Source organism: Klebsiella sp. I138, assembly GCF_051131765.1.
GTDB lineage: Bacteria > Pseudomonadota > Gammaproteobacteria > Enterobacterales > Enterobacteriaceae > Klebsiella.
Genome location: NZ_CP180447.1, coordinates 687,108 through 743,824 on the forward strand (window position 1 = coordinate 687,108; position 56,717 = coordinate 743,824).

General features: G+C 54.1%; 54 protein-coding genes and 2 pseudogenes (2 of these 56 cut by a window edge). 29 read left to right on the plus strand and 27 right to left on the minus strand.

Going from position 1 to position 56,717, the window contains the following annotated elements:
* Together ruvA and ruvB are read left to right on the plus strand one after the other, a co-directional pair.
* Positions 1–550, plus strand: partial view of a Holliday junction branch migration protein RuvA gene (gene ruvA / locus ACMYSK_RS03130; RefSeq protein ID WP_434640144.1) — the 3' portion only. 62 nt of this gene lie to the left of the window's left edge; 550 of the gene's 612 nt are visible here — the last part of the coding sequence; the start codon falls outside the window, past its left edge; its stop codon occupies positions 548–550.
* Between the two features lie 8 nt (positions 551–558).
* A complete protein-coding gene (gene ruvB / locus ACMYSK_RS03135) occupies positions 559–1,569 on the plus strand; it encodes a Holliday junction branch migration DNA helicase RuvB (protein WP_434640146.1) in 1,011 nt (336 codons plus the stop codon).
* Positions 1,570–1,653: 84 nt separating this feature from the next.
* Here ruvB and znuB read toward each other — a convergent pair whose 3' ends face one another.
* Complete coding sequence (znuB, locus tag ACMYSK_RS03140) at positions 1,654–2,439, minus strand: zinc ABC transporter permease subunit ZnuB (protein ID WP_434640148.1); 786 nt, start codon at positions 2,437–2,439, stop codon at positions 1,654–1,656.
* Positions 2,439–3,191, minus strand: a complete 753-nt coding sequence (gene znuC / locus ACMYSK_RS03145) for a zinc ABC transporter ATP-binding protein ZnuC (protein WP_434640150.1) — start codon at positions 3,189–3,191, stop codon at positions 2,439–2,441. The genes znuB and znuC overlap by 1 nt, the downstream gene beginning before the upstream one ends.
* Before the next feature lie 78 nt (positions 3,192–3,269).
* Between znuC and znuA the strand changes: the two genes are divergently transcribed.
* The 3 genes from znuA to lpxM all read left to right on the plus strand — a co-directional run bounded on the left by znuA (position 3,270) and on the right by lpxM (position 6,700).
* A complete protein-coding gene (gene znuA, locus ACMYSK_RS03150; protein WP_434640152.1) occupies positions 3,270–4,214 on the plus strand; it encodes a zinc ABC transporter substrate-binding protein ZnuA in 945 nt (314 codons plus the stop codon).
* A gap of 15 nt (positions 4,215–4,229) precedes the next feature.
* Positions 4,230–5,549: a murein DD-endopeptidase MepM gene (gene mepM / locus ACMYSK_RS03155; RefSeq protein WP_434640154.1), complete on the plus strand. Its 1,320-nt coding sequence runs from the start codon at positions 4,230–4,232 to the stop codon at positions 5,547–5,549.
* Between the two features lie 176 nt (positions 5,550–5,725).
* The gene (gene lpxM, locus ACMYSK_RS03160) at positions 5,726–6,700 is read left to right on the plus strand and encodes a lauroyl-Kdo(2)-lipid IV(A) myristoyltransferase (RefSeq protein WP_434640156.1); all 975 of its coding nucleotides are present in this window, start codon (positions 5,726–5,728) and stop codon (positions 6,698–6,700) included.
* Between the two features lie 49 nt (positions 6,701–6,749).
* On the opposite strand, the gene dcuR is transcribed toward lpxM, so the two are convergent.
* From dcuR to ACMYSK_RS03175, 3 genes are all read right to left on the minus strand, one after another.
* Entirely contained in the window at positions 6,750–7,466 is a 717-nt protein-coding gene (gene dcuR, locus ACMYSK_RS03165) for a two-component system response regulator DcuR (RefSeq protein WP_434640158.1), read from the minus strand.
* Positions 7,467–7,545: 79 nt separating this feature from the next.
* Positions 7,546–9,231 (minus strand): NAD-dependent malic enzyme, encoded by a 1,686-nt coding sequence (locus ACMYSK_RS03170; RefSeq protein ID WP_434640160.1) that lies wholly within the window; start codon positions 9,229–9,231, stop codon positions 7,546–7,548.
* Between the two features lie 70 nt (positions 9,232–9,301).
* Complete coding sequence (locus ACMYSK_RS03175; protein ID WP_434640162.1) at positions 9,302–10,249, minus strand: AEC family transporter; 948 nt, start codon at positions 10,247–10,249, stop codon at positions 9,302–9,304.
* Positions 10,250–10,671: 422 nt separating this feature from the next.
* Between ACMYSK_RS03175 and ACMYSK_RS03180 the strand changes: the two genes are divergently transcribed.
* Entirely contained in the window at positions 10,672–12,006 is a 1,335-nt protein-coding gene (locus tag ACMYSK_RS03180; RefSeq protein WP_434640164.1) for a 2-hydroxycarboxylate transporter family protein, read from the plus strand.
* Positions 12,007–12,071: 65 nt separating this feature from the next.
* On the opposite strand, the gene pyk is transcribed toward ACMYSK_RS03180, so the two are convergent.
* Together pyk and ACMYSK_RS03190 are read right to left on the minus strand one after the other, a co-directional pair.
* Positions 12,072–13,514 carry a pyruvate kinase gene (gene pyk, locus ACMYSK_RS03185; protein ID WP_434640166.1) on the minus strand — a complete coding sequence of 481 codons (1,443 nt, stop codon included), beginning with the start codon at positions 13,512–13,514 and terminating at the stop codon, positions 12,072–12,074.
* Between the two features lie 126 nt (positions 13,515–13,640).
* The gene (locus ACMYSK_RS03190) at positions 13,641–14,546 is read right to left on the minus strand and encodes a MurR/RpiR family transcriptional regulator (RefSeq protein WP_434640168.1); all 906 of its coding nucleotides are present in this window, start codon (positions 14,544–14,546) and stop codon (positions 13,641–13,643) included.
* Between the two features lie 221 nt (positions 14,547–14,767).
* On the opposite strand from ACMYSK_RS03190, the pseudogene ACMYSK_RS03195 reads away from it, so the two are divergent.
* The 4 genes and pseudogenes from ACMYSK_RS03195 to ACMYSK_RS03210 all read left to right on the plus strand — a co-directional run.
* Positions 14,768–14,854 (plus strand): annotated as a pseudogene (locus tag ACMYSK_RS03195) (formate--tetrahydrofolate ligase); the annotation flags it as partial.
* Between the two features lie 10 nt (positions 14,855–14,864).
* Positions 14,865–16,340, plus strand: a complete 1,476-nt coding sequence (gene zwf, locus ACMYSK_RS03200; protein WP_434640170.1) for a glucose-6-phosphate dehydrogenase — start codon at positions 14,865–14,867, stop codon at positions 16,338–16,340.
* 221 nt (positions 16,341–16,561) lie between these two features.
* Positions 16,562–18,373, plus strand: coding sequence for a phosphogluconate dehydratase (gene edd, locus ACMYSK_RS03205; RefSeq protein ID WP_434640172.1), 1,812 nt, complete (start codon positions 16,562–16,564; stop codon positions 18,371–18,373).
* A gap of 39 nt (positions 18,374–18,412) precedes the next feature.
* Entirely contained in the window at positions 18,413–19,054 is a 642-nt protein-coding gene (locus ACMYSK_RS03210; RefSeq protein WP_434640173.1) for a bifunctional 4-hydroxy-2-oxoglutarate aldolase/2-dehydro-3-deoxy-phosphogluconate aldolase, read from the plus strand.
* A gap of 61 nt (positions 19,055–19,115) precedes the next feature.
* Here the strand turns inward: ACMYSK_RS03210 and purT are convergent, their stop codons facing one another.
* Positions 19,116–20,294 (minus strand): formate-dependent phosphoribosylglycinamide formyltransferase, encoded by a 1,179-nt coding sequence (gene purT / locus ACMYSK_RS03215; protein WP_434640175.1) that lies wholly within the window; start codon positions 20,292–20,294, stop codon positions 19,116–19,118.
* Positions 20,295–20,430: 136 nt separating this feature from the next.
* On the opposite strand from purT, the gene ACMYSK_RS03220 reads away from it, so the two are divergent.
* From ACMYSK_RS03220 to ptrB, 3 genes are all read left to right on the plus strand, one after another.
* Positions 20,431–20,796, plus strand: a complete 366-nt coding sequence (locus ACMYSK_RS03220) for a YebG family protein (RefSeq protein WP_434640176.1) — start codon at positions 20,431–20,433, stop codon at positions 20,794–20,796.
* A gap of 97 nt (positions 20,797–20,893) precedes the next feature.
* Positions 20,894–21,583, plus strand: coding sequence for a tellurite resistance TerB family protein (locus ACMYSK_RS03225; protein ID WP_434640178.1), 690 nt, complete (start codon positions 20,894–20,896; stop codon positions 21,581–21,583).
* A gap of 117 nt (positions 21,584–21,700) precedes the next feature.
* Positions 21,701–23,761 (plus strand): oligopeptidase B, encoded by a 2,061-nt coding sequence (gene ptrB, locus ACMYSK_RS03230; protein ID WP_434640180.1) that lies wholly within the window; start codon positions 21,701–21,703, stop codon positions 23,759–23,761.
* 5 nt (positions 23,762–23,766) lie between these two features.
* Here ptrB and exoX read toward each other — a convergent pair whose 3' ends face one another.
* A complete protein-coding gene (exoX, locus tag ACMYSK_RS03235) occupies positions 23,767–24,426 on the minus strand; it encodes an exodeoxyribonuclease X (RefSeq protein WP_434640182.1) in 660 nt (219 codons plus the stop codon).
* Positions 24,427–24,504: 78 nt separating this feature from the next.
* Positions 24,505–24,735, minus strand: coding sequence for a DNA polymerase III subunit theta (locus ACMYSK_RS03240; RefSeq protein WP_434640183.1), 231 nt, complete (start codon positions 24,733–24,735; stop codon positions 24,505–24,507).
* Between the two features lie 126 nt (positions 24,736–24,861).
* Between ACMYSK_RS03240 and yobA the strand changes: the two genes are divergently transcribed.
* The 3 genes from yobA to ACMYSK_RS03255 are packed head-to-tail and all read left to right on the plus strand — an operon-like array spanning position 24,862 to position 26,463.
* Complete coding sequence (yobA, locus tag ACMYSK_RS03245; protein WP_434640185.1) at positions 24,862–25,236, plus strand: CopC domain-containing protein YobA; 375 nt, start codon at positions 24,862–24,864, stop codon at positions 25,234–25,236.
* A 2-nt stretch (positions 25,237–25,238) separates the two neighbouring features.
* Positions 25,239–26,108 (plus strand): copper homeostasis membrane protein CopD, encoded by an 870-nt coding sequence (gene copD / locus ACMYSK_RS03250; protein WP_434640187.1) that lies wholly within the window; start codon positions 25,239–25,241, stop codon positions 26,106–26,108.
* Between the two features lie 16 nt (positions 26,109–26,124).
* Positions 26,125–26,463 carry a YebY family protein gene (locus ACMYSK_RS03255; protein ID WP_434640189.1) on the plus strand — a complete coding sequence of 113 codons (339 nt, stop codon included), beginning with the start codon at positions 26,125–26,127 and terminating at the stop codon, positions 26,461–26,463.
* 624 nt (positions 26,464–27,087) lie between these two features.
* Here the strand turns inward: ACMYSK_RS03255 and ACMYSK_RS03260 are convergent.
* Positions 27,088–27,231, minus strand: coding sequence for an Ecr family regulatory small membrane protein (locus tag ACMYSK_RS03260; protein WP_434640190.1), 144 nt, complete (start codon positions 27,229–27,231; stop codon positions 27,088–27,090).
* Positions 27,232–27,352: 121 nt separating this feature from the next.
* Positions 27,353–28,324 (minus strand): VirK/YbjX family protein, encoded by a 972-nt coding sequence (locus tag ACMYSK_RS03265; RefSeq protein ID WP_434643810.1) that lies wholly within the window; start codon positions 28,322–28,324, stop codon positions 27,353–27,355.
* A 143-nt stretch (positions 28,325–28,467) separates the two neighbouring features.
* Here ACMYSK_RS03265 and pphA point away from each other — a divergent pair, with 143 nt between their 5' ends.
* A complete protein-coding gene (gene pphA, locus ACMYSK_RS03270) occupies positions 28,468–29,121 on the plus strand; it encodes a protein-serine/threonine phosphatase (protein ID WP_434640192.1) in 654 nt (217 codons plus the stop codon).
* Here the strand turns inward: pphA and ACMYSK_RS03275 are convergent.
* The 5 genes from ACMYSK_RS03275 to yebS form a co-directional block, all read right to left on the minus strand.
* Positions 29,118–29,309 (minus strand): YebW family protein, encoded by a 192-nt coding sequence (locus ACMYSK_RS03275; RefSeq protein WP_434640194.1) that lies wholly within the window; start codon positions 29,307–29,309, stop codon positions 29,118–29,120. The genes pphA and ACMYSK_RS03275 overlap by 4 nt on opposite strands.
* Before the next feature lie 93 nt (positions 29,310–29,402).
* Positions 29,403–29,642 carry a YebV family protein gene (locus tag ACMYSK_RS03280; RefSeq protein WP_434640196.1) on the minus strand — a complete coding sequence of 80 codons (240 nt, stop codon included), beginning with the start codon at positions 29,640–29,642 and terminating at the stop codon, positions 29,403–29,405.
* Positions 29,643–29,757: 115 nt separating this feature from the next.
* Positions 29,758–31,191, minus strand: a complete 1,434-nt coding sequence (gene rsmF / locus ACMYSK_RS03285) for a 16S rRNA (cytosine(1407)-C(5))-methyltransferase RsmF (RefSeq protein WP_434640197.1) — start codon at positions 31,189–31,191, stop codon at positions 29,758–29,760.
* Between the two features lie 74 nt (positions 31,192–31,265).
* Positions 31,266–33,899: an MlaD family protein gene (locus tag ACMYSK_RS03290; protein WP_434640199.1), complete on the minus strand. Its 2,634-nt coding sequence runs from the start codon at positions 33,897–33,899 to the stop codon at positions 31,266–31,268.
* A complete protein-coding gene (gene yebS / locus ACMYSK_RS03295; RefSeq protein ID WP_434640201.1) occupies positions 33,868–35,151 on the minus strand; it encodes a membrane integrity lipid transport subunit YebS in 1,284 nt (427 codons plus the stop codon). Before yebS ends, ACMYSK_RS03290 begins: the two co-directional genes overlap by 32 nt.
* Before the next feature lie 132 nt (positions 35,152–35,283).
* On the opposite strand from yebS, the pseudogene ACMYSK_RS03300 reads away from it, so the two are divergent.
* From ACMYSK_RS03300 to htpX, 4 genes and pseudogenes are all read left to right on the plus strand, one after another.
* Positions 35,284–35,797, plus strand: a pseudogene (locus tag ACMYSK_RS03300) (GAF domain-containing protein).
* A gap of 81 nt (positions 35,798–35,878) precedes the next feature.
* The gene (gene proQ / locus ACMYSK_RS03305) at positions 35,879–36,553 is read left to right on the plus strand and encodes an RNA chaperone ProQ (protein ID WP_434640202.1); all 675 of its coding nucleotides are present in this window, start codon (positions 35,879–35,881) and stop codon (positions 36,551–36,553) included.
* A gap of 19 nt (positions 36,554–36,572) precedes the next feature.
* Positions 36,573–38,621 (plus strand): carboxy terminal-processing peptidase, encoded by a 2,049-nt coding sequence (gene prc / locus ACMYSK_RS03310; protein ID WP_434640204.1) that lies wholly within the window; start codon positions 36,573–36,575, stop codon positions 38,619–38,621.
* A gap of 236 nt (positions 38,622–38,857) precedes the next feature.
* Positions 38,858–39,739: a protease HtpX gene (htpX, locus tag ACMYSK_RS03315; protein ID WP_434640206.1), complete on the plus strand. Its 882-nt coding sequence runs from the start codon at positions 38,858–38,860 to the stop codon at positions 39,737–39,739.
* 81 nt (positions 39,740–39,820) lie between these two features.
* Here htpX and ACMYSK_RS03320 read toward each other — a convergent pair whose 3' ends face one another.
* The gene (locus tag ACMYSK_RS03320; protein ID WP_434640208.1) at positions 39,821–41,194 is read right to left on the minus strand and encodes an MFS transporter; all 1,374 of its coding nucleotides are present in this window, start codon (positions 41,192–41,194) and stop codon (positions 39,821–39,823) included.
* Between the two features lie 177 nt (positions 41,195–41,371).
* Between ACMYSK_RS03320 and kdgR the strand changes: the two genes are divergently transcribed.
* A complete protein-coding gene (gene kdgR, locus ACMYSK_RS03325) occupies positions 41,372–42,163 on the plus strand; it encodes a DNA-binding transcriptional regulator KdgR (RefSeq protein WP_434640209.1) in 792 nt (263 codons plus the stop codon).
* A gap of 67 nt (positions 42,164–42,230) precedes the next feature.
* Here the strand turns inward: kdgR and ACMYSK_RS03330 are convergent, their stop codons facing one another.
* On the minus strand, positions 42,231–42,470 hold the full coding sequence (locus ACMYSK_RS03330; protein WP_434640211.1) for a YobH family protein: 240 nt from the start codon (positions 42,468–42,470) through the stop codon (positions 42,231–42,233).
* 159 nt (positions 42,471–42,629) lie between these two features.
* Here ACMYSK_RS03330 and mgrB point away from each other — a divergent pair, with 159 nt between their 5' ends.
* The 6 genes from mgrB to rlmA all read left to right on the plus strand — a co-directional run bounded on the left by mgrB (position 42,630) and on the right by rlmA (position 46,930).
* Positions 42,630–42,773 carry a PhoP/PhoQ regulator MgrB gene (mgrB, locus tag ACMYSK_RS03335; RefSeq protein ID WP_041146201.1) on the plus strand — a complete coding sequence of 48 codons (144 nt, stop codon included), beginning with the start codon at positions 42,630–42,632 and terminating at the stop codon, positions 42,771–42,773.
* 74 nt (positions 42,774–42,847) lie between these two features.
* Positions 42,848–43,132, plus strand: coding sequence for a YebO family protein (locus tag ACMYSK_RS03340; protein ID WP_434640213.1), 285 nt, complete (start codon positions 42,848–42,850; stop codon positions 43,130–43,132).
* 638 nt (positions 43,133–43,770) lie between these two features.
* The gene (locus ACMYSK_RS03345) at positions 43,771–43,887 is read left to right on the plus strand and encodes a DUF2627 domain-containing protein (RefSeq protein WP_071844946.1); all 117 of its coding nucleotides are present in this window, start codon (positions 43,771–43,773) and stop codon (positions 43,885–43,887) included.
* Between the two features lie 40 nt (positions 43,888–43,927).
* A complete protein-coding gene (gene cspE / locus ACMYSK_RS03350) occupies positions 43,928–44,137 on the plus strand; it encodes a transcription antiterminator/RNA stability regulator CspE (protein WP_001062678.1) in 210 nt (69 codons plus the stop codon).
* A 245-nt stretch (positions 44,138–44,382) separates the two neighbouring features.
* The gene (gene ftsI, locus ACMYSK_RS03355) at positions 44,383–46,074 is read left to right on the plus strand and encodes a peptidoglycan glycosyltransferase FtsI (RefSeq protein ID WP_434643812.1); all 1,692 of its coding nucleotides are present in this window, start codon (positions 44,383–44,385) and stop codon (positions 46,072–46,074) included.
* Between the two features lie 61 nt (positions 46,075–46,135).
* Positions 46,136–46,930 carry a 23S rRNA (guanine(745)-N(1))-methyltransferase gene (gene rlmA / locus ACMYSK_RS03360; RefSeq protein ID WP_434640215.1) on the plus strand — a complete coding sequence of 265 codons (795 nt, stop codon included), beginning with the start codon at positions 46,136–46,138 and terminating at the stop codon, positions 46,928–46,930.
* Between the two features lie 3 nt (positions 46,931–46,933).
* Here rlmA and mntP read toward each other — a convergent pair whose 3' ends face one another.
* The 5 genes from mntP to manX all read right to left on the minus strand — a co-directional run bounded on the left by mntP (position 46,934) and on the right by manX (position 51,118).
* On the minus strand, positions 46,934–47,500 hold the full coding sequence (mntP, locus tag ACMYSK_RS03365) for a manganese efflux pump MntP (protein WP_434640217.1): 567 nt from the start codon (positions 47,498–47,500) through the stop codon (positions 46,934–46,936).
* A 416-nt stretch (positions 47,501–47,916) separates the two neighbouring features.
* Complete coding sequence (locus ACMYSK_RS03370; RefSeq protein ID WP_434640218.1) at positions 47,917–48,375, minus strand: DUF986 family protein; 459 nt, start codon at positions 48,373–48,375, stop codon at positions 47,917–47,919.
* Between the two features lie 54 nt (positions 48,376–48,429).
* Positions 48,430–49,281, minus strand: coding sequence for a PTS mannose transporter subunit IID (locus ACMYSK_RS03375; protein ID WP_123754868.1), 852 nt, complete (start codon positions 49,279–49,281; stop codon positions 48,430–48,432).
* Between the two features lie 12 nt (positions 49,282–49,293).
* Positions 49,294–50,094, minus strand: coding sequence for a PTS mannose transporter subunit IIC (gene manY / locus ACMYSK_RS03380; protein ID WP_434640220.1), 801 nt, complete (start codon positions 50,092–50,094; stop codon positions 49,294–49,296).
* Positions 50,095–50,149: 55 nt separating this feature from the next.
* Positions 50,150–51,118, minus strand: a complete 969-nt coding sequence (gene manX / locus ACMYSK_RS03385; protein WP_434640222.1) for a PTS mannose transporter subunit IIAB — start codon at positions 51,116–51,118, stop codon at positions 50,150–50,152.
* 447 nt (positions 51,119–51,565) lie between these two features.
* Between manX and yoaE the strand changes: the two genes are divergently transcribed.
* Positions 51,566–53,125: a CNNM family cation transport protein YoaE gene (gene yoaE, locus ACMYSK_RS03390; protein WP_434640224.1), complete on the plus strand. Its 1,560-nt coding sequence runs from the start codon at positions 51,566–51,568 to the stop codon at positions 53,123–53,125.
* A 67-nt stretch (positions 53,126–53,192) separates the two neighbouring features.
* Here the strand turns inward: yoaE and ACMYSK_RS03395 are convergent, their stop codons facing one another.
* The 3 genes from ACMYSK_RS03395 to ACMYSK_RS03405 all read right to left on the minus strand — a co-directional run.
* Entirely contained in the window at positions 53,193–54,758 is a 1,566-nt protein-coding gene (locus ACMYSK_RS03395) for an EAL domain-containing protein (protein ID WP_434640226.1), read from the minus strand.
* A gap of 123 nt (positions 54,759–54,881) precedes the next feature.
* Positions 54,882–56,246 (minus strand): L-serine ammonia-lyase, encoded by a 1,365-nt coding sequence (gene sdaA / locus ACMYSK_RS03400; protein ID WP_434640228.1) that lies wholly within the window; start codon positions 56,244–56,246, stop codon positions 54,882–54,884.
* A gap of 255 nt (positions 56,247–56,501) precedes the next feature.
* Positions 56,502–56,717: the final stretch of a CoA pyrophosphatase gene (locus tag ACMYSK_RS03405; protein WP_434640229.1), read on the minus strand. 363 nt of this gene lie beyond the right edge of the window; 216 of the gene's 579 nt are visible here — the last part of the coding sequence; its start codon lies beyond the right edge, outside the window; the stop codon is at positions 56,502–56,504.

Sequence of the window (56,717 nt, forward strand, 5' to 3'; positions counted from 1 at the left end):
GGGAGGCGTGGGCTATGAAGTACATATGCCGATGACCTGTTTTTATGAACTGCCGGATGTGGGCAACGAAGCGATCGTTTTTACCCATTTTGTCGTCCGCGAAGATGCGCAGCTTCTCTATGGTTTTAACAACAAGCAGGAGCGCACCCTGTTTAAAGAGCTGATTAAAACCAACGGTGTAGGGCCAAAGCTGGCGCTGGCTATCCTCTCTGGTATGTCGGCACAGCAGTTTGTTAACGCCGTGGAGCGTGAAGAGCTGGCTGCCCTGGTGAAACTGCCGGGGATCGGGAAGAAAACCGCAGAGCGTTTGATCGTTGAAATGAAAGACAGGTTCAAAGGCCTGCACGGCGACCTGTTTACACCGGCGGCGGATCTGGTGCTGACTTCACCAGCCGGCCCGTCTGACGATGATGCCGAGCAGGAAGCGGTTGCCGCGCTGGTGGCGCTGGGCTATAAACCTCAGGAGGCCAGCCGGATGGTGAGTAAAATCGCTCGCCCGGACGCCAACAGTGAAATGCTAATTCGCGAAGCGCTCCGCGCTGCGTTGTGAGGTAAGGGATGATTGAAGCAGACAGGCTGGTATCGGCAGACAGCGCCGGGTTTGAAGAGACGGCCGACCGCGCAATCCGCCCTAAATTACTGGCAGAGTATGTCGGTCAGCCGCAGGTGCGTTCGCAAATGGAGATTTTTATCCAGGCGGCGAAGCTGCGCGGGGATGCGCTCGATCACCTGCTGATCTTTGGCCCGCCGGGATTGGGGAAAACCACGCTGGCAAATATTGTCGCCAATGAAATGGGCGTCAACCTGCGTACCACCTCAGGTCCGGTACTGGAGAAGGCGGGTGACCTGGCCGCCATGCTGACCAATCTCGAACCCCATGACGTGCTGTTTATCGATGAAATACACCGTCTTTCACCGGTGGTGGAAGAGGTACTGTATCCGGCGATGGAAGACTATCAGCTGGATATTATGATCGGCGAAGGGCCAGCGGCGCGTTCGATCAAAATCGATCTACCGCCGTTTACCCTGATTGGCGCCACGACGCGGGCAGGGTCGTTAACCTCGCCGCTGCGTGACCGCTTTGGCATAGTCCAGCGGCTGGAGTTTTATCAGGTCGCTGACCTGCAGCATATTGTCAGCCGCAGCGCCCGCTATATGGGGCTGGAAATGAGCGAAGACGGGGCGTTGGAAGTGGCGCGTCGCGCGCGCGGTACGCCGCGTATCGCCAACCGCCTGCTGCGTCGTGTTCGCGATTTTGCCGAGGTGCGCCACGATGGTAGCATCTCGCTGGAAATTGCCGCTCAGGCGCTGGATATGCTGAACGTTGACGCCGAAGGGTTTGATTATATGGACCGGAAACTGCTGCTGGCGGTAATCGATAAGTTCTTCGGCGGCCCCGTGGGGCTGGATAACCTGGCAGCGGCGATTGGTGAAGAGCGGGAAACCATCGAAGACGTTCTGGAGCCGTATCTGATTCAGCAAGGCTTTCTACAGCGCACGCCGCGAGGTCGTATGGCGACGGTACGTGCGTGGAATCACTTTGGCATCACGCCGCCGGCAATGCCCTAATCCTCATCCCGTCAGGCCAGATCCGGTGTGGTCTGGCCTGGTGTCATACCCCGGCGCGCATTGCGTGACCGGGGAAAACGCCACTCAGGATGCGGGTTTTTTCATCATGCTGAAGATAAACAGCACGGCGGCGCACAGTACTACGGACGGGCCGGCGGGCGTATCGTAAAACGCCGAAAAGGTTAGCCCCCCGGTCACCGCCACGATTCCCACCCCAACGGCAACAGCGGCCATTTGCTCCGGCGTACGGGCAAAGCGGCGGGCCGTCGCGGCAGGAATGATCAGCAGCGAGGTAATAATCAACGCCCCGACGAACTTCATGGCAACGCCAATGGTCAGCGCGGTGACCAGCATCAGCAGCAGTTTCACCCGCTGCAGCTTCACGCCATCGACAAACGCGAGGTCAGGGCTGATCGTCATCGACAGCAGGTTGCGCCACTGCGAAAGCAGAATGGCCAGCACGATAACCACGCCGATGGCGATAGAGATCAAATCTTCCGGCGTCACCGCCAGCAAATCGCCAAACAAATAGGCCATCAGGTCGACGCGAATATTCGACATCAGGCTGACCACCACCAGGCCAAGCGACAGCGCGCTGTGCGCCATAATCCCCAGTAAAGTATCCAGCGCCAGATGCGGACGTTTTTCGAGCCACACCAGACCGCCAGCCAGCATTAAGGTCACGGCGATCACCGCATAAAACGGATTCACGTTAAGAAGCAGGCCGAAGGCAACGCCAAGTAAAGAAGCGTGGGCCAGGGTATCGCCGAAATAAGACATGCGGCGCCAGACGACAAATGACCCTAGCGGGCCAGCCGCGCAGGCAAGCATAATCCCGGCCAGCCAGCCGGGTAACAGAAGTTCAATCATCAGCGCTCATTTCCCCGACGCAGTACAATCCGCCCCTGCAGGTCATGGCGGTGATTATGATGGTGGCGATAAATACCCAGCTGTTCCGCACCGCGCTGGCCAAACATCGAGATAAACTGCGGATGCATGGAGACCACTTCTGGCGTGCCGGAGCAGCAGATATGCTGGTTCAGGCACAGCACCTCATCGGTTTTTGCCATCACCAGGTGCAGGTCGTGGGAGACCATCAGCACCGAGCAATCAAGCTCCTGGCGCAGCTGGTTTATCAGATCGTACAGGGCAACCTGCCCGTTCACGTCGACGCCTTGCGTAGGTTCGTCAAGCACCAGCAGCTGTGGCTGATTCAGCAGGGCGCGGGCTAACAGCACTCGCTGAGTCTCGCCGCCGGAGAGTTTTTGCATCGGTGCTTCTATCAGGTGCCCGGCCTGGACACGTTTCAGCGCCGGCAGGATATCCTGCCGGTGGGTGCCGGGGCGCAGGCGCAGGAATCGGCTGACGGTCAGCGGCATCGTGGCATCAAGATGTAATTTTTGCGGGACATAGCCAATCCGCAGATTATTCTCACGCTTGATAACACCATCAGTGGGTGCCAGCAGTCCAAGAACCACCCGCACAAGCGTCGATTTTCCCGCACCATTGGGGCCGAGTAAGGTCAAAATTTTGCCGGGCTTTAGCGTCAGCGAAATGTCAGACAGTACGCGTCGTTGGCCGAAGGCGACCGAGACGTTTTCCAGAGTTACAAGATTTGTCATGTCAAATTAGGGGTTGCACAAGCCAGTGAATGTTATAATATCACATCTTTCTCATTCATTACGATGATTAGACGCATTATGTTACATAAAAATACGCTTCTTTGCGCTGGACTTGGCGCCGTTTTTTTGTTCACTCAGACGTCTACGGCGAATGCCGCCGTGGTTACCTCAATGAAACCCTTAGGCTTTATCGCTTCCGCTATCGCTGATGGGGTGACAGACACCCAGGTTCTGCTGCCTGACGGCGCCTCGGAGCATGATTACTCATTACGTCCTTCTGATGTAAAACGCTTACAGAACGCAGACTTAGTGGTCTGGATTGGTCCAGAGATGGAAGCATTTATGGACAAGTCAACGCAAAGCATTGCGTCGAATAAAAAGGTGACCATTGCTGAGCTGGACGGCGTGAAACCGTTGCTCATGAAAGGGGCGGACGATGACGATGACGAACATGGCCACGAACACGCCGCAGGTGAAAATAGTGACGGCGATCACCATCACGGTGTTTACAATATGCATCTGTGGTTATCCCCAGAGATAGCGCGGCTTTCAGCGGTTGCAATCCACGATAAATTATTGGAACTTATGCCGCAGAGTCGAGCCAAACTTGACGCTAACCTGAAAGAATTTGAGGCAAAATTAGCCTCAACGGATAAGCAGGTGAGTAACGAGCTCGCACCGCTGAAAGGTAAAGGGTACTTCGTTTTTCATGATGCCTATGGCTACTTTGAAAAACACTACGGTCTGACCTCTTTGGGTCATTTTACCGTTAACCCTGAAATACAGCCTGGTGCGCAGCGTTTACACGAAATCAGAACACAGCTGGTTGAGCAAAAAGCGACTTGCGTTTTTGCTGAGCCACAGTTCAGGCCAGCCGTTATAGAAGCTGTTGCCAGAGGCACCTCTGTGCGCATGGGGACTCTGGACCCGCTTGGCATTGGAATTAAGCTGGGTAAAGAAAGTTACCCGCAGTTCCTTGACCAACTGGCGAAACAGTATTCGAGCTGCCTGAAAGGAGATTAACGAGGAAGTGAATACGTGCAACAGATAGCCCGCGCTGTCACTCAGGCATTCAACAATTTGCCACGACCTCACCGCGTCATGCTGGGGTCGTTGAGCGTTCTGACATTAGCGGTCGCCGTCTGGCGACCCTACATCTACCATCCGGAATCCGCCCCTATTGTCAGGACGATTGAGCTGGAAAAAAGCGAAATTCGCTCTCTGCTGCCGGAAGCCTCCGAGCCTATCGATCAGGCGCCGCAGGAAGAAGAGGCCATTCCTCAGGATGAACTGGACGATAAAGCCGACAGCGATTCAAACGGTCACGAATATGTGGTCTCTACCGGCGATACGCTGAGCAGCATTCTTAACCAGTACGGTATCGACATGGGCGACATCGCCCAGCTCTCTTCCGCTGATAAAGAGTTACGTAACCTGAAAATTGGTCAGCAGCTGTCGTGGACGTTAACGGCGGAGGGAGATTTGCAGAGCCTGACGTGGGAAATGTCGCGTCGTGAAACGCGCACCTATAACCGGGTGGCTAACGGCTTTAAAATGAGCAGTGAGCTGCAGAAAGGGGATTGGGTCAACAACGTGCTGAAAGGGACCGTTGGCGCCAGCTTCGTTGCCAGCGCCCGTGAAGCCGGGCTCACCAGTACGGAAGTGAGCGCGGTGATCAGAGCGATGCAGTGGCAGATGGACTTCCGTAAGCTCAAAAAAGGTGATGAATTCTCGGTGCTGATGTCGCGCGAAATGCTTGACGGTAAACGGGAACAGAGCCAGTTGCTGGGCGTGCGTTTGCGTTCAGAGGGCAAAGACTACTACGCGATTCGCGCCGAAGACGGTAAGTTCTACGATCGTAACGGTACCGGTCTGGCGAAGGGCTTTATGCGCTTCCCGACGGCGCGTCAGTTCCGCGTCTCGTCGAACTTTAACCCGCGTCGTCTGAATCCGGTAACCGGACGCGTCGCCCCACATCGCGGCGTTGATTTCGCGATGCCTCAAGGGACGCCGGTTCTCGCGGTCGGCGATGGTGAAGTGGTGGTGGCTAAGCGCAGCGGCGCGGCGGGCTATTATGTTGCCGTTCGCCATGGTCGTACGTACACCACCCGTTATATGCACCTGCGCAAGCTGCTGGTGAAACCGGGGCAGAAAGTGAAACGCGGTGACCGCATCGCGCTGTCTGGCAACACCGGGCGTTCTACCGGTCCGCATCTGCACTATGAAGTGTGGATTAACCAGCAGGCGGTGAACCCGCTAACGGCGAAACTGCCGCGTACTGAAGGGCTGAGCGGTTCCGATCGCACGGATTATCTGGCCCAGGTCAAAGAAGTCATACCGCAGCTGCGATTTGACTAGCAGAATGCCAATGAAAGCCGGTGCCTGTCGCGCGCCGGCTTTTTCTTTTGTAGGTTCCCCATCGTATCGCTAAACTATACCGAGACTTATTCGGGTTGCGGCTAATATGGCTGGAGCTTGCAGTTTGACGGGATTACCCCATTATCTTTTTTATGCAGTACGGCTGTGGACTGGGCATGGAAACGAAAAAAAATAATATCGAGTTTATTCCAAAATTTGAAAAATCCTTTTTACTCCCGCGCTACTGGGGCGCCTGGCTGGGGGTTTTCGCGTTTGCGGGTATTGCCCTGACGCCGCCTTCTTTTCGCGATCCGATCCTCGGTAAGCTGGGGCGGGCGGTGGGGAGGCTGGCAAAAAGCTCTCGCCGCCGTGCGCAGATAAACCTGCTGTACTGCTTCCCGGAAAAGAGCGAGCAGGAACGCGAGGCCATTATCGATGCAATGTATATGGCGGCGCCGCAGGCGATGGTCATGATGGCCGAGCTGGGTCTGCGTGACCCTGCGCATGTTCTTTCCCGGGTCGACTGGCAGGGCAAAGAGATCATCGATGAACTGCAGCGTAATAACGAAAAAGTGATTTTCCTGGTGCCGCATGCCTGGGGAGTGGATATTCCGGCCATGCTGATGGCTTCCGGCGGCCAGAAAATGGCGGCAATGTTCCATAACCAGGGGAACCCAGTCTTCGATTACGTGTGGAATACCGTCAGACGTCGCTTTGGTGGGCGGATGCACGCGCGCAACGATGGCATTAAGCCGTTTATCCAGTCGGTCCGCCAGGGCTACTGGGGCTACTATTTACCCGACCAGGATCACGGGGCTGAGCACAGCGAATTTGTCGATTTCTTCGCTACCTATAAAGCCACCTTGCCGGCAATTGGCCGGCTGATGAAAGTATGTCGCGCTCGCGTCGTGCCGTTGTTCCCGGTCTATGATGGCAAAACCCATCGTCTGACGGTGCTGGTCCGTCCGCCAATGGATGACCTGCTGGAGGCTGACGATTTCACCATCGCGCGACGGATGAACGAAGAGGTCGAAATTTTCGTCAAGCCACATACCGAGCAATATACCTGGATCCTCAAACTGCTGAAGACGCGTAAACCCGGGGAAATTGAGCCTTATAAGCGCAAAGAGCTGTATCCGAAAAAGAAATAGCACCTGTCTTCACCGGCGCCGGCAATGAATGCCAATGAACCAGCCGGGTTCATTGGCTGTATTGTCTGAGCAAAGCCACATGTTCGCTAATTAACCGGTAGCGATATTCCGGTCGACCGGTGAGCCCGTAATGATTATGGGTAAACAGAATACCCGTCTTTTCCAGCCAGATTAAATATTTACGACACGACACTCTGGAGATTTGCAACGCGCAGGCGAGCTCGTTCGTTGAGAAGGCGTGCTCCTGATGACTATCAATCCATCGGCACACCAGCCGCAGCGTTTGCGGCGTTAACCCCTTAGGCAAGCGGCGAGCGTTCTCCGGGCGTGGGGTGCCACTGCGCAGTAAATCGTCAACATCGGACTGCTCGTAGCTGGATTTGGCGTTTTGCAGATCGCGACGTTTGCGCCATGTCAGCAGCGCTTCCTCAAAGCGGGGAAACTGAAACGGTTTGAGCAAATAATCGACCACGCCATAGCGCATCGCCGTCTGGACGGTTGCTGCGTCGGCGGCGGAAGTAATCATGATCGCATCGATGCTGCGGGCGCTCGTGCGCAGGACCAGCAGCAAAGACAGACCATTATCTTGTTGCATATATACATCCAGCAGGACCAGGTCGATCGGTAACATATGGCTCAGCATTTGCTCTGCTTCCGCCACCGTCGAGGCGATACCGCAGCAGTGAAAATCGGCAACCCTGCTGATAAACAGCCGGTTCACTTCCGCCACCATCGAATCATCATCCACAATAAGCACATTGAACATGCGCGGTTCCTTTGACTATCGGGAAGCATGGGAATCGACGCCTGGATGCTTCCCGCAGGATTAACGAAGGGACGTGTCGCTAGAGCGATGAACGCTTGTATGAGGTATAGCGTGCGTGCCAGAAGGTTTTATCGATATTCGCGATCAGCTCTTCCTCGCTGAGTTTTGCGGCGACCCCTTCGGCCTGGGCCATGAGCGCGACATCGATGGCGATGGCCCGCGAGATTGCCTCAATCTCTTCCACCGGCGGTAATAATCCGCCTTTACCGGAAGTGGCGAGCGGCGAGTGGGCTGCCAGGGTTTTACTGCTGGTGATCAGCATGGCTTCGGTCACGCGCTCCGCTTTTGCCGCCAGGATACCTAATCCCAGCCCGGGGAAAATGTAGGCGTTGTTACACTGCGCAATATCATATGTCTCCCCCTGGCAGAGCACCGGCTCGAACGGGCTACCGGTGGCAATCAGGGCATTTCCCTGGGTCCATTCCAGGAGATCTTTCGGCTGCGCTTCGGCGCGTGAGGTGGGGTTAGAGAGCGGCATCACAATCGGTCGCGGGCAGTGGCGGTGCATTTCTTTGATAATCTCTTCACTGAACAGACCCGGTTGTCCGGATACGCCAATCAGTACAGTCGGGTGCACGTTGCGCACGACATCCATCAATGAAAGGTTTGCCGACGTGACGTCCCAGTGGGCGAGATTTTCCCGGGGCGTGACGAGAGCTTGCTGGAAATCGAGCAAGTCAGGCGTCTCGCTGGTCAGTAAACCATAGCGATCGACCATGAAGACGTTACTGCGGGCTTCTTGCTCCGACAGGCCATCATCAACCATCAGCGCAATGATCTTTTCGGCAATACCGCAGCCGGCAGAACCGCCGCCCAGGAACACCACCCGCTGATCGCGCATACGGGTGCCTGCTACGGCGGCGGCGGCAATGAGCGTACCCGTCGTGACGGCGGCCGTTCCCTGGATATCATCGTTAAAACAGCACAGCTGATTACGGTAGCGGTTTAGCAGGCGGCTGGCGTTCTTCTGGGCGAAATCTTCAAATTGCAGCAGAACGTGTGGCCAGCGACGTTTTACCGCATCGACAAACATATCCATAAACTCCGTATACCGATCGTCGTCAATGCGCGGATGGCGCCAGCCCATATACAGCGGGTCTTCCAGGTGCTTCGCGTTATTGGTCCCGACATCCAGCATCACAGGCAGCGTCGAGGCCGGGTGAATCCCCCCGCAGGCGGTATACAACGACAGTTTGCCAATCGGAATGCCCATTCCGCCGATGCCCTGATCGCCAAGACCAAGGATCCGCTCGCCGTCGGTAACGACAATCACCTGGATATCGTTGCGGGAGAAGCTTTGCAGCATCTCGTCAATGTGATGGCGGTTTGGCCATGAAATAAACAGACCGCGTCCACGGCGATAAATTTCGGAAAAGTGTTCGCAGGCTTCACCGACGGTGGGGGTATAAATCACCGGCAGCATCTCTTTCATATGACGGCGGAGCAGATGATAAAATAGTGTCTCGTTAGTATCCTGAATATTACGCAGATAAATATGCCGGGAAATATCACGCTTAAACTGGCTGAACTGTTTCCAGGCTCGCTCGGTCTGCTCTTCGATGGTTTCGACATTATGCGGCAATAGCCCCTGAAGATTAAAAGCGGCGCGCTCTCCTTCGGTAAAAGCGAGCCCTTTATTTAATAGCGGATTTTCCAGCAGGACTGCGCCATTGTAGGGGGTATATAATGTTTCTTTAACTAACATTTCATGACTCCTGAGTGTTGTTTAAATAAAAACAGGGTTTAACTTGCTAAATAATATTGCGCAGGGGCGCTTAAGAAATTAAATAAATCATAATGCCTTCGGTAACGACGCCAATCGCTGTGCCGAGTAAAATAGAAGATGAGGCCGGTTCAATATAAGTATCACTGCGCAGTGCAAACATGCCGGCTGCAATGGCAGAAGGCGTAGCACCAATGATAATCACCTGCTGCATCAGGGTGTGGCTGAGGCCAAAAGCGAGACCTGCCGCAGCCATCATGGCGGGCTGAATCAGATTTTTAATACTGATATTGGTACAGGTCTGAATATTGATAGTCGGGCGTTCGCCATAAAACAGCAGGCCAAGAGCAAACAGCGACAGGCCGCCGGCAATTTTGCCGACCATTTCAATCGGCATGCTGAGCATGTGCGGAAGCTGTACGCCGGCAAGGCTCAGCAGCACCCCGGAAATGGGGATCCAGACGATAGGGTTTCTTATTGCCTTCAGCAGGTTTTGCATCACCAGTTTGCCGGCATGGATTTTTTCCGCATCGGCGGCCGCATCTTTATCACCCATGCGAATCAGGATAATCGTCAGAGGGATCATGAAGACGCTGGTGATTAAGTTACCGATGAGGACGCCGAGAAATCCTTCCGGGCCAATCAGTACGGCCAGAACCGGCGCGCCGAAATAGGCCATATCAGGAAATGCGCATACCAGGGATTGAATCGCGCTGGTTTTGATATCATGGCGAAAAACATAGCGAGATATCAATAGTGTAAGAAAGTAGGAGCCCATCAGGCCAATCACTAACACCGCCATAAAAGCGAAGTTTTTAATTTTATCGGGGTTGGTATTTAATGCACCGATAAAAAGATGAAAGGGCAGGGCAAAGCGAATGACGACGGTGGCTAACACCGAGGCATCTTCGCGACGGGTATAGCCTAACTTACCGCTGAGCCAACCGAGTAACATGATAAAAACTAATGGGAACAATGATTGCAATAGCAGCGTAGGCATAAATTATCCCGAAAATAGAGTGTAGGGTTTATTGTGGTTTTTAATCTAACGATCCCTTAGGAATTGAAAGGTGATTGAAATCACAGTGGCCGCTGTTTAAATAATTTCGCCTTGGGAACTTTACTTACAAATATCGGGCTGGAGAATAAATTCTTGTTTTATATGCTTGAAAGGAAGGATTGTGACGATGCATAACTTTAGCTACACAGTAATAAATTAAATTACTTAAAAGGGAGTTTCAAGCTCAGTCACAAAGTCGAGAGCGGAGATCGTTGTTTTCTTTTTTATACAAAATCACTGTGCTACCGTTTAGTTGGATTTAATAATAGCGACTTCTCATTTTTGTTTTTTATTTTTATTTAATAGTGCGGTTTTAATATTGCGCCACACCCCTACACCATCCATCTCAATTCAGGTGAAACATGAAAAATAATTCACTCAACCATCCGATAGAACAAACGCATTCGAGCGGGAAAAATCCGCGCTTCTTTTCCAGTGTTGACGTCGGTGCCGTACCTTTAACGCTGTTTATTGGTATTGCGGTGATTGTTGTCACCTCTTCGATGGCGGGGCTGCTGCCGAAGAATATGATTGGCGGGCTGGCGGTCATTATGACCCTGGGGTTTGCTTTGGCCAAAATCGGCCGGATGGTGCCGGTGCTTAAGGATATTGGCGGGCCGGCAATTCTGTGTCTGATGATGCCGTCCGTACTGGTCTATTTCGGGGTGTTTGACCCGCATACATTGGGTACCGTGCACCTGTTGATGAAAGAGGCCAATTTACTTTATTTCGTCATCGCCTGTCTGGTTGTCGGCAGTATTCTGGGAATGAACAGAACCATTCTTATCCAGGGAATGGTGCGTATGTTCGTTCCGCTTGTGGTAGGGACCGGAGCGGCAATTGCAACGGGCCTGCTGGTGGGTAGCCTGTTTGGCTACAGCATGTACCACACCTTTTTCTTTATTATTGTGCCGATTATTGGTGGCGGTATCGGGGAAGGGATCCTGCCGCTCTCGCTGGCGTATTCTGCGATCCTCGGACAGACCCCGGATGTGTATGTCGCCCAGCTGGCCCCGGCTGCGGTGGTGGGGAATATCTTCGCGATTATCTGTGCGGGATTTCTGGCTCGTCTGGGCATCCGTCGCCCGTCGCTGTCCGGTGACGGTATGCTGATCCGCAGCCATGATGATAACCACGTTTTCTCGCAGACTCAGGGAGGACAGCCTACCGATTTCCAGCTGATGGGAGCCGGGCTGTTAATGATCTGCGCATTTTTCATCGTTGGTGGGCTGCTGGAGAAAGTGCTGCACATTCCAGGACCGGTATTGATGATACTGGCCGCCGTACTGTGCAAATACACCAAAATTATCCCTGCGGCAATGGAGCTGGGAGCCCACAGCTGCTACAAATTCGTTTCCGCCGCACTCGTCTGGCCGCTGATGATCGGCCTCGGAATGCTGTACGTTCCCCTGGAGAGCGTGGTCTCCGTTTTCTCTATTGGCTATGTTGTGGTTTGCGGTTCTATCGTAATTGCGATGGCGTTAAGCGGCTTTTTCATCGCTTCACGCCTGAATATGTACCCTGTTGAAGCCGCTATTGTGACCAGCTGTCACAGCGGGCTGGGCGGTACCGGGGATGTGGCCATACTCTCGGCATCGAATCGCATGTCGCTGATGCCGTTCGCACAGATTGCCACCCGCATTGGCGGAGCCTCAACGGTGATTGCCGCCACGCTGCTGCTGAACTGGATTGTTTGATTACGGATAAAAAAAACCTGCCAGCGTGATGCTGGCAGGTGGAGGCGTTTTGGATGAGGCCGAGCTTATTCGACGGTCAGAATACGCGTGGTATTGGTGCTGCCGATGGTGCTCATGACGTCACCCTGCGTTACGATAACGAGGTCGCCAGTGACCAGATAGCCTTTATCGCGCAGCAGGTTTACTGCATCGTGCGCTGCGGCAACGCCGTCGTTGGTGCTGTCAAAGTGAACCGGCGTAACGCCGCGATACAGCGCGGTCAGATTCAGCGTACGCTCATGACGGGAGAGCGCAAAAATTGGCAGGCCAGAACTGATGCGCGAAGTCATCAGCGCAGTACGACCGGATTCGGTCATGGTGATGATAGCCGTCACGCCTTTCAGATGGTTGGCCGCATACATCGCCGACATCGCAATCGCTTCTTCAACGTTGTCGAACTGAATGTCCAGACGGTGTTTGGACACGTTGAGGCTTGGGATTTTTTCAGCGCCCAGGCAGACGCGGGCCATCGCGGCAACGGTTTCAGACGGATACTGACCGGCGGCGGTTTCCGCAGAGAGCATCACGGCATCGGTACCATCGAGGACGGCGTTTGCTACGTCCATAACTTCTGCACGGGTTGGCATCGGGTTGGTGATCATCGACTCCATCATCTGAGTCGCGGTGATGACCGAACGGTTCAGCTGACGGGCGCGGCGAATCAGGGCTTTCTGAATACCCACCAGTTCCGGGTCGCCGATTTCAACGCCAAGGTCGCCACGGGCAACCATCACCACGTCAGAGGCCAGAATAACGTCGTCCATCGCGTCCTGATCGCAGACCGCTTCTGCACGTTCAACTTTCGCCACGATCTTCGCATCGCAGCCGGCTTCGCGGGCCAGACGGCGGGCGTAGTTCAGGTCTTCACCGCAGCGTGGGAAGGAAACGGCCAGATAATCAACGCCGATTTTCGCTGCGGTGATAATGTCAGCTTTGTCTTTCTCGGTCAGCGCTTCAGCGGACAGACCACCGCCCAGCTTGTTGATGCCTTTGTTGTTCGACAGCGGTCCACCCACGGTGACTTCGGTGAACACTTTCAGGCCCTGAACTTCGAGCACTTTCAGCTGTACGCGACCATCGTCCAACAGCAGGATATCGCCAGGGACAACGTCCGCCGGCAGACCTTTATAATCAATACCGACTTTCTCTTTGTCGCCTTCGCCTTTACCCAGCTCTGCGTCGAGCAGGAATTTGTCGCCGATATTCAGGAAGATTTTACCTTCTTTGAAGGTGGATACGCGAATCTTAGGGCCTTGCAGATCGCCGAGGATAGCGACGTGGCGCCCCAGTTTTGCCGCGATCTGGCGGACTTTATCCGCACGAATCTGATGATCTTCCGGGGTACCGTGAGAGAAGTTCATACGTACTACGTTAGCGCCTGCGGCGATCACCTTTTCAAGGTTGTTATCACGATCGGTTGCCGGGCCTAAGGTCGTTACGATTTTGGTTCTGCGAAGCCTTCTGGACATGTAATACTCCGTTGACTAAAACAACTTTGGTGTTGCGTGAACATGGAATCGGTGGTGCCGGCCAGCAATGTCGCTAAGCCGGGACATAACCGAATGTGTAATGGGTCACTACCTAATTATCAAGTTTTATGGGTTGTCGCTGTGTACAGGCAGTTCTTTATCAAAACGCGATTCCTTCAATGCTTCCTTGACCCGCTTCAAGTTATCTCTGAATTTCGCTCCTCGACGGAGGGTAAAACCGGTAGCCAGCACGTCGATAACCGTCAACTGGGCAAGACGCGAAACCATTGGCATGTAGATATCCGTATCTTCGGGGACATCAAGCGTAATCGACAAGGTTGCCTCGCGCGCCAGCGGGGTACCCGCCGACGTAATGGCGATGACCATGGCATCGTTTTCACGCGCCAGCTGCGCCAGTTCGACCTGGCTTTTCGTCCGGCCAGTATGTGAGATAATCACGACAACGTCATCATCATTGCAATTCATACAGCTCATGCGTTGCAGGACAATGTCGTCGGAGTAGATAACCGGAACATTAAAGCGGAAAAATTTGTTCATGGCGTCATGGGCAACGGCCGCCGAAGAGCCCAGACCAAAGAAGGCAATTTTCTTGGCCTGCGTCAGAAGGTCGACGGCGCGGTTCACCGCTGACATATCGAGAGAGTGGTGGACCTGATCTAAACTGGCCATAGCTGACTCGAATATTTTTCCCGTATAGGACTCTACGCTGTCGTCTTCATCGACATTACGGTTAACATAGAGAGTCCCGTGTGCCAGGCTCTGTGCCAGGTGGAGCTTAAAATCGGGAAAGCCACGGGTTTCAAGGCTGCGACAAAAACGATTAACGGTCGGCTCGCTGACGCCAGCTTCGAGCGCCAGGGCCGCGATGCTTGAATGAATCGCCTGATCCGGCGTGGCAAGAATGACTTCCGCCACTTTGCGTTCGGATTTGCTAAGGTGTTCCAGTCGGGACTGGATTTTTTCCAGCATGTTCATGGGTAACGGGGCGCTCATCAGTGGAAGCGATTTCATTAATGGATGAAATCATCAGGCGTTTTAGCAAGAATATACCCCTCTGCCGCCGCAAGCGGGGAGGAATAACGTTAAAAAATGTTGTTTTTTTTCATTACATGATCAGAGTCGTATTTTATTAACTTAAAACCGGTCGAAACAACGAACGCTTTTAGCCACTTGCCCAAATAGTCGGCGGAAGTTTTCTCCGCGTGCGGTTTAGCGCCGGGAATCGGGCCTGAGGCTTTCGGGAAGTTCGTAAACACAGTACAGTGCAGTGTAAGAAAATTACAAATATAGCCTGGCATAAGCACCAGACTATCAACTGAGGAGAATGACATGGCGGTAACGCAAACGGCCCAGGCATGCGATCTGGTCATTTTCGGCGCAAAGGGTGACCTGGCGCGTCGTAAATTGTTGCCTTCCCTGTATCAGCTTGAGAAAGCTGGCCAGATCAACCCTGATACCCGGATTATCGGGGTCGGACGTGCTGACTGGGATAAAGATGCTTACACCAGGGTAGTGCGTGAAGCGCTTGAAACCTTCATGAAGGAAAAAATTGATGAAGGTTTGTGGGAAACCCTGAGCGGACGTCTGGATTTTTGTAACCTCGATGTGAACGATACTAAAGCGTTTTCCCGTCTGGGCAAAATGCTGGATCAGGAAAAACGCGTCACCATCAACTATTTCGCCATGCCGCCGAGCACCTTTGGCGCCATTTGCAAAGGCCTTGGCGAAGCCAAGCTGAACGCCAAACCTGCGCGCGTAGTGATGGAAAAACCGCTGGGTACCTCTCTGGATACCTCGCGCGAAATCAACGACCAGGTTGGCGAATTCTTCGAAGAGTGCCAGGTCTACCGTATCGACCATTACCTTGGTAAAGAAACGGTGCTCAACCTGCTGGCGCTGCGCTTTGCGAACTCCCTGTTTGTGAATAACTGGGACTGCCGCACGATTGATCATGTTGAAATCACCGTGGCGGAAGAAGTGGGCATTGAAGGCCGCTGGGGTTACTTCGATCAAGCCGGGCAAATGCGCGACATGATCCAGAACCATCTGCTGCAAATCCTGTGCATGATCGCCATGTCGCCGCCGTCAGACCTCAGCGCCGACAGCATTCGCGACGAAAAAGTGAAGGTCCTGAAATCGCTGCGCCGCATCGATCGCGCCAACGTGCGTGAGAAAACGGTTCGTGGTCAGTACACCGCAGGCTTTGCCCAGGGCAAAAAAGTGCCGGGCTACCTTGAAGAAGAGGGCGCGAACAAATCCAGTAATACCGAAACCTTCGTGGCGATCCGCGTGGATATCGATAACTGGCGCTGGGCCGGCGTGCCGTTCTACCTGCGTACCGGTAAACGTCTGCCGACCAAATGTTCTGAAGTCGTGGTGTACTTCAAAACGCCGGAGCTGAACCTGTTCAAAGAGAACTGGCAGGAGCTGCCGCAGAACAAGTTAACGATTCGTCTGCAGCCGGATGAAGGCGTGGATATTCAGGTGCTCAACAAAGTGCCTGGTCTGGACCACAAACACAATCTGCAGATAACCAAGCTCGATCTGAGCTATTCGGAAACCTTCAACCAGACTCACCTGGCGGATGCCTACGAGCGTCTGCTGCTCGAAACCATGCGCGGTATTCAGGCGCTGTTCGTGCGTCGTGATGAAGTGGAAGAGGCGTGGAAGTGGGTTGACTCCATTACTGAAGCCTGGGCTGCCGACCGCGATGCGCCGAAGCCGTATCAGGCAGGTACCTGGGGGCCGGTTGCCTCAGTGGCAATGATTACCCGCGACGGTCGTTCCTGGAACGAATTTGAATAGCCACGTGATTATCCGGATGGGTTATTTTACCGGTAACATGATCTGACGCATCTAGTCGCATAATTTTTGCTCTTTTAAGCCCCGGGAGGATTCACCCCCGGGGCTTTTTTTATTACACTGCGGGTAGATATTTTGCCGCTGAGCTGCAGTGTTGGTGCCTTTCACCTGTAAAGATGTTGCTAAAACGCTGTGGCCGGACAGATAAAAATTCAGGAGCCTTTATGAATTCGACAATGTTACGGGTAACAAATCGCATTATCGAACGGTCGCGAGACACCCGCACCGCCTACCTCGCACGGATTAACCAGGCGAAGACGGATACCGTCCATCGCGCACAGCTGGCATGCGGTAACCTGGCTCACGGCTTTGCTGCCTGTCAGTCGGACGATAAAGCCTCGTTGAAAAGCATGTTGCGTAACAATATTGCCATTATTACCTCGTACAACGACATGCTGTCCGCCCATCAGCCCTATGAGTATTACCCTGATATCATTCGCAAGGCTCTGCATTCGGTGAATGCGGTCGGCCAGGTTGCGGGCGGGGTACCGGCGATGTGCGATGGCGTGACTCAAGGCCAGGACGGGATGGAACTCTCTCTTCTGAGCCGCGAAGTCATTGCCATGTCGGCCGCTATCGGCCTGTCGCATAACATGTTCGACGGCGCGCTGTACCTGGGCGTATGTGACAAAATTGTCCCGGGGCTGACGATGGCCGCGCTCTCCTTTGGTCATCTGCCGTCAGTATTCGTGCCGTCAGGCCCGATGGCCAGCGGCCTGCCGAATAAAGAAAAAGTGCGCATTCGCCAGCTATATGCTGAAGGCAAAGTTGACCGTATGGCGCTGCTGGAGTCTGAAGCGGCGTCCTACCACGCGCCGGGGACCTGTACGTTTTACGGTACGGCGAACACCAACCAGATGGTCGTGGAGTTTATGGGCATGCAGCTCCCGGGCTCGTCGTTTGTGCATCCGGATGCTGAACTGCGCCAGGCGCTGACCGCCGCTGCCGCACGTCAGGTCACGCGCATGACCGGTAACGGTAATGAATGGATGCCGTTGGGCAAAATGTTTGATGAGAAAGTGGTGGTGAACGGGATCGTTGCACTGCTGGCAACCGGCGGTTCGACCAACCATACGATGCACCTGGTGGCGATGGCCCGCGCGGCAGGGATCATCATTAACTGGGATGATTTCTCCGACCTGTCTGACATTGTTCCGCTGCTGGCGCGTCTCTACCCGAACGGTCCGGCGGACATTAACCACTTCCAGGCTGCGGGCGGCGTACCGGTGCTGGTACGCGAGCTGCTGAAAGGCGGCCTGCTGCATGAAGACGTCAACACCGTGGCCGGTTTCGGTCTCTCCCGTTACACCATGGAACCGTGGCTGAACAACGGCGAGCTGGACTGGCGCGAAGGGGCGACCGCGCCGCTCGACGATCAGGTTATTGCGACTTTCGATAAGCCATTCTCTCGCCATGGCGGGACGAAAGTGCTGAGCGGCAACCTCGGTCGTGCGGTGATGAAGACCTCTGCCGTACCGGTCGACAACCAAATCATCGAAGCACCAGCGGTGGTGTTTGAAAGCCAGCACGACGTCCTGCCTGCTTTCGAAGCCGGAATGCTGGACAAGGATTGTGTGGTTGTTGTCCGTCATCAGGGGCCAAAAGCGAACGGTATGCCAGAATTACATAAACTTATGCCGCCACTTGGTGTATTATTGGACCGCCGTTTCAAAATTGCGCTGGTTACCGATGGTCGACTCTCTGGCGCATCAGGCAAAGTCCCGTCAGCAATCCATGTTACGCCTGAAGCGTACGATGGCGGGCTGCTGGCAAAAGTCCGTGATGGCGATATCATCCGCGTCAACGGGCAAACGGGCGAATTGACGCTGCTGGTGGATGAGGCTGAACTGGCCGCACGCCAGCCGCATGTTCCTGACCTCAGCGGTTCGCGCGTCGGGAGCGGCCGGGAAATGTTTGCAGCGCTGCGTGAAAAACTCTCCGGAGCAGAACAGGGCGCAACCTGCATCACTTTTTAAGACGATACAATTTGTAGATCTGGCGAGAGAGAAACTCTGATGAAAAACTGGAAAACAACTGCAGAAGCAATCCTCACCTCCGGCCCGGTTGTCCCGGTGATCGTGGTGAAAAAGCTGGAACACGCTGTGCCGATGGCCAAAGCGCTGGTTGCCGGCGGCGTACGCGTACTGGAAGTGACTCTGCGTACCGAGTGCGCACTGGATGCTATCCGCGCGATTGCCAAAGAAGTACCGGACGCGATTGTCGGTGCAGGTACCGTAACAAACGTAGAACAGCTGAAAGCCGTGACCGATGCGGGCGCGCAGTTTGCTATCAGCCCGGGTCTGACTGAGTCTCTGCTGAAAGCGGCGACTGAAGAAGGGACGATCCCGCTGATCCCGGGTATCAGCACCGTATCCGAACTGATGCTGGGCATGCAGTATGGCCTGAAAGAGTTCAAATTCTTCCCGGCAGAAGCTAACGGCGGCGTGAAAGCGCTGCAGGCTATCGGCGGTCCGTTCGCGCATATCCGTTTCTGCCCGACCGGCGGGATCTCTCCGGCGAACTACCGTGACTACCTGGCGCTGAACAGCGTGCTGTGCATCGGCGGCTCCTGGCTGGTTCCGGCGGATGCGCTGGAAGCCGGTGATTACGACCGCATTACCAACATTGCCCGCGAAGCAGTTGAAGGCGCGAAGTAACTTTCACGCCCTGATAAATCGCGAAGTCCAGACCCGGTAGCGCTTGCGCCACCGGGTTTTTTTATCCCTGAACCAGGACGGCCGATGCGGCAGCTTTCGCCCGTGCCACCGCTTCATCAACGCTATCGGCAACGGCCAGCGTAACGCCCAGGCGACGAGAGCCATCAATGTCCGGTTTGCCAAACAGGCGCAGCTGAAGGCCTGCGCCAACCGCTCCCTGAATATTATTAAAGGTGACGTTGTGGCTGGTGAGCTGCGGCAGAATCACCGCTGAGGCCGCCGGGCCATACTGGCGAATCGCGCCCACCGGCAGACCAAGGAAGGCACGGACGTGGAGGGCAAATTCTGAAAGATCCTGTGAAATGAGCGTGACCATTCCGGTATCGTGTGGACGAGGAGAGACTTCACTAAAGATAACCTCGTCGCCGCAGACGAACAGCTCCACGCCGAACAGTCCATAGCCACCGAGCGCCAGTACGACCTTGCTGGCTATTTCCTGCGCGCGGGCCAGCGCACGTTCACTCATCTGCTGCGGCTGCCAGGATTCGCGATAATCGCCATCTTCCTGGCGATGGCCGACCGGCGCACAGAAATGGACGCCGTCGACGGCGCTGACGGTAAGCAGAGTAATTTCAAAATCGAAATTGACCACGCCCTCGACGATAACCCGGCCTGCGCCGGCGCGGCCGCCCTGTTGCGCATAGCGCCAGGCATCGGCCAACTGGTCATGGTGACGAATAAAACTCTGGCCTTTGCCGGATGAGCTCATGACCGGCTTCACGATGCAGGGAAGCCCTGTCTCAGCAACGGCCTCACGAAAGGCGGTTTCGCTGTCGGCAAAGCGGTAGGAGGAGGTGGGCAGCTGCAGCTCCTCCGCGGCCAGGCGGCGAATACCTTCACGATTCATGGTCAGTTTTGCCGCGCGGGCAGAGGGGACGACTTTCTGCCCGGCCAGCTCCAGCTCGACCAGCATATCCGTGGCGATGGCTTCAATTTCGGGCACGATGAAGTCGGGTTTTTCTTCTGCAATCAGCGCGCGCAGCGTTTCGCCGTCCAGCATGTTGATGACGTGCGAACGATGCGCCACCTGCATTGCCGGCGCATCAGGGTAGCGGTCTACCGCGATGGTCTCAATGCCCAGCCGTTGACACTCAATGGCGACTTCTTTACCCAGTTCACCGGAACCTAACAACATCACCCGCGTTGCTGCCGGGCGCAGCGCTGTGCCTAATAACGTCATGACTCTTTTCCACAGTAAAAAAACATGCGCCGCATTATAGACGAAAACGTTTGCGTCTGTCTTTATGGCTGTTGGTTGAGTCTCGGGTGAAAATTTGCTATACTGTATAAAAATACAGTATAAAAGAGGCTGCACAATGGCGGTTGAAATTAAATATGTGGTGATCCGCGAAGGTGAGGAAAAAATGTCGTTTACCAGCAAAAAAGAGGCCGATGCTTACGACAAAATGCTCGATCTTGCCGAAGTCCTCAACGACTGGCTGGTAGAGTGCCCGCTCACGCTGGATGAAGCACAGCGCGATGAAATGGCAATGTGGCTGGCGGAACGCAAAGAGACGCTACATCATATCCTGAGGTCGGGAAAACGTCCGGAAGCGGAAGATGAAACGGCCGGGCAGTCCTCTGAGACCGACATCCAGGGGGCAGAAACGCCGGAAGCCGCAGCAGACGAGTCGCACGAACCCCCAGCGCCAGCGAAATCACGGAAGGTAAAGGCGGCCTGACACTAGCCGAATTTGCGCATCTTTAGTTGTCCATCACATTTCCTTACATCTCGTCGTTTAGGCTGGTGATTACGCCTAATATGCAACGAGGGGAATCATGGCTAACTGGCTTAATCAACTCCAGTCTCTGCTGGGTCAGCAGGGACCATCTTCATCATCAGGTGAGAGGCCGGATGGGAAAAACTTCCTCCTGCCTGGCGCGCTAGGTGGCCTGGCAGGGCTGCTGGTAGCCAGTAAATCATCGCGTAAGCTGCTGGCCAAATATGGCACCAGCGCGCTGCTGGTTGGCGGCGGAGCGATTGCGGGAAGCGTGCTGTGGAATAAATACCAGCAGAAAATACAGGAAGCTTCGCCCGCGCAACCTGTTGCTTGCACCGGGCAATCCGCCATCGCGTCGCAGGACTCGCCGGCGACCGGGCTTGATGCCCGCAGCGAACGGCTGATACTGGCGCTGGTGTTTGCGGCTAAAAGCGACGGGCATATTGACGACAGTGAGCGGGCAAACATCGAAGAGCAGCTGCGTGCGGCTAATATTGCCGTGCAGGGCCGCGTATTAATCGATCGCGCCCTGGCGCAGCCGCTTGACCCGCAGCGTCTGGCTCAGGGCATCACTAGCGAGCAAGAGGCGCTGGAAATCTATTACATCAGCTGTGCTGCGATCGATATCGACCATTTTATGGAGCGGAGCTATCTCAACGCCCTCGGCGAGGCCTTAGGGCTCCCGGCGGAAGTGCGTGCCGACATCGAACAGGATATTCAGGCACAAAAACAGGCGCTTTCTATCTAAATCAGCAGGTTTTGCTTGCAACGTGGGCCACTTTTGCCACCCTTATACACACGCCATCCTTCAAGCCGCTTCTTGAATGATTTTGTGTATGAAATACAGGATGCAAAAGACCAAAAGATGCCACCAAAAGCAAAACGAATCCCCCACGCCATGACCCTGCATGGCGATACCCGCCTTGATAACTACTTCTGGCTGCGCGACGACGATCGTTCGCGGCCGGAAGTGCTTGATTATCTTCGCCAGGAAAATGAATACGGGCAGAAGGTCATGTCCACTCAGCGCAGCCTGCAGGAGCGGGTGCTGAAAGAAATCATTGACCGTATCCCGCCGCGTGAAGTCTCTGCACCCTACAGCAAAAATGGCTATCGCTATCGCCAGGTGTATGAACCCGGCTGCGAATACGCTATTTACCAGCGCCAGTCGGTGCTGAAAGAAGAGTGGGATGAATGGGAGGTGCTACTCGATAGCAACCAGCGCGCGGCGAAGAGCGAATTCTATACGCTTGGCGGACTGGGGATCTCGCCGGACAATACGATCATGGCGCTGGCGGAGGACTATCTCTCCCGACGGCAGTACGGCCTGCGCTTGCGTAACCTACAAAATGGCGAATGGTATCCCGAGGTGCTGGAAAACGTCTCGCCAGAATTTGCCTGGAGTAATGATTCGCAAACGCTGTGGTATGTCCGCAAGCACCCGACTACGCTGCTGCCTTATCAGGTGTGGCGACATACCGTTGGCGCCTCACCGCGATCCGACGTTCTGGTCTACGAGGAGAAAGACGAAACCTTCTACGTCAGTATCCATACGACCACCTCCCGGCAATTCGCGGTTATCTATCTTGCCAGTGCAACAACCAGCGAAGTACGGCTGCTTAATACTGAAATGCCGGATGCTGAACCGGTGTGTTTCCTGCCGCGGCGTAAAGATCATGAGTACAGTCTCGATCATTTCCAGCATGCCTTCTATCTTCGCTCCAATCGCGAGGGTAAAAATTTTGGCCTCTACCGCACCCATGAACGTGACGAAAAACAGTGGCAGACCCTGATTGCCCCGCGCCAGGATGTCATGCTCGAAGGTTTCACCTTATTTACCGACTGGCTGGTGGTCGAGGAACGCCAGCGCGGGTTAACCAGCCTGCGCCAGATCAACCGTAAGACCCGGGAAGTGGTCGGGATCGCCTTTGATGATCCGGCCTATGTCACCTGGCTTGCATATAATCCAGAACCGGAAACCTCCCGGTTACGTTATGGTTACTCCTCCATGACCACCCCGGACACGTTATTTGAACTGGACATGGATACCGGTGAGCGACGGGTACTCAAGCAGCAGGAGGTGAAAGGGTTTGATGCCAGTCGCTACCGCAGCGAACACCTGTGGATTAAGGCCCGGGATGGCGTGGAGGTTCCGGTTTCTCTGGTTTACCGGCATGAACATTTTCGCAAGGGCGCCAGCCCACTGCTGGTCTACGCCTACGGGTCGTACGGTGCCAGTGAAGATGCTGACTTCAGCGCCAGCCGCCTGAGCCTGCTCGATCGTGGCTTCGTATTTGCTATAGCCCACGTCCGCGGCGGCGGTGAATTAGGGCAGCAGTGGTACGAGGATGGCAAATTCCTGTGTAAGAAGAATACCTTTAACGATTATCTCGATGTCTGCGATGCGCTGCTGGCGCAGGGATATGGTCATCCTGGCCTCTGCTACGGGATGGGCGGCAGCGCGGGTGGGATGCTAATGGGGGTTGCCATTAATCAACGGCCAGAGCTGTTTCACGGCGTGGTGGCGCAGGTTCCGTTTGTTGATGTCCTCACCACGATGCTCGACGAGTCGATTCCGCTGACGACCGGGGAATTTGAAGAGTGGGGAAATCCGCAGGATGAAGAGTACTATCGCTATATAAAAAGCTACAGTCCTTACGATGACGTTAAGGCGCAGGCCTATCCACATATGCTGGTTACGACCGGCCTGCATGATTCGCAGGTGCAATACTGGGAGCCGGCAAAATGGGTAGCGAAACTGCGCGAGCTGAAAACAGACGATAACCTGCTGCTACTGTGCACCGATATGGACTCTGGCCACGGCGGTAAGTCGGGGCGCTTTAAAAGCTATGAAGGAGTGGCGCTGGAATTTGCCTTTCTGATTGGCCTGGCGCAGGGGACATTACCCGGCCAGGCAGACGTTTAGCGCGACTACTCCCCGAGATAGTGCTTGAGCGTCAAGCGCAGCTCGGGGCTCATGCGATCCAGGTTATTGAATAGCCAACGCAAATAGCCCGGATCGTTTTCTGCTATTTCGGCAACCGCCTTGCCACGATATTTCCCGAAGCTAAAGGTGGTCAACAGCGCCGGGCGGCCGGTAATGGTTGCCATCTCATCCGGCTGCCAGCCGGAAACGTTGATAATATCGAGCAGCAGCGCAGCGGTAATATAGCAGTCGTACAGCGCGCGGTGTTGATGGAGCCCCGCGGGCGTAGCGACATTCAGCTTCCGCGATTTATACAGCCCCATATTACTGTATTTAATGCCTGGCCACAGACGACGGGCCAGCTTCATGGTGCAGATCCACTCCCCGTGCATTTCCGGCAATACCCGACGGTCGAAGCTGGCATTGTGGGCGACATACCACGGGCTGCCGACGTAATGCGGGAGCACCTCTTCAATCCACGGCTTATCGGCAACCATCTCTTCGGTGATATGGTGAATCGCCATGGCCTGAGGGCTGATAGGGCGGTCGGGGCGCACCAGATGGCTCATGGGATTGGTTATCTGTCCGTCGACAATATCAACGGAGGCAATTTCAACAATACCGCCCTGTAATCCGCAGGTTTCCGTATCGATTACGCGTAGCATGGCTCACTCCTGGCCAAAGAAACCAGCGTAATTGAATGCGCAGCGCTTGCCAACCGGGACGTCAGCAGGGGGCGGGAATTATTTTGCTTTAGGTTCATAGGGCAGACGCGACAGCGAAACAGACGCCAGACGATGGGCAATCAGACGTTCACGGAACCAGTCACGCAGGTGTGACGGCTGCTCGCGTTCAACTAAATCGGCGACAACAGGCATATTGTAGCGCTCTTTAAAGGCGACACCGGCCGCGGCAAGGTCGACGTTGACTTTGTCCATCTCGTCCTGCGGAATATTGGCCAGATTTTTTTCCATTTGGTTTCTCCTTCATGATGCCGAAAACCGATCGGGCGCGACGTCGGACCGGGACGCATCGCTCGACTACGCCATTATACAGGGTTATTCTCTGTGCTACATACATAACGAAAAGGAATGACGATTATGCGTACTATCGCCGGGCGCGCGCTGCGTGCCTCCGCTTTTCTCGCCGGTTTCCTGGCGAGCACTGCTGCCTTTGCCCATGCGCATCTTCAACAGCAAACGCCTGCCGCAGATTCCACTGTCGCCGCCTCTCCCGAGTCGCTGACGCTTAGCTTTTCTGAAGGTGTCGAAACGGCCTTTAGCGGCGTGACCCTCACCGGACCGCAGCAGAAAACGGTTGCTACCGGCAAGCTTGCGCGCAGTGACAGCAATCAAGCCGAGCTGATTGTCCCGCTGCCGCAGCCTTTGTCTGCGGGGGAATATACCGTCGACTGGCATGTGGTCTCCGTTGATGGCCACAAAACCAAAGGGCAATACCACTTTTCCGTGAAATAACCATGCTCGCGGGAATCTATATCGGCCTACGCTTTGTCCACTTTCTCTCCCTGATGGTGGCGTTCGGCTGCGTACTGTATGGCGCGTGGTGGGCGCCGTTAACCCTGCGGCGTTTACTGATGCAGCGTTTTTTCCCGCTGCTTCGTTATCTTTTGCTGCTCAGCGCGGTATCTGCACTGCTGATGCTGATGGTGCAGGGCGGCCTGATGGGGAACGGCTGGGGGGATGTCTGGCAGCCAGCAATCTGGCAAGCCGTTGCCGGGACTCGCTTTGGCAGCGTCTGGGTCTGGCAGATTCTGCTGGCCTGGATTGCGCTGGTGGTTGCGTGGCTGAAACCTCGTCGTCCGGCTCGACTGCTGCTGGTCCTGCTGTGCGCGCAGCTTCTGCTAATGGCGGGTGTCGGCCATGCGGCAATGAGCGACGGTGCGCGGGGCGTTTTGCAGCGTACTAATCATGCTGTGCATCTGTTCTGCGTTGCGGGATGGTTTGGCGGACTGCTGCCGTTTATCTATTGCCTGCGTCTGGCAGGCGGACGCTGGCGTCATGCGGCGATCGGCACCATGATGCGCTTTTCCCGCTACGGGCATCTGGCGGTCGCGGGCGCGATTGCCAGCGGTATGGTGAATGCGTTGCTTATCCAGGGCGGAGTATTCCGTGATTCACCCTGGGGACTGATGCTATTGATCAAATGTGCCCTGGTCGCCGGGATGGTGGCAATTGCGCTGGTGAACAGGTATGTTCTGGTGCCACGTATGTCGGTGAACGGAACGCGAGCGGAGCAGCTCATTTTGCGCACCACGCAGGTTGAAATGGCGCTCGGTGCCTTGGCGCTACTGGCCGTCAGCCTGTTTGCCACCTGGGAACCTTACTGAATTAACTGGCTAAATCATGAAAAAAACTCTTTTGACTCTGTTGTTACTGGCAAGCTCAGGCGTCGCGCTGGCGGCACCGCAGATTATCACCGTTAGTCGCTTCGAAATGGGGAAAGACAATTGGGCGTTTAGTCGCGAGGAGGTGATGCTGACCTGCCGTCCGGGAAATGCGCTGTTTGCCATTAACCCCAGTACGCTGGTGCAGTATCCGTTGAATGATGTTGCCGAGCAGCAGGTGAAAGCGGGTAAAACCAGCGGCCAGCCGATCTCGGTTATCCAGGTTGACGATCCTCAGCATCCAGGACAAAAAATGAGCCTGGCGCCATTTATTGAACGCGCGCAGAAGCTTTGCTGATCCTCGACTGTATCTTACTGTATTAACATATAAAAAACCGCCGACATCCCGTTTCGGGAGCGGCGGTTTTTTGCTGGCATGCGCCATTTCACCAGGATTTATTCGACCACTTTTGTCGCGGACTGGAAAACCTGACGCGGTAAACTATTCTTATAAGGCAAGGCGACTTAGCCTGCATTAATGCCAACTTTTAGCGCACGGCTCTCTCCCAAGAGCCATTTCCCTGGACCGAATACAGGAATCGTGTTCGGTCTCTTTTTATCTAAAGCTTATCAACGTGTTACAAAGTAAGACCAGAAATCATCCCTGACTTCCCGTTACGGTCTTTTTCCCTTATACCACAACAAAAAACGCCTTAACATTCTCTTTACAGAAAATCTGAGCAGGATGACCCGATGCTCGCGGGTCGACGACGTGAATGTGGGATCTCCAGGATCTTGCTCGCAAACCCATCATTGGCGTCGGGCGCGTGCGGCCCAGTGCTCATCGCCGGAGCCGTGTCGACGAATGGAATATAAACGTTTCAAAGATACAATGGCTTATTATTTTATTGCGATCTATTTACCGCCGGTTGACAGGAAATGCAACACGGAGAGGAGACATCGTTTAATAAAACATGAGGCGTTATTCTGGTGCGACAAAAGACGGGTACAGCTGGGATTCAAGGTAACTGACCAGCGTCCAGATTTCGCCGCTGAAAATAAACCAAAGCGCACTGGAGAGAATTATTATGACGATAGCCAGGAGGACAACTTCACTTTTACTCATAACTTCAATGGCTACCCGGGAGGAAAACGATGAAGGTATGATAGTAACGAAACCACAGGATAAGATGCAAACGCCGTAGTTTAAAAACGGCGTTTGTTTGATATAAACGGGAATCAGCAGGTTAAGGACGAGGCGTGAGCACGGCGACCTGTGCGGCCATGTCGTCAAGCAGCTGGAAGCGACGGCGGTATTCCGCCCGTTTTTTACTGGCGATGCTGTCCAGCGATTTTCTTTCAAGCTGTAGCGGCAAGCGCCAGCGCCAGGCGCCGTCAGCCACACCGTCGATTGATTGCCAGAACTCATCATAGCTGGCGTGAAAATGGCGGCCCTTACTCAGGCGATAGCGCAGTGCGCGGAAAACGTGGCCGTTATCGCTTACGCCATAAATGGCCTGAATGTGGCTTCGCGCAGCCAGCGCCCAGATAAACTCCAGCAGCAGGCGTTTAGGAAACAGGCCATAGCAGGCGCGAGTAGCCAGCTTGATCACTTCATGCGGCACGTTACGCCGCGGTCCCTGCAGCCCGCCGATAACCAGCTGCCACTGGTCCTGCTGGCGTACGACGCTGAATGTTGCGCTGGCCAGCACCGTCTGATGACCGTCGCGCAGCCATAAGGTGGTTTCGCCTTCGCGCTCGGCTTTGCCGGCAGAAGAGGCTGACAGCGTGAACCGGGCCTCATCTTTACCCTGCAGTTCCAGCAGAAGCGTTTCTTTGGCGGAAGTCATGGCCGCAGCCAGATGCGTACCGGTCAGTGAATCAATGAACTGGTAATGGCTGATAATCGCCTGAGCGCGCTGGCTGGCGTTGATTCCACGCATCAGATACTGACGATGGACTTTGCCCGGCAGCGTCACCTGCGCGGAGAGCAGTTGGGTAAAGTCAGGGCGCGCAGAGAGATTATCCAGCATGGCGCGAGTCGGCGTATAAAATAATGCCGTACGCAGCAAAAATTTAAGCCGGTAATTACGCTTTTGCCAAATCGGAGCGGGAATAAGTCTGCCCATCACCAGATCGGCAATAAGATTTGTGCGTGGCTGTTGTGCGTAGGCTGAGTGCAGGCTATTGTCCGTCACGATAAAATACCTCGTTGTTATTTAGCCTCTATTTTAGGGGCTCAATGAGGGGCGGTTAATATGCTGGCGGACTATATTTCTGTTTCGTTTAAATTTGATTGAGGTGGGTAACTTCGGGATCGCCGGTGAGGTAATTATCTATAATTGTATCAGGAGGACAAAATATGTATCAGCGTATTGATGGTTCTGCCTGGCGAAATATCTGGGTGGTTGGCGATCTGCACGGTTGCTTTGCCTTGCTGATGGATAAACTCCGCGAGGTAAAATTCGACCCTTATCAAGATCTTCTCATCTCCGTCGGCGATTTAATCGATCGTGGGCCGCAGAGTGCGAGATGTCTTGCGCTCCTCGACTGCCGCTGGTTTTGCGCGGTACGGGGGAATCATGAACAGATGGCGCTGGATGCACAAGAGAGCGGGGCGCTGACGCTGTGGGTGATGAACGGAGGCAGTTGGTATCAGGAGAGTTCGCGCCGCGAGCGCCAGCAAATTGATGAGCTCTTCGTCCTCTGCCGTCAACTGCCGCTGATCGTGGAACTCCGCGCCGGAGATCTGCGCCATATTGTGGCTCACGCCGACTACCCGGCAGCAACCTACCGGTGGCAACTGCCAGTGGACGAACAACAGGTCTTGTGGAGCCGGCATCGTCTTACGGATCACCTGGCCGGTCGGCATGGTGCGATTGGCGGAGCGGATCACTTTTGGTTCGGCCATACGCCGTTGAAACAACCCTATAGCAGCGATAATCAACATTACATTGATACCGGGGCGGTGTTCGGTGGCGAACTGACGCTGGTACCGCTGCAGCGGGCGGATTAAAAATCGCTGTATTCGCGGGCAGGCTGCCAGAAACTATCAATAAAATCCTCGACCGGAAAGCAGCCGCCCTGGCGTATCCGCTGATCGTCCATCGCAACCAGACATCGTCGTTCGTTATCGTAGACGTCTACAACAATATCTTCGCAGCCACCGTCCAGGTAACAAATAAATAAAACTAAGGCAAACATCCTGGCCCCATATTTGGGTTTGTTCGTCAGTATAGGGTAGCTCAGAAACGGGGGGAATAAATAACCCGTCTCAGGCGACGGGTTCTTTTTGAATCAGGCAACGCGCATGATCCAGGCGTCAGATTGTTGATCGTAGTGCTTGCGGTAAAGAACAGAATGTTGACCATCAAGAATGGCGGGAACGCTGGTTTCTGCGTCCCAGCCATCCAGTTGCATACATAAATCCGGATCGGATTTGCAAGGGATGCTTAACGTTCGCTCTCCCTGCTGTTCACCGTGCAGTTCGGCATCGTCTATCTCAAACGCGCCGATACGAATACTGGTTCTACCCATAAATTCACCCCGTTGTTCTGCTGAGTTGTGGTACGACCAGTTAAGGCCGCCATTTTTCAGCGTAGACAACAGGGGGCAAACCGCCAGTAAAAAAATGCGATTTTTTTGCAGTCGATCACGCCTGACCGGCGAAAAGTTTTCCGTCACGAACCAGCTCACGCGGATAGCTGTTTTTTAACCGGGAGCCGACTTTCTTGGCGAGGCCCAGAGTCGCCCCCTGGAACGTGACGATAACTTCATCCAGCTGCGGTGGCGTTTGGGGGTAGACGTCGCGACCACGATACCATTCTTCCGCTTCGGCCTGGGTCAGCTCAAAGGGAGCATCGGGTGCGGCGAGCGCGATCACCGCTTCGTGCTGCCAGCGATAGCCTTTGTTATGGGTTTCCGCCAGACGAATTCCAATCCGGGAAAAACGCACCCGACCGATGAATGACTCCAGCGCTTTTGGGAACAGCCAAATTTCTTTATCGCGTTGCCAAAGGCTGTGACTGTCGTCCCAGTGGAGGCCGACGGCGGCAGCGGCGGTAGAAATTGCCGCGGTTTCACGGCCTTTCACCGGCGAAAAAGGAAATTTTCCGACTTTGTAACCCGGTATCGGGAGCGGTTCAATCGCCGCAGTTTTCTGTAACCGGGCAACAAAAAAACCTTCGCAGTCAAAAATCTGCGGGAAGACGTGGAGAAATCCCTCCGCCGTTAAGGCATCCGTGGCCTGCGGGAACAGCTCGCCCAGCGGTAAGACTTCAACTGCCTGGGGGTAGCGGGCGAGCAACCACTGGACGACTTCTTCGTTTTCTTCCCGGTTAAGGGTGCAGGTCGAGTAAACCAGCGTGCCCCCGGGGCGCAGCGCATGAAATGCGCTGTCGATGAGCTCACGTTGAGTCCCGGCGATTTGCTGGTTACTCTCCAGCGACCAGTTTTTCAAGGCATCGGGGTCTTTACGCACGACGCCCTCGCCTGAGCAGGGAGCGTCGAGCAGAATGGCATCAAAGCACTCCGGCAGCGCGGCGCCAAACACCCGGCCATCAAAGTGGGTTAATGCAACGTTGCTGATGCCGCAGCGGCTGATATTCGCATGCAGGACTTTAACCCGGCTGGCGGAAAACTCATTGGCGAGGATCCCGCCTTCGTTTCCCATCCGTGCAGCTATCTGCGTCGTTTTTGAACCCGGCGCGGCGGCCACATCCATCACCCGCTGTGGCATATCGCCATCGGCAAACAGCGCGGCAACTGGCAGCATTGAACTGGCCTCCTGGATATAAAACAGGCCGCTCAGGTGTTCGGCGGTGCTGCCCAGCGGCAGGGCGTCTTCATCTTCTCGTTCAATCCAAAAACCTTCTGCACACCAGGGAACCGGCGTCAGCTGCCAGCCATAGGGCGCCACCCGTTGCAGAAAATCAGCAACGGTAATTTTCAGCGTATTCACGCGCAGGCTGCGGCGTAACGGCCGCTGACAGGCGGCGATAAAGTCATCGAAGGCGAGATGCGCTGGCATCGCGTCACGCATTTGAGAGAGGAATTGCTCGGGAAAATAGACAGCGTTTTGAGCCACTGGTGCGCACCACAAGAAAAAAGGGTGCGCAGTTTATCATAAACGCTCCGGCGGGGGACACCGGAGCGTTTTGCTTACTGTGGCAGAGCGGTGCCCCATTCACGCCACTCTTTCGGTTCGCTTTCCAGCAGCAGGAAGTGTTTCCCGTCCTGAGCCTTCGGCGCCAGCGGCGTACCCGGCGGCGTGGCAAAGGAGATACCGCCACGAATAAACTGGTTAAAGGTCCCGGTTTTCACGACGCCGCCAATCAGGCCAAAGTCGAGGTTATACCCGGAAGAGAGCCAGAAGACCGAGTTGTTACGGACCAGATACTGATAGCGTTTGCTGATGCGTAATTTGACCATCACGCGATCCGACATCGAGCCCAGCGTCAGCCCGGTAACCGTACCGACTTCCAGTCCACGGAACAGAACCGGCGTACCGATATCCAGCGAACCCGCTTCCGGCACTTCAACAACGATGCTCAGGCCGTCAATGTAGCGGGAGTCGCTAATCGTTGTTTCCTGAATTTCGAAATCACGACGCGGTGAGCCGCGGCCGGGTTCAACGTTGATATAGGGCTGGAAAATCGTGTCCAGATGTTCGACGCCCGCCGCAGAAATCTGCGGGGTTATCACGGAGAAACGAGTCCCGCCGCGGGCGAAGGTGTCGACATATTCCGGATAGAGTACGGCTTTTGCCTGGACTTCATTTTTGGCGGTAATCAAATTCAGGGTCTGAACCTGGCCAATATTAATCCCCAGGTAGCGAATCGGCATCCCTTCGGAAATTTTACCCGCATCGAAGGCATGCAGGGTAATCTGGCCGCCTACCGCGCGCGCTGCGGTTTCAGATGCGTAGAGAATACGTTTATTGCTGATTCGCGCGCCGGCGCTGCTGCCGCTGAGATCGTCAAAGCTGATGGCGCCTCTCAAGGCTCGGGACAGCGGTGAGGCCTGCACAGTAAGGCCATTCCCGTCGAGCTGGACTTTGGCGCCGCCTTCGGCCCAGAAGACGCTATTATTGGTCAACAGATAGCGGTATTCCGGCTTGATATGCAGATCGATATCAAACGCATTGCGGCGCGGCTTAACCGAAATAATCTCGCCGACGGCAAACTTACGGTACAGCACCACTGAACCTTCCTGAACGTCCGGCAACGTTTCCGCCGTCAGGCTCAGGGTCGTCGTCGGAACGTCGCTCAGGCTGTTTTCTGCCGCTTTTTCCATATTGGCATACAGCGGATAGCTGGACTGAATCGCCCCTTTTTCGCCAGGAATAATGCGAATACCGCCTTCTACCCACTCGCTGGCGCTGGCGCCAAGCACTTTAATACCATCGAAACCGACTTTTACGTCAAGGCGGCTGTTAACGACAAACTTACTGTCGCCGCGGACCAGGTTGCGATATTCAGGCGTAATCGCCACCTGGAAGGTGACGCCTTTGGCAGTCAGCTTGCGTTCCAGAACCTGGCCCACCTTCACGCCGTACAGCATGAGCGGTTGTCCGGCATCAATACCGTAACTCTCCGATGCCGTCAGCGTCACCGTGGCCACGTCAGGTTCATCCAACAGCGATTTGTCCGCCGGGAGCACCACAAAGTGATTACGCATTTCCCCTTCACCGGGTACCAGTTCAAAGGTGTTTCCGGTTAGCAGCGCACTAAGACTGGGGTTATCCAGTGAGATTTTCGGCTTTTTCATCTGGATAAGCGTTTTATCTCTGAGCAGGGTGACGACGCTCGGGTCGACCGTCATTTCGCCAGTCACTTTACTGCCGGGAGTCAGATTGAGTTTGGTCAGTTGCCCGACTTCCAGCCCCTGATACATCAGCGGCGTGGAGCCTGCTTTCAGACCCTCGCCGTCGGGCAGTTCCAGCGTGACCAGCACGCCGCGCTGACTGTGGGCCAGATCTTCGTACAGACCGAATTCATCGTTTTGTTGCGCGGTAGTGGAATCGGCAGGGGAGTCAAAGGCGATGGCGCCGTTGACCAGCGCCGAAAGGCTTTCCAGCTGAACTTTCGCGCCGCTAAGGCCAACATCGGCCTTGACGCCCGACACATTCCAGAAGCGGCTGCCTTTTTTCACCAGCTCGGTAAAGCGGCGCTCGATCAACACATCGATAGTCACACCCTGGTTGTTATCGTTGAGTGCGAAGTCATAAACACGACCTACCGGAATTTTGCGGAAATAGACCAGCGATCCGCTGGTCAGCGAACCGAGGTCCGGCGCCTGCAGATGGATCATCAGCTCGCCGTTATTGATATGGTATTTCGGTTGAGTATCGAGTGCGACGAAATGTTCCTGCGGATCGCCTTTGCCGGGCATCATACCGATATAGTTACCGCCAACCAGGGCATCAAGGCCGGAAACGCCGGCCAGGGATGCTTTCGGCGTGACCAGCCAGAACTGAGTATCTTTACGCAGAGCATCTTTCATGTCGCCTTTAACGCTGGCGGAGACTTCGATTTTGCTGAGGTCTTTACTCAGAGAAATATTCTCGACGGTGCCCACCTCTACCCCCTGGTAGCGGATAGGTGTGCGCCCCGGGACAATCCCGTTGGCCGACTGGAAGTCGATGGTAATCGTCGTACCGCGATCGTTATAGCTGGTCCAGATTAGCCAACTGGCAATCATGAGCGCTATCACCGGCAGCAGCCAAAATGGCGAGATGCGACGTTTGGTTTTGATTCTGGCTTCAGTCGGTGAAGCGGGCGTTTCCTGACTCATGTGCGTCCCAAAGTAAGCGGCTGTCCAGCCATTCAACAGCAAGGATAGTTAATATTACCGCGGCCCCGAAATATACCGCAGCGGGTCCCATCGTAAAAGCGAGGAGTTGGTCGCGATTAATCAGTGACATGGTTAATGAGATAACAAAAAGATCCAACATTGACCATCGGCCGATCCAGGTAATCAGCCGTAGCAGGATGATGCGAGTACGCAGCCCCTGTTCGCACTTGAATTGTATGCTCACTAATAGCGTAAACAACACAATAACTTTGGTAAATGGCACCAGAATACTGGCGATGAACACCACCGCGGCAATTGCCACGTTGCTGTTGCCCAGGGACATAATACCGGAAAGGATCGTATCATCCTGGCGCGCGCCGTTAACGTAAATAATGGAGATTGGCAGCAGGTTTGCGGGGAGCAGGAATACCACCGAAGCAATCAGTCCGGCCCAGCTTCGCTGCAGGCTTTGCGGCCGCCGATGGTGCAGCGGCGTATGGCAGCGCCGACAGCGCCCGCGAGCATCGCGAAAGCCGGTGTGGTGACAGCCGGTACAAACCTGTAGCGCCGGGTCGGGCCTCAGTGCGGGCCGCTGCGGATAAAAACGCTCCCACAGCTCCTCAACGTTCATATGAATGATTGTCAGAATGCTGAGCAGCGTGAGCGAGATAAAGGCCACAAGCCCGACGCCCGGCTGCAGGAAGGCATAGTCCTGCACTTTGATTGACGCCACGCCGATGCCGACCAGGTAGATATCCAGCATCACCCACTCTTTAAGCTTTTCCAGCATCAGCAGCACCGGGCGTAAATTCATCCCCAGTACGTTACCCAGCCAGAGGTAGGCAATGGAGGTAACCAGCAGTGCCGGTGCGCCAATGGCGCAAAACAGCACCATCGCCGCGGTGAGCGGGTCGCCCTGGCCGGTCATTTGCCAGATGCCCTGGATGACGTTTGCGTCGATACGCACGCCAAGCAGATGCAGACGCAGCAGAGGCTCAGTCCACGCAAACGGCATCAGGAGCATCATGGCAATGGCCATACTGCCAAGTCGTGAAAGAGACCAGTCGCGGCCATCGCGAACTTTCGCGTTGCAGCGGGGACACCATGCGCTTTGATTACGCTTTAGCACCGGCAAGCGAAATAGAACGTCACACTGCGGACAGCGGTGATAATGGGCCTGGGGTAGCGGACTGCTGACCGCACGCACGACCATCTTTTTTGCCGGGGTAATCGGTTGTGTTTTTAGTGGCATTTATTGCGAACAGGAATGAATGTATCTCACTATCTTAACCCAGGAATGAATTCATCTTGAGCCTGAACGCATTTAATGCTTATTTTATTAGGCTGTGCGTGTTTAGCAGTAAGACAACTAAGTGACTATATAATGAACAAAACAGAATTTTACGCGGATCTGAACCGTGATTTTCAGGCATTAATGGCAGGCGAAACCAGTTTTCTGGCTATGATCTCTAATACCAGCGCGCTGCTGTTTGAGCGACTGAGCGAGGTTAACTGGGCAGGTTTCTATCTGCTCGAAGGGGATACGCTGGTTTTAGGACCTTTCCAGGGCAAACTGGCCTGCGTACGGATCCCGGTTGGACGAGGCGTTTGCGGTACGGCCATTGCGCAAAATCGCGTTCAGCGCGTGGAAGACGTTCATGCCTTCGACGGACATATTGCATGTGATGCCGCCAGCAATTCGGAAATCGTCTTTCCGCTGCAGGTGAACAATCAGATTATTGGCGTTCTGGATATCGACAGCATTGCGCATTCCCGCTTCACCGCTGAGGATGAGCAGGGGCTGGCTGAACTGGTCGCACATCTGGAAAAACTCATTTCTGCGACCGATTATCAAAAAATATTCGCCCGCGTCGCAGGATAATCAACGGATAACGTAGCATTTAGCGATGGCGTCATTATAATGACGCCTGTTCATGCCTGCGGCTTGTTGGCTACGTCCGTTGTAATCAGGAAATTTCATGGAAAATCAACCTAAGTTGAATAGCAGTAAAGAAGTTATCGCGTTTCTGGCCGAACGTTTCCCTCAGTGCTTCAGCGCTGAAGGCGAAGCTCGCCCCCTGAAAGTCGGTATTTTTCAGGATCTCGTTGAGCGTGTTGGGGGAGAGATGAATCTCAGCAAAACCCAACTTCGTGCCGCTTTACGTCTTTATACTTCGAGCTGGCGCTATCTGTACGGCGTTAAACCAGGCGCAGTCCGCGTTGACCTTGACGGCAACCCGTGCGGCGAACTGGAAGAGCAGCATGTTGCACATGCTCGCCAGCAGCTTGAAGAAGCAAAAGCTCGCGTTCAGGCGCAGCGCGCAAGCCAGCAGGCTAAAAAGCGCGAAGCCGCCGCTGCTGCGGGTCAGCAGGAAGACGGTACTCGTCGTGAGCGTAAGCCACGTCCACAGGTTCGTCGCAAAGAAGGCACCGAACAGCGTAAGCCGCGTCCAGCCGTTGCGAAAGCACCGCGTGAAGAGCGTCATACCCCTGTTTCAGATCTGACTACGTTAAGCGTTGGCCAGGTTCTGAAGGTGAAAGCAGGCAATAACGCCATGGACGCTACCGTTCTGGAAATCACCAAAGATGGCGTTCGTGTACAGCTGACTTCTGGTATGTCAATGATTGTACGCGCAGAACACCTGGTGTTCTGAAACGGAGGCCGGGCCAGGCATGAACAAATTCTTTAAGCTCACCGCGCTTGCGGGCCTGCTAGCAATAGCAGGCCATGCGTTCGCCGTGGACGATATTACCCGAGTCGATCAAATTCCCGTGCTGAAAGAAGAGCCGCAGCACGCGACGGTGAGCGAGCGAGTGACCTCGCGTTTCACGCGTTCTCACTATCGTCAGTTTGATCTCGACAACGCCTTCTCGGCAAAAATTTTCGACCGCTATCTGAACCTGCTGGACTACAGTCACAATGTCCTGTTAGCCAGTGATATTGCTCAGTTCTCGGCGAAGAAGAATCAAATCGGCGACGAACTGCGCACGGGAAAACTGGACGTTTTTTACGACCTGTATAATCTCGGGCAGAAGCGTCGTTTCGAGCGCTATCAGTATGCGTTGAAGGTGCTGGAACGTCCGATGGACTTTACCGGCAACGATAACTTCAACCTTGACCGCAGCAAATCACCCTGGCCGAAAGACGAAGCCGAGCTTAACGCGTTGTGGGATGCCAAGGTTAAATTTGACCAGTTGAGCCTCAAGCTTACTGGCAAAGATGATAAAGAAATTCGCGAGACCTTAACGCGTCGTTACAAATTTGCCATTCGCCGTCTGGCGCAATCTAATAGCGAAGATGTGTTCTCCCTGGTGATGACCGCCTTTGCCCGCGAGATTGACCCGCATACCAACTATCTGTCCCCGCGTAATACCGAACAGTTCAATACGGAAATGAGCCTGTCGTTAGAAGGGATCGGTGCGGTATTGCAGATGGATGACGACTATACGGTGATCAATTCGCTGGTGGCGGGTGGTCCTGCGGCGAAGAGTAAATCGATCAGCGTCGGCGATCGCATCGTTGGCGTTGGCCAGTCCGGCAAGGGCATGGTTGACGTTATCGGCTGGCGTCTGGATGACGTTGTTGCTCTGATTAAAGGGCCGAAAGGCAGTAAAGTCCGTCTCGAAGTTTTGCCTGCCGGTAAGGGTGCCAAAACCCGTATCGTCACGTTGACCCGTGAGCGAATTCGTCTGGAAGATCGCGCGGTGAAAATGTCGGTGAAAACCGTCGGCAAAGAGAAAGTCGGCGTGCTGGATATCCCAGGGTTCTACGTTGGCCTGACGGACGACGTCAAGGTGCAGCTCCAGAAGCTGGAGAAACAAAACGTCAGCAGCATTGTTATCGATCTGCGTAGCAACGGCGGCGGGGCGCTGACCGAAGCGGTTTCGCTTTCTGGTCTGTTTATTCCTTCTGGTCCGGTCGTTCAGGTTCGTGACAACAACGGCAAAGTGCGCGAAGACAGCGATACCGACGGCGTGGTGTACTACAAAGGCCCGCTGGTGGTGCTGGTCGATCGTTTCAGTGCTTCCGCCTCTGAAATCTTTGCTGCCGCAATGCAGGACTATGGCCGCGGATTGATTGTTGGTGAACCGACCTTTGGTAAAGGCACCGTACAGCAATATCGTTCACTGAACCGGATTTACGATCAGATGCTGCGCCCTGACTGGCCGGCACTGGGTTCTGTGCAGTACACCATTCAGAAGTTCTACCGCATCAACGGCGGCAGTACCCAACGTAAAGGTGTAACGCCGGACATCATGATGCCTACCGGTACCGAAGATCGCGAAACCGGCGAGCAGTATGAAGATAACGCGCTGCCGTGGGATAGCGTCAATGCGGCGACCTACGTAAAATTCGGCGATATGAAGCCGTTTGATCCGGAACTGCTGAAACTGCATGATGAGCGGATCGCCAAAGATCCCGAGTTCCAGTACATCATGAAGGACATTGCTCGTTATAACGCGATGAAAGATAAGCGCTATATCGTTTCCCTGAACTACGCTCAGCGTGAAAAAGAGAACGAAGAAGACGACGCGACGCGCCTGGCGCGGATTAACGACCGTTTGAAGCGCGCAGGTAAGCCGCCGCTGAAGAAACTGGACGATCTGCCGAAGGATTACCAGGAGCCGGACCCGTATCTTGATGAAACGGTCCATATCGCGGTCGACCTCGCGCATCTGGAGAAAGAGATGCCCGCGGTAGAACCGCCGGTCAGCAAATAAGCACCCAACGGGCACATTGATTGTGCCCGTTTTTATTTCCGTCCCCCTCCAGACCGGCCTCGCGTAAAGATACAAAATGTCAACAATCTACCCGGATGTCAGCACGGCGTGACAAAATGTAAAGTTGTGTTTTTCTCGTGACTTAGCGGGGCCTGATCGTTGAAAATTGGCGTTCTACCCATACGATATGGGTAATCGCATAGTGCGTTTTGTTAAATCGAGGTTAAAAGAAAATTATGATGCGAATCGCGCTCTTCCTGTTGACCAACCTGGCAGTGATGGTGGTGTTCGGGCTGGTGCTAAGCCTGACGGGAATACAGTCAAGCAGCATGACCGGGTTACTGATCATGGCGCTGCTTTTTGGTTTTGGTGGTTCGATCGTTTCGCTAATGATGTCGAAATGGATGGCGCTGAAATCAGTGGGTGGGGAAGTGATTGAGCAGCCGCGCAATGAAACAGAACGCTGGCTGATGAACACCGTCGCGCAGCAGGCGCAGCAGGCAGGTATCGGCATGCCGCAGGTTGCCATCTACCACGCACCGGATATCAATGCGTTTGCCACCGGAGCTCGTCGTGATGCATCTCTGGTTGCCGTGAGCACCGGGCTGCTGCAAAACATGAGCCGTGATGAGGCAGAAGCAGTTATCGCCCACGAAATCAGTCACATCGCCAACGGTGATATGGTCACCATGACGCTGATTCAGGGTGTAGTGAACACCTTCGTTATCTTTATCTCGCGCGTTATCGCGCAGATTGCCGCCGGTTTCCTGGGCGGTAACCGGGATGACAGCGAAAGCAGCAACGGTAACCCGCTGATTTACTTTGCCGTGGCTACCGTGCTGGAGCTGGTGTTCGGTATTCTGGCCAGCATCATTACCATGTGGTTCTCGCGTCATCGTGAATTCCACGCGGATGCCGGGTCTGCCAGACTGGTCGGTCGTGAGAAAATGATTGCCGCTCTGCAACGTCTGAAAACCAGCTATGAGCCGCAGGAAGCCAGCAGCATGATGGCGTTCTGTATCAACGGTAAGGCGAAGTCAATGAGCGAACTGTTCATGACTCACCCGCCGCTGGATAAGCGTATTGAAGCGCTGCGCAGTGGGGAATACCTGAAGTAAGGTTGTTTCTGAGAAGATAAAACAAAAATCCGCGGCCTTCGGGCTGCGGATTTTTTTATGGGCGAAGCCCGGCGAGAGTGGCTATTGTCCCGGACGGGGCTGGGTCACACGAAGCCCGCTGACGGCGGCGGCAATCACCGCCAGTCCACCGGCCAGCAGCAGGGCACTGTGTGTGCCGCTGTTGCCCTGCAGATTGAGGAGCAGGGCGACCAGCGCCGCGCCGGTGCTTTGACCGAGCAGACGCGCGGTTCCCAGCATTCCGCTGGCGCCGCCGCTGCGGTGGCTCGGCGCAGAAGAGACAATGGTGTGGTTATTCGGTGACTGGAACAGACCAAAACCGGCGCCACATAGCGCCATACGCCAGATAATATCCAGATCGGAAGGCGACGAGGGCAACAGCGCCAGACCAAACAATCCGCAGGCCATTACCAGTAAACCAATGGCCCCCAGCAATCCCGCATGGACCTTTTCAATCATATAACCCGCCAGCGGTGCCATCACCATGGTGGCTAAGGGCCACGGCGTCAGTAACAACCCGGTTTCTACTTCACTGCGCCCCATCATCGACTGCAAAAAGAAGGGCAGAGAGACCAGCGCCAGCATTTGCGCGCAGAAAGAGCAAATGGAGGTGCAAATAGAAAGGGAAAAAAGCGGAATACGCAGCAGGTCAATTGGCAACAGCGGTACCGGCATTTGCAGCTGGCGGCGAACAAAAAAGAAGCCAATAATCAGCATCGCGGCTACTTCTGCGAGCACAAGCTTCCCGGACTGGCCTTGTGCAAAACCACCGAGGGCGGTGATCAACAGGCCGAAGGTCAGCGCATTCATAATGGCGCTGGGGAGGTCAAAACGGGTAATTTTGCTACGCCCGGTATTGGCCGGCAGGTAGCGCATGGCGAGGATCAGCGAAACAATCCCCAGCGGAATGTTAATAAAAAAGAGCCATTGCCAGGAGGCGACGGAGAGAATAGCCGCCGCAATCGTGGGGCCGGCTGCCGAGGAAACAGCCACCACGAAGGAGTTAATTCCCATCCCGCGGCCAAGAAATCGCTGGGGGAAAATAAGCCGGATCAGCGCCGTGTTGACGCTCATCAGGGCAGCGCCGCCAAGCCCCTGCGCAACGCGTGCGAGGGTCAGCATCTCCAGGGTCTGAGAGAGTGCGCAGGCCAGAGAGGTTAAGGTAAACAGCGCAAGACCGATTTTGTAGATGCGTCGATAACCAAACATATCGCCGAGGAAGGAGAGCGGCAGAAGGGCAATCACAATGGCGATTTGATAGGCGTTGACTATCCAGATCGAGGCGGCCGGTGAGGCATTTAAATCGGTGGCAATGGTCGGCAGAGCCACGTTGGCTATCGCTCCGTCAAGTACCGCCATGGCTAACCCTAGAATGATGGTCAGAATTGCACCGTAGCGCTGCGGTATAGGCAGGCCATCGGAAATGTTTTTATCCATGTTGAGTATGTGTCTTTAGGGTAATTATTCTCTGAGTAATGATTTTAGCATTGATTATTCGGCTGTATGTCGCAGATTTGTAACGATTGAGCAGAAGATCGATTGCGAGGGCCGTGATGCGAATTTATAATAAAAACCGGTTCTAATTTTTATAAAACAGTTACGATGAGGTGATAAATGGCAGTTGCAGATTTGGATAAGCAGCCAGATTCTGTCTCTTCGGTCTTGAAGGTTTTTGGCATTCTGCAGGCGCTTGGTGAAGAGCGTGAAATCGGCATTACCGAACTGTCTCAGCGCGTCATGATGTCAAAAAGCACCGTTTATCGCTTTTTGCAGACCATGAAATCGCTGGGCTATGTGGCTCAGGAAGGCGAATCTGAGAAATACTCTCTGACCCTGAAGCTGTTCGAACTGGGCGCGCGTGCGCTGCAGAATGTCGATCTGGTGCGCAGTGCCGACATCCAGATGCGTGAGCTTTCACGTCTGACGAAAGAGACAATCCACCTGGGGGCGCTGGACGAAGACAGCATCGTCTACATCCACAAAATAGACTCAATGTACAACCTGCGGATGTATTCACGCATCGGTCGCCGCAATCCGCTGTACAGTACCGCGATAGGTAAAGTGCTGCTGGCGTGGCGAGATCGCGCTGAAGTTGAGCAGATTCTGGAAGGTGTGGAATACAAACGCAGCACCGACCGTACCATCACCAGTACTGAAGAGCTGCTCGGCGTTCTGGATCAGGTGCGCCAGCAGGGCTATGGCGAAGATAACGAAGAGCAGGAAGAAGGGCTGCGCTGTATTGGCGTACCGGTCTTCGACCGCTTTGGTGTGGTGATTGCTGGTCTGAGCATCTCATTCCCGACGCTGCGTTTCTCTGAGGAGCGTCTGAACGAATACGTCGAGATGTTACACACGGCGGCGCGTAAAATTTCTGAACAGATGGGGTATAACGACTATCCATTCTGAAAAGAATGACCGTCGGGTATAGGCAGAGCGACAGCAGGAACGCGCTTCCCGCTGTCGCATATTCGCATCACCCTTTGTCGATAACGGTTTCGCTTTTACGTAAAATCGGGCAGTCGGTAAGGCCGATAATACCGCTATCAGAATGAACGTATTGTGCGGTGCTGGTACCGCGAGCGGTCAGATATTTACACTGAAGCCCCAGTCCGGCTGCGTTCTCATTGCTGCCAATCAAGATGCCATAGCCGCTTAATAATATGCCAATCCATACGATAGCCAGTACTACAATGGAACGAATGATTAATCGCATTGTTGCCTCATTGTTTGCTTTATCCCTGCGTTTATTTTGACAGCTACACGTATTGAAACAAGTCTATGATTCCTAAACTTGTCTTTCGTATTACAGTTAGCCACGGTTTAAGATGCTCATGTTATCCTGGAAACATCGAATACTGATGCGGAGAATGGAGTGAAAAAATTACGCTGGGTTTTGCTGATAGTCGTCATAGCAGGGTGTTTGTTGCTGTGGACTCAGATGCTTAACGTAATGTGCGATCAAGATGTACAGTTTTTCAGCGGCATCTGCACAATCAACAAGTTCATCCCCTGGTAAGACATTTTTATTACGACCGATTTTCTTCTGCTCTGCGAGTGGTAGAATGTACGCCTTCTCTTTGAGGTGGTGAAATGAGTGAGTTACTAAATCCTGGGATCTTAAATCTGGCATCGCTGGCACTTTCCGTCGTGCTGCTGCTTGTCGGTTTGTTGTTATGGTTTTTTGTTAATCGCGCAAGTTCGCGCACCAATGAGCAGATTGAACTGCTGCAGGCGTTACTGGACCAACAAAAGCGACAAAATGCGCTACTGCGCCGCCTCTGTGAAGCCAATGAGCCTGAGAAAGAAGAGGTTGCCAAGACTTCAGCGGGAGAAAAGGACGATGACGACTTTATTCGTCTCGTTGCTGAACGGTAACTAACTGACAGGTGTGCACCGGCCAGGTGTGCACCTGAACCAGCGTGGCGCACTATAACTTTTTCTTATCTTTTCTGACCGTTTTGTCACACATATTCCCCCACTTAATGTGTTCCGGCTCGCAATTCTGGCATTGATGTTACTGGGTTTTTAGTTAATCAAATAAAATAATAACATTCTGTTTTAATTGTCTGAAGCAAAAATAGTGTCATTAATGTTTCATGTTTAAATTGTATTATGAATTATATTTATGACGTAATCCTGAGCCCAATTTATATCCCTGTATATCCTCAAGGTATGCCAATTTTCTTCTATAGATATGAGCTTTTATACGCATCGTTATGCACCTGCCTGGCCTCACTCTTCTGAATCCACATCGTTCGAATCCCCTGGCTGCTGGAGCGACTGAAGTTGTTGAGCTATGGTAAAAAAAGTTGCAACCATTGGGTTAACTATATCGCTAATCCTCAGCAAGCAACACGGGCCTTCCCGTGCGGCAAAGGCGCATAAATGTGCAGGTGATCAAATGATTCCCTTATAATTTGTGCGAAGGATCGAGACACGTTTAAAAATGGCTTGCCATTGTTTTCGTAGTATGTGATAACACGTTTCGGGTTAAACGAGGTACAGTTCTGTTTATGTGTGGCATTTTCAGTAAAGAAGTTCTGAGTAAACACGTTGTCGTTGAATACCGCTTCTCTGCCGAACCTTATATTAGTGCCTCATGCAGTAGTGTGTCAGTTTTATCTATGTAAGCGCCTGTGGGCGAAAAAAACAGTCTAAGGAATTTTGCAAATGGCAAAGATTAAAGGTCAAGTTAAGTGGTTCAACGAGTCTAAAGGTTTTGGTTTCATTACTCCGGCTGATGGCAGCAAAGATGTGTTCGTACACTTCTCCGCTATCCAGGGTAATGGCTTCAAAACTCTGGCTGAAGGCCAGAACGTTGAGTTCGAAATTCAGGACGGCCAGAAAGGTCCGGCAGCAGTTAACGTTACTGCTATCTGATTCAAGACCACTCATCTTGTAAGAAAAGCCTCGCCTCTGCGGGGCTTTTTAGTCTTTATTGCAAAACATTTCCATTTCTCCCCTTCCGTCGTGCTTTGTTGCAAAACAACATCCTTATTCGCATAGTTTCGCATTCTGTTTTGCCGATTTTCTGTTAAATCAGAGGGTTGCAAAATAATGCTGGAGCTACGGTGCAAAAGAACAAAAGTAAGTCAGTTGCAAATTTTACCCCTCTTCGTTTTGGGATGCTGTGCGTGGCGATTCTTTGTTGTCTCGGATTGCTGTTAGGGCGCGTGGCCTGGCTGCAAATAATTTCACCGGATAACCTTGTTAAACAAGAAGATATGCGCTCGTTACGAGAAGAGCCCATTGACGTCCAACGAGGCACAATCAGCGACCGTGAAAACCGTCCGCTGGCGGTCAGCGTTCCTGTCAGCGCCATCTGGGCCGATCCGCAGACGATGATGCAGAAAGGGGGAGTAGGCTATGGTCCTCGCTGGCAGGCGATGGCAGAGGCCTTGCATCTCAACCTGGGTGAGCTGGCTAAACGGGTTGAAAGCCACCCGCATATGCGGTTCATTTATCTGGCCCGTCAGGTTAACCCTGAACAGGCTGAATGGATTGATAAGCTCCATCTGCCGGGGATTAACCTGCGCGATGAATCGCGTCGGTTTTATCCAGCGGGTCACGTCGCGGCTAACCTGCTTGGATTTACCAATATCGATAATCAGGGCATTGAGGGCGTTGAAAAGAGTTTTAATGCGCAGCTGACGGGCAAAGCAGGGCGCCGGCTGGTGCGAAAAGACCGTCATGGTCACGTGGTGGAAAATATCACCGAAGTGGCGGCAGTACCCGCACATAATATTCAGCTGAGTATCGACGAACGCCTGCAGACGGTCACCGAAGATGCGCTGGATAATGCGGTAAACTGGAATAAGGCGGAATCTGGCGCGGCGGTGCTGATTAAAATCGACACCGGCGAGATTTTATCGATGGCCAGCTACCCGGACTTCAATCCTAATAACCGTGATGACGCCAAACTGGATGATTTCCGCAACCGCGCCATTAGCGACACGTTTGAACCGGGTTCAACGGTAAAACCGCTGGTGGTGATGACGGCATTGCAGCAGGGGATTGTTCAGCCGGACAGCGTGGTGGATACCCATCCGTTTGTGCTCGATGGCCACCGAATCCGCGATGTTGGCTATTATCCGGAACTGTCGTTGACCGGCATTTTGCAAAAATCCAGCGATACCGGTGTGTCGCATCTGTCGCTGGCGATGCCCGTTCAGCACCTTATCGATACCTACAAAGCGTTTGGTTTTGGTGACCCGACCGGCCTGGGGCTGACGGGCGAAAGCTCGGGCCTGATGCCTCAGCGTCGCTACTGGGGTCAGCTGGATCGCGCCACCTTTGCCTTCGGGTATGGTCTGATGGTAACCCCGCTACAGCTGGCTCACGTTTATGCCACCATCGGCGGTTTTGGTATCGAACGACCGCTGTCCATCACCCGCATCGACCCGCCGGTCATTGGGACGCGGGTGATGCCAGAGCCTGTCGTGCATGAAGTGGAACATATGATGGAGAGCGTGGCGCTGCCGGGCGGGGGCGGAACTAAGGCGGCGGTGCGCGACTACCGCATTGCGGTAAAAACCGGGACGGCGAAAAAGATTGGACCAGACGGCAAATATATCGATAAGTATATTGCCTATACCGCAGGCGTGGCGCCTGCCAGCCATCCTCAGTTTGCGCTGGTGGTGGTGATTAACAATCCGAGCAACGGCGCCTATTACGGCGGGGCGGTCTCCGCGCCGGTCTTTAGCCAGATCATGGGAGATGTGCTGCGACTGGAAAATGTCATGCCGGACGGTATGCCGCAGGGTTCGGAAAATCTGATTGTGATGCATAACGGGGATGCCGCGCCGCCGGCGTTGTAACAGTGGTCTGAAAGGGCGAATAGCGCTACACTTTCGCCCTTTCAGCGACACCGGAGTTGTCATGTCATACAGTTGCCCACTTTGCCACGCGCCGCTTGCCCGCCGTGAAAATAGCTATGTCTGCCCGCAGCGGCACCAGTTCGATCTGGCGAAAGAGGGGTATGTCAATTTACTGCCGGTGCAGTTTAAACGCTCCCGCGATCCGGGCGACAGCGCAGAGATGATGCAGGCGCGGCGGGCGTTCCTCGACGCCGGCCACTATCAACCTTTGCGCGACGCCATCAGCGCGTTTCTATCCACCGCTGCGCCTGACCGTCTGTTGGATATCGGCTGTGGGGAAGGGTATTACACCCATGCGTTTGCCGAGATTGCTGCCCACTGCTGGGGTCTGGATGTCTCAAAATCTGCTATTCGCGCCGCAGCCAGACGCTATCCGCAGGTCAGCTTTTGCGTCGCATCGAGTCAGCGTCTGCCGTTCGACGATGCCAGCCTTGATGCGGTGGTGCGGATTTACGCCCCCTGTAATGCGCAGGAGCTGGCCCGGGTCGTCAGACCCGGCGGATGGGTAATTACCGCGACACCTGGGCCGCAGCATTTGCTGGAGCTGAAAGGGCTGATTTATGATGAGGTGCGTCTGCATGAGCAAAATCATGAAGAGATGGCGGGCTTTACCTTGAGTCAGCAACAGCAGCTGGCTTACCCAATGCAGTTGAGCGGGCTCGAGGCTGAAGCGCTGCTGCAGATGACGCCATTCGCGTGGCGGGCAAAACCGCCGGTGCGTGAAACTCTGCGTGCCCAGGCCACTTTCCGCTGCCAGACCGATTTTATGATCCATTGCTGGCAGCGCGAGGCCTGAGAGTTAACCGGCGAAATGGCTCCAGAGGATCTGGGCGCCAATGCCTATCAGCACAATGCCGCCAAGAATTTCGGCCCGTTTGCCCAGCAGCGGGCCGATAAACCGTCCGACCATAATCCCCAGGGTTGACATCACCAGCGTTGCACAGCCGATCGCCAGCGCGGTAGCGATAATGTTGACCTGCAGGAACGCCAGGCCGACGCCGACGGCCATCGCATCGAGGCTGGTGGCGAAGGCGGTAGTGACCAGCAGCCAGAAACCATGACGGCGGGGAGCTTCACTCGCATCGTCATCGGTCCCGCGGAAACCTTCGATAACCATACGTCCGCCGAGAAATACCAGCAGCACGAATGCTATCCAGTGATTCCATTCCAGCACGAACTGACTGGCGAGCATCCCCATGCCCCAGCCGACAAGCGGGGTGAGTGTTTCGATAGCACCGAAAATCAGCCCGGTACGCAACGCTTCGGAGAATTTAGGTTTGTGTAAGGTGGCGCCTTTACCGATGGAAGCCGCGAAGGCGTCCATGGACATGCCAAAGGCAAGAAGAATCGTAGCGGAAATGTTCATGATTGCGTCCTGACCGGGGAAAATCCATATGACACATCACTACCCCCAGTAAATATACGCGATCCGATAGCCGGGTATCGCGTACAGCGGTGATGTGTCTATGGTCTCGCCTGATTGAACATCTTCTTCAACCCGTACGTGCCACGTTTTGCAACGAGTATGTTGACACGTACATTTCCTGACAGGCAGGAAATCGGCTACTCCCCAACGACGGGCGCAACCTTAACATATTTTTAGAATATAAAACAATAACAGGATTTATTTATTTCAATAACCAAATGATAACGATTTTCATTTGAATTTATGGGTAAATAAATCGTTAAATAATATGGTTGAAGTGAACAAAAGTAATATAGCCATGGCTATATTACTTTTGTCGAAATTTGCTGAAATATAGCGAAGGCTATATTTGTAACTCACTGAGATGAAACGAGAAGTTTGTATATCTTTTCCAGATCGTCGATGTTTCGTACGCGAATAAGCAGGCGCCGTTGTTCTAATTGCATCACCAGTACGCCATCTTCCGATAAATTCATCTCTTTAATTCGCTTATATTCAATCCAGATATTGGCGAAGAAAAAGCCAGTTGGTTTGAAGATGATTTTCGGTGTCCGGATCCAGAACAGATACAGCCCCATTAACGCCAGTGCAGATAATAACCATGTGGTTATTAGCGCGCCGTGGCTAATGATGTTGTTATAAATCAGAATGGCGGTCAGACCGACGAAGATGATCCCGTCAACGCGGCTGCGGCGGAGCAGGGGGATAGCCAGGAGTAGCGGGCCGTTGCGGCGGGGCATAATAAACTGGTCATAAATGGCAAACGCCAGCAGAACAAGAATAAACAGAATCAGCACCAGATCCGTGATTGTCATCCATCCTCCAGTAAAAAAAAACCGGGGGCAAGCCCCCGGCGTACAACAGGATTATTACAGGCCCAGCAGGCCGATAGCGTAGCCGACGATACCGATGACGAAGAAGCCAACGATGATCCACAGGGCGTTAACTTTCTTACGCAGCAGCCACATACAAGCGAAAGTCAGCAGCAGTGGAACCAGGCCAGGCATCAGCTGATCAAGAATGGTCTGCACGGTGGTTACACGAGTCTGCCCATCCTGACCGGTGATTGTCGACACCACCAGCGGGATATTCACGTGCGTCCACTTGTTAACCAAGGCCCCCATGACAAACAGGCCGAGAATTGACGCCCCCTCGGTCAGTTTTTGCAGGAAACCGCCGCCCATATCTTTAACGATGTCGATACCTTTACGGTAGCCGTATGCCACGCCGTAGTAACGGGTCAGCAGACGTACTGCGTTAAACAGGATGAAGAACAGCAGAGGACCCAGCAGGCTGCCGCTCATCGCGATACCTGCACCTAATGCTGCAAATACCGGACGAACGGTACCCCAGAAGATGGGGTCGCCGACGCCGGCCAGCGGCCCCATCAGACCAACTTTGATACCGTTGATGGCACCATCGTCGATCTCTGCGCCGTTAGCACGCTGCTCTTCCATCGCCAGCGTTACGCCAAGAACCGGCGCCGCAACGTACGGATGGGTGTTAAAGAACTCCAGGTGACGTTTAATCGCCTGTTTACGGGCATCGTTGTTCTCCGGGTACAAACGACGAATTGCCGGTACCATCGCGAAGCAGAAGCCCAACGCCTGCATACGTTCAAAGTTCCATGACCCCTGGAACAGGTTAGAACGAATGAACACGCCACGAATATCACTCTGAGTGAGTTTTTTCTCGGTGGTATTTTTAGTCATATCAACCATTTCGCTCACCTGTTAGTCCAGTTCGTTATCGAGATCGTTATTACCAGCAGCCTGCGCTGGCGCACCCGCTACGCGGTTGTATTTCGGGCTCAGCTGGATATAGAGGATAGCCATTACGGTACCGATCACACCCAGAGCAACCAGGTTGAAGTTGGTGAACGCTGCGGTGACGAAGCCCAGGTAGAAGAACGGCATCAGGTAGCCCGCACGCATCATGTTGATGACCATTGCGTAACCGACGACGACGATCATACCGCCCGCGATGTTCAGACCACCGGTAACCACTTCAGGAATTGCATTCAGCAGGCCCTGAACTTCGCTGGTGCCGACGGAGATTGCCACGATAACCGCAGGGATTGCGATACGCATTGCCTGCAGGAACAGGGACGACACGTGCAGCCAGGAAATCGCTGTCAGGTTGCCGTTATCGGCGGCCTTATCAGCGGCGTGCTGGAATGCCACGGTAATAGTACGAACGATGATGGTCAGAACCTGGCCTGCCGCTGCCAGCGGGATAGCCAGCGCGATACCGGCGCCGATACCCTGATGACCGGCAATAACCAGAACGGTAGAAATGATGGATGCCAGCGCGGCATCTGGTGCAACCGCCGCACCGATGTTCATCCAGCCGAGGGCGATCATTTCCAGGGTACCACCGATGATGATACCGGTTTTCATATCGCCGAGAACGGCACCGATCAACGTACAGGCGACCAGAGGACGGTGGAACTGAAATTCATCAAGTACCGACTCCATACCCGCAATACACGCGACGATGAACACCAGCACAATCTGAAGAAAGGTAATCTCCATTGTACTTCTCCTGTTGATTAAGTCTTAAGTTGAAAATTGGGGCCGACCCACAAGGTTATTTCGACACCTTGGCAATCAGGTCCATCATTTTCAGTTTCTGGTCGGTGGAAACTTTACGGACTTCCAGTTCGATACCGCGGGCATTCAGCTTTTTGAATGCTTCAATATCTTTTTCATCGACCGAAACGGCGTTGTTCACCTGCGTTTTACCCTGACGGAAAGCCATACCGCCGATGTTGACGGTCGTGATTTTCACGCCGCCTTCAACGACACGTTCGACGTCGGTAGGGTTAGTAAACAGGAGCATGACGCGATCGCCTGCGTATTTCGGGTTGTTATAGACGCGAATCATCTTCGCGACATCGACAACGTGGGCCGTCACGCCCGGAGGAGCAACCTGAGTCAGTAACGTTTTGCGTACGGTATCCGCCGCCACTTCATCGCTCACGACAATAATGCGGGCAACGTTGGTTTCTTTAGTCCAGCGAGTGGCCACCTGACCGTGAATAAGACGGTCATCAATACGCGCCAGGCCGATAACCATGTAGTCGTTTGGACCCATAGGTTTTGCCGGAGCTGCCGCTTTTGGTGCCGCCTTAACCGGCGCCGGAGCAGCTTTTTCCACGGCTTTCGCTTTCAGCGCCTTCACGCCTTCACGACCGGTTTCCACCGCCAGAGCAACCAGCTCGTCGAACGACGGATCGTCGTCGCGCGCCATCAGCGTTTCGACCAGCATCGGAATGTTGACGCCAGCAATGACTTCGTAATGTTCTTTATCGACGACAATGCGGCTGGCAGCATTGAATGGACTACCTCCCCACGTATCGACGAGAAACAACACGCCTTTAGTTGTATCCAGCTTTGCCAGCTGTGCGTTGTATTTTTCGATCAGCGTTTCGGCGTTTTCACCCGGAACGAAATCGATCCAACCAACGTTTTCCTGCTCGCCCAACAGCATTTCTGCAGTTTTCAGCAGTTGTTCTGCAGCCCAACCATGTGTGCCTATTACAATAGCAATCGTCACTTGCTACCTCCTTTATTATCGTGAATGCATCATCTGATGTGATACATCCTGAATCACTCTTGCGAACAAAATCGATTCAGTGAGGGTGTAAGATATAAAATAATTACTACCGCGAATTATTTTAGATAGTGAAAAAATAATTAATGTGATGAAGATCCGTTAATCACGCATCTGCGAGTAATAATTTCGCAGCGCAAAAAATAGGCTTACCTATTGCAAAGACTGGTAAAATTTTTTCCAATCTTCCTCCATTTTTTGCTATGTTTAGCTTCCGTTTAATTACTCAGGAGTATAGGGCATAGCCCGCTGTATGGACCCTCATCGACGTCTTTTCACCTTCTGGCACTTTTCTGCCGCCGCTACCTGCTACGCTTTTTTACCAGCAACGATTGTCTCTGCCGTGCATGACATCGCGATGACTCCGTCTGTCGTAAACTGGAGCAACTCATGGAATTCTTAATGGATCCCTCTATCTGGGTCGGTTTGTTGACGCTGGTCGTCCTCGAAATCGTGCTCGGTATCGACAACCTGGTCTTTATTGCCATCCTTGCGGACAAACTACCGCCGAAACAACGTGATAAAGCGCGTTTGATCGGTCTGTCGCTGGCGCTGTTCATGCGTCTGGGACTGCTATCTGTCATTTCGTGGATGGTAACCTTAACCAAACCGCTATTCAGCATTGCTGATTTCTCTTTTTCCGGGCGCGACCTCATCATGCTGCTCGGGGGGATATTCTTGCTGTTTAAAGCGACCACGGAACTGCATGAGCGGCTGGAAAACCGCCAGCATGATGCCGGTCATGGTAAGGGGTATGCCAGCTTCTGGGTGGTGGTGCTGCAAATCGTCGTGCTTGATGCGGTCTTCTCGCTGGATGCGGTGATTACCGCCGTCGGGATGGTCAACCATCTGCCGGTGATGATGGCTGCGGTGGTTATTGCAATGATGGTGATGCTGCTGGCTTCGAAGCCGCTGACCCGCTTCGTTAACCAGCATCCGACGGTTGTGGTGCTCTGCCTGAGCTTCCTGTTGATGATTGGCCTGAGCCTTGTGGCTGAAGGCTTTGGTTTCCATATACCGAAAGGGTACCTGTACGCCGCCATTGGCTTCTCGATTACCATTGAGTTCTTCAACCAGGTGGCGCGTCGCAACTTTATTCGCCACCAGTCGACGCTGCCGCTGCGTGCACGCACGGCGGACGCTATCCTGCGCATGATGGGCGGGCGTAAACAGCACGCCGTAAGCCACGATGGTGAGAGTCCAGCGCCTGTTCCGGTACCGGAAGGGGCGTTTGCGGAAGAAGAGCGCTATATGATTAACGGCGTCCTGACGCTGGCGCAGCGTTCGTTACGCAGTATCATGACCCCGCGCGGTGAAATCAGCTGGGTGAACGCGGAACAAAGCGAAGAAGAGATTCGTCGCCAGCTGCTCTCTTCGCCGCACAGCCTGTTCCCGGTATGCCGGGGCGAGCTGGATGAAATCATCGGTATCGTGCGAGCCAAAGAGATGCTGGTGGCGCTGGAGGCCGGTGAGAACGTCGCGGCGTTAGCCTCGGCTTCCCCGGCAATCGTGGTCCCGGAAACGCTGGACCCGATCAATCTGCTGGGCGTTTTACGCCGCGCACGCGGGAGCTTCGTTATCGTGACGAACGAGTTTGGCGTGGTGCAGGGGCTGGTAACGCCGCTGGATGTCCTGGAAGCCATCGCGGGTGAATTCCCGGATGCCGATGAAACACCGGAGATCGTTGCCGATGGCGACGGCTGGTTGATCAAAGGTTCGACCGACCTGCACGCCTTACAGCAGGCGGTAGGGCTCGATGACATCGTCAATGAAGATGAGGATATCGCGACGGTTGCCGGACTGGTGATTGCCGTTAACGGTCATATACCGCGTACCGGCGACGTCGTGGAACGCGCACCGCTGCAGTTTACTATTCTTGAAGCTAACGACTATCGTGTCGATCTGGTACGCGTTGTCAAAACGGTGCACGACAGCCACGAAGAAGAGTAACCCTCACTTTCGTCATCTTTCGTCATCATGACCGGCCGGTCTCCGCAGGAGGCCGGCCGTTTTTATTTTACGCCTCCGCATCGGCCTGCTGCCGGGCGGCCAGCCACTGCGGGAATTCCTCAACAGGCATCGGTCTTGCGTAGTGATACCCCTGTAGAATATCGACACCGTGGTGCTGCAGATAGTCGGCCTGCTGCTGGGTCTCCACGCCTTCCGCCACCGTCACAATGTGCAGCCGGTGCGCCAGCGCGATAATCATATCTGTTACCGTGGCGTTCACGCTGTCGACGCCGATGGCGCTGGTAAAGGATTTATCAATTTTAAGCACGTCAGGCCGCAGTTTTTCCAGCCATGAGAGTGAGCTGTTGCCGGTGCCAAAGTCATCGATTGCAAGGTAAACGCCCTTAAAATGCAGGTGCTCCGCCATATGGTGATCGCCGTCCTGCAATACATCACGCTCGGTGAGCTCAACTACCAGCTGCTGCACGGGGTAGGCGCTGAACCACAGTTTATGCAGATCCCGCAGCAGTTCACCCTCGGCAAAATGACGGGCGGCGACATTAATCGAAATGTGAAAATCTTTATCATTGGGGAAAAGCGGCAGCTGGCGCGCGGTTTCCGCAATAACATAGCGGGTGAGGGGCACGATCAGGTTGTAGCCTTCGGCGATAGGAATGAAAACGTCCGGTGAGATACTTCCCCGCCGTGGATTATTCCAGCGCAGCAAAATCTCGACACCAGTGCATTTTCCCGAACGCAGGTCTTTTAACGGCTGGCACCACAGCGTGAATTCGCGCGCGGCGATGCCCAGGCTGATTTCCCGGGAAAAACTCATCCTGCCAGCGGTCGCCAGCCAGGCAATTCCGGTCATCAGTAAACTCAGGATCAGCGCCAGCGGCAGCTCACCGGGTAGCTCATTGAGCGCAATAGCCGAGGCTCCGGGGCCGCTGACGTTGATAGCAAACGGAAACTGCGTTGAATGTTGACGGTAAATAATCTGCTCGCCGGGAAGCGCGGGTTGATCGACGATCCCGCTACCGCTGATAAAGTTCTTCGCCCCGACGCTAAGCCCAATGCCGGTAATCAACGATGATTTCGCATTGAGAATTAACTCTCCCAGCAGCTCAATATTGATGATGATCATCACACCATCGGCGCTATTGAATGCGGATGGATACCATTGAATCAGGATGGGAGAGCCAACCAGCAGCGTGCTATCGGTCGAAAATGTCAACAGCGCCCGGTGGGTTGGCAGGGCTGGCTGCAGTTGATGAACCGAGACGTTACGATCGCCAAAGATGCTGGAGCAGTAGAGGATATTCGATTTAACCAGGGCGATAGAGCGCACGGTTTGTAGCGAGGCCGCCAGTTTGCGCAAAGGCAGACGGACATCCTGGCAGGGCTGTCCGACCAGATGCAGCAACGACAGGTGTTGTTCTGACAGCGGCCGCAGAATTTTATCCATCGCCACCACCATTTTATTGGTGGTCATCTGGACGCGCTGCTGATTTAAACTACGCTGTGAAATAAATCGGACGACCAGCGTGGTGGTCAACGTCAGGAGCGCAACAATCAAACAAATGGTAACCCGTTTACGGCGGTACGTCGAAATGACCTTTTGTGCATTTTGCATGCGCGACACCCTGTCGACTCTACGTGTTGATTAGAATAACAACCGTTATCGACCAAGTGTAGTGGATGTAAATAAATAACAGAGAAAAATGCGCCCGGATGGGCGCATATACACGGGGAAGGTTTAGTCACACTGAACTTTGATGGCCAGACCACCGCGAGAGGTTTCGCGATACTTCGCGTTCATATCTTTACCCGTCTCATACATGGTCTCAATAACCTTATCGAGTGAGACGCGGGGTTCGCTGGTCCGACGCATGGCCATACGCGCGGCGTTGATCGCCTTCACGGACGCAATGGCGTTACGTTCAATGCAGGGAACCTGTACCTGTCCAGCAACCGGGTCGCAGGTGAGCCCCAGGTTATGCTCCATGCCGATTTCTGCCGCAACGCAAACCTGCTCAGGGCTCGCGCCAAGAAGCTCGGCAAGTCCCGCCGCCGCCATTGAACATGCCACGCCAACTTCACCCTGACAGCCTACTTCCGCGCCAGAGATGGACGCGTTCATCTTATACAGCGCACCAACGGCGCCGGAGGCCATAAAGTAGCGGATATAAATGTCCGGGCTGACCGATTCGATAAAGTGGTCGTAGTAGGCCAGCACTGCCGGGACAATACCGCATGCCCCGTTTGTCGGGGCCGTCACGACGCGCCCGCCGGCGGCATTCTCTTCGTTTACGGCCAGGGCAAACATATTCACCCAGTCAATGACGTTCATCGGATCGTTTGACAGCTTATCGCTGGCGACCAGCAGGCGGCGCAGCGCCGACGCGCGACGCGGCACGCGGAGTGGACCCGGCAGAACGCCCTCGGTGTTCATCCCGCGGTCGATACAGGCGCGCATGGTCTGCCAGACGTGAGCAAAATAGTCTTCAATCTCTTTTTTGCTGTGCAGCGCCAGCTCGTTTTGCATCACCATGCCGGAGAGCGACAGACCGGTCTCTTTGCAATAGGCCAGCATCTCCTGCGCCGATTTGAACGGGTAGGGAACGTGCAGTTCATTCGCGTTTTCTTTGCCGAAATGTTCTTCGTCGACGATAAAACCGCCGCCAATAGAATAATACGTTTTGCTGTAGATCTCGGTATCGCCAGCCCAGGCATGAATCGTCATGCCATTTTCATGCAGCGGCAGATTGTCGCTACGAAAACGCATTCCGTCATCCTGCGGGAAATCAACTTCGTGCTGCCCTTGAGCCAGCAGCAGACGCCCGCGGGTTTCTACGTCGCGGATAAATGCCGGTATTGCGTCAATATCGACCGTATCGGGCTGATTACCCGCCAGTCCCATAATAATGGCGATATCCGTATGGTGGCCTTTGCCGGTTAATGAAAGCGAACCGTAGACGTCAACCGCTACGCGGGTCACTTCATTAAGCAATCCCTTTTCGACCAGGTCATCGACGAACTGTTTACCGGCCTTCATCGGCCCTACAGTATGGGAAGATGAGGGACCAATCCCCACCTTGAACATGTCGAATATACTAATCACGATAATACTCCTGACAGGGTTACCGCAGGTGCGGTAACGATGTGATAACTGCGCATAGTGTAAGAGGGAACCGGACCATCAGCTTAACTATTCACATGAATTAAACTAATGAGTAACGGTGGATTTACTAATGGTGAGAGCGCATTCTCATTTTGAGTATATACCTTAAACACCCCTCCGGCTGCCGGGGCAGCAATGTGCTCGCAGGGGCCGGTGCGACCGGGGTTTCGGCCGCGCATGGCGTATTGAGGAATGCTAAGGTTTAGTTCCGATTTGCAGGGCCAGCTCACGAATAATACCGGCGGTCATTCCCCAGACAAAATAGTGCTGATACCACGACAGCCAGACCCGGTGCGAGTTGCCCCGGCGATGAACGTCAAGCGGATGATAGCGCCCCAGACGCAGCGCTTCGGCCAGCGGCATTTCGAACACCGCCGCAACCTCGTCCTGACTGGCATGATAGTGGAGATT

Bases quoted from the DNA above. Each gene is read 5' to 3' on its own strand.
- ruvB (WP_434640146.1), top strand. From the start codon at position 559: ATGATTGAAGCAGACAGGCTGGTATCGGCAGACAGCGCCGGGTTTGAA.
- znuB (WP_434640148.1), bottom strand. From the start codon at position 2,439: ATGATTGAACTTCTGTTACCCGGCTGGCTGGCCGGGATTATGCTTGCC.
- znuC (WP_434640150.1), bottom strand. From the start codon at position 3,191: ATGACAAATCTTGTAACTCTGGAAAACGTCTCGGTCGCCTTCGGCCAA.
- znuA (WP_434640152.1), top strand. From the start codon at position 3,270: ATGTTACATAAAAATACGCTTCTTTGCGCTGGACTTGGCGCCGTTTTT.
- lpxM (WP_434640156.1), top strand. From the start codon at position 5,726: ATGGAAACGAAAAAAAATAATATCGAGTTTATTCCAAAATTTGAAAAA.
- dcuR (WP_434640158.1), bottom strand. From the start codon at position 7,466: ATGTTCAATGTGCTTATTGTGGATGATGATTCGATGGTGGCGGAAGTG.
- ACMYSK_RS03170 (WP_434640160.1), bottom strand. From the start codon at position 9,231: ATGTTAGTTAAAGAAACATTATATACCCCCTACAATGGCGCAGTCCTG.
- ACMYSK_RS03175 (WP_434640162.1), bottom strand. From the start codon at position 10,249: ATGCCTACGCTGCTATTGCAATCATTGTTCCCATTAGTTTTTATCATG.
- ACMYSK_RS03180 (WP_434640164.1), top strand. From the start codon at position 10,672: ATGAAAAATAATTCACTCAACCATCCGATAGAACAAACGCATTCGAGC.
- pyk (WP_434640166.1), bottom strand. From the start codon at position 13,514: ATGTCCAGAAGGCTTCGCAGAACCAAAATCGTAACGACCTTAGGCCCG.
- ACMYSK_RS03190 (WP_434640168.1), bottom strand. From the start codon at position 14,546: ATGAAATCGCTTCCACTGATGAGCGCCCCGTTACCCATGAACATGCTG.
- zwf (WP_434640170.1), top strand. From the start codon at position 14,865: ATGGCGGTAACGCAAACGGCCCAGGCATGCGATCTGGTCATTTTCGGC.
- edd (WP_434640172.1), top strand. From the start codon at position 16,562: ATGAATTCGACAATGTTACGGGTAACAAATCGCATTATCGAACGGTCG.
- ACMYSK_RS03210 (WP_434640173.1), top strand. From the start codon at position 18,413: ATGAAAAACTGGAAAACAACTGCAGAAGCAATCCTCACCTCCGGCCCG.
- purT (WP_434640175.1), bottom strand. From the start codon at position 20,294: ATGACGTTATTAGGCACAGCGCTGCGCCCGGCAGCAACGCGGGTGATG.
- ACMYSK_RS03220 (WP_434640176.1), top strand. From the start codon at position 20,431: ATGGCGGTTGAAATTAAATATGTGGTGATCCGCGAAGGTGAGGAAAAA.
- ACMYSK_RS03225 (WP_434640178.1), top strand. From the start codon at position 20,894: ATGGCTAACTGGCTTAATCAACTCCAGTCTCTGCTGGGTCAGCAGGGA.
- ptrB (WP_434640180.1), top strand. From the start codon at position 21,701: ATGCCACCAAAAGCAAAACGAATCCCCCACGCCATGACCCTGCATGGC.
- exoX (WP_434640182.1), bottom strand. From the start codon at position 24,426: ATGCTACGCGTAATCGATACGGAAACCTGCGGATTACAGGGCGGTATT.
- ACMYSK_RS03240 (WP_434640183.1), bottom strand. From the start codon at position 24,735: ATGGAAAAAAATCTGGCCAATATTCCGCAGGACGAGATGGACAAAGTC.
- yobA (WP_434640185.1), top strand. From the start codon at position 24,862: ATGCGTACTATCGCCGGGCGCGCGCTGCGTGCCTCCGCTTTTCTCGCC.
- copD (WP_434640187.1), top strand. From the start codon at position 25,239: ATGCTCGCGGGAATCTATATCGGCCTACGCTTTGTCCACTTTCTCTCC.
- ACMYSK_RS03255 (WP_434640189.1), top strand. From the start codon at position 26,125: ATGAAAAAAACTCTTTTGACTCTGTTGTTACTGGCAAGCTCAGGCGTC.
- ACMYSK_RS03260 (WP_434640190.1), bottom strand. From the start codon at position 27,231: ATGAGTAAAAGTGAAGTTGTCCTCCTGGCTATCGTCATAATAATTCTC.
- pphA (WP_434640192.1), top strand. From the start codon at position 28,468: ATGTATCAGCGTATTGATGGTTCTGCCTGGCGAAATATCTGGGTGGTT.
- ACMYSK_RS03275 (WP_434640194.1), bottom strand. From the start codon at position 29,309: ATGTTTGCCTTAGTTTTATTTATTTGTTACCTGGACGGTGGCTGCGAA.
- ACMYSK_RS03280 (WP_434640196.1), bottom strand. From the start codon at position 29,642: ATGGGTAGAACCAGTATTCGTATCGGCGCGTTTGAGATAGACGATGCC.
- ACMYSK_RS03290 (WP_434640199.1), bottom strand. From the start codon at position 33,899: ATGAGTCAGGAAACGCCCGCTTCACCGACTGAAGCCAGAATCAAAACC.
- yebS (WP_434640201.1), bottom strand. From the start codon at position 35,151: ATGCCACTAAAAACACAACCGATTACCCCGGCAAAAAAGATGGTCGTG.
- proQ (WP_434640202.1), top strand. From the start codon at position 35,879: ATGGAAAATCAACCTAAGTTGAATAGCAGTAAAGAAGTTATCGCGTTT.
- prc (WP_434640204.1), top strand. From the start codon at position 36,573: ATGAACAAATTCTTTAAGCTCACCGCGCTTGCGGGCCTGCTAGCAATA.
- htpX (WP_434640206.1), top strand. From the start codon at position 38,858: ATGATGCGAATCGCGCTCTTCCTGTTGACCAACCTGGCAGTGATGGTG.
- ACMYSK_RS03320 (WP_434640208.1), bottom strand. From the start codon at position 41,194: ATGGATAAAAACATTTCCGATGGCCTGCCTATACCGCAGCGCTACGGT.
- kdgR (WP_434640209.1), top strand. From the start codon at position 41,372: ATGGCAGTTGCAGATTTGGATAAGCAGCCAGATTCTGTCTCTTCGGTC.
- ACMYSK_RS03330 (WP_434640211.1), bottom strand. From the start codon at position 42,470: ATGCGATTAATCATTCGTTCCATTGTAGTACTGGCTATCGTATGGATT.
- ACMYSK_RS03340 (WP_434640213.1), top strand. From the start codon at position 42,848: ATGAGTGAGTTACTAAATCCTGGGATCTTAAATCTGGCATCGCTGGCA.
- ACMYSK_RS03345 (WP_071844946.1), top strand. From the start codon at position 43,771: ATGTGTGGCATTTTCAGTAAAGAAGTTCTGAGTAAACACGTTGTCGTT.
- cspE (WP_001062678.1), top strand. From the start codon at position 43,928: ATGGCAAAGATTAAAGGTCAAGTTAAGTGGTTCAACGAGTCTAAAGGT.
- ftsI (WP_434643812.1), top strand. From the start codon at position 44,383: ATGCTGTGCGTGGCGATTCTTTGTTGTCTCGGATTGCTGTTAGGGCGC.
- rlmA (WP_434640215.1), top strand. From the start codon at position 46,136: ATGTCATACAGTTGCCCACTTTGCCACGCGCCGCTTGCCCGCCGTGAA.
- mntP (WP_434640217.1), bottom strand. From the start codon at position 47,500: ATGAACATTTCCGCTACGATTCTTCTTGCCTTTGGCATGTCCATGGAC.
- ACMYSK_RS03370 (WP_434640218.1), bottom strand. From the start codon at position 48,375: ATGACAATCACGGATCTGGTGCTGATTCTGTTTATTCTTGTTCTGCTG.
- ACMYSK_RS03375 (WP_123754868.1), bottom strand. From the start codon at position 49,281: ATGGTTGATATGACTAAAAATACCACCGAGAAAAAACTCACTCAGAGT.
- manY (WP_434640220.1), bottom strand. From the start codon at position 50,094: ATGGAGATTACCTTTCTTCAGATTGTGCTGGTGTTCATCGTCGCGTGT.
- yoaE (WP_434640224.1), top strand. From the start codon at position 51,566: ATGGAATTCTTAATGGATCCCTCTATCTGGGTCGGTTTGTTGACGCTG.
- ACMYSK_RS03395 (WP_434640226.1), bottom strand. From the start codon at position 54,758: ATGCAAAATGCACAAAAGGTCATTTCGACGTACCGCCGTAAACGGGTT.